The sequence below is a fragment of the Paenibacillus sp. DMB5 genome, from assembly GCF_001517085.1.
In the GTDB taxonomy this organism is placed as follows: domain Bacteria; phylum Bacillota; class Bacilli; order Paenibacillales; family Paenibacillaceae; genus Paenibacillus_AQ.
Genome location: NZ_LRAC01000017.1, coordinates 1 through 57,213, shown reverse-complemented (window position 1 = coordinate 57,213; position 57,213 = coordinate 1). Strand labels below are relative to the sequence as shown.

Annotated in this window: 53 protein-coding genes and 2 pseudogenes; 35 read left to right on the top strand and 20 right to left on the bottom strand. The window is 54.4% G+C overall.

All coding sequences use genetic code 11. The features are described 5' to 3' along the window. Positions 1 to 390 precede the first annotated feature (390 nt). Positions 391 to 1,227, bottom strand: a complete 837-nt coding sequence (locus tag AWJ19_RS04290; RefSeq protein WP_068721845.1) for an AraC family transcriptional regulator — start codon at positions 1,225 to 1,227, stop codon at positions 391 to 393. A 120-nt stretch (positions 1,228 to 1,347) separates the two neighbouring features. Here AWJ19_RS04290 and AWJ19_RS04285 point away from each other — a divergent pair, with 120 nt between their 5' ends. Beyond that, complete coding sequence (locus tag AWJ19_RS04285) at positions 1,348 to 3,378, top strand: beta-galactosidase (protein ID WP_068721844.1); 2,031 nt, start codon at positions 1,348 to 1,350, stop codon at positions 3,376 to 3,378. Positions 3,379 to 3,474: 96 nt separating this feature from the next. On the opposite strand, the gene AWJ19_RS04280 is transcribed toward AWJ19_RS04285, so the two are convergent. The 4 genes from AWJ19_RS04280 to AWJ19_RS04265 form a co-directional block, all read right to left on the bottom strand. Then, on the bottom strand, positions 3,475 to 4,677 hold the full coding sequence (locus tag AWJ19_RS04280; RefSeq protein ID WP_068721843.1) for a Ger(x)C family spore germination protein: 1,203 nt from the start codon (positions 4,675 to 4,677) through the stop codon (positions 3,475 to 3,477). After that, complete coding sequence (locus tag AWJ19_RS04275) at positions 4,670 to 5,773, bottom strand: GerAB/ArcD/ProY family transporter (RefSeq protein ID WP_068721842.1); 1,104 nt, start codon at positions 5,771 to 5,773, stop codon at positions 4,670 to 4,672. The genes AWJ19_RS04280 and AWJ19_RS04275 overlap by 8 nt, the downstream gene beginning before the upstream one ends. 25 nt (positions 5,774 to 5,798) lie before the next feature. Further along, positions 5,799 to 7,469, bottom strand: coding sequence for a spore germination protein (locus AWJ19_RS04270; protein ID WP_068721841.1), 1,671 nt, complete (start codon positions 7,467 to 7,469; stop codon positions 5,799 to 5,801). 147 nt (positions 7,470 to 7,616) lie between these two features. Continuing rightward, positions 7,617 to 8,321: a proline-rich domain-containing protein gene (locus AWJ19_RS04265; RefSeq protein WP_068721840.1), complete on the bottom strand. Its 705-nt coding sequence runs from the start codon at positions 8,319 to 8,321 to the stop codon at positions 7,617 to 7,619. Between the two features lie 180 nt (positions 8,322 to 8,501). Here AWJ19_RS04265 and AWJ19_RS04260 point away from each other — a divergent pair, with 180 nt between their 5' ends. Beyond that, a complete protein-coding gene (locus tag AWJ19_RS04260) occupies positions 8,502 to 9,059 on the top strand; it encodes a DUF1273 domain-containing protein (RefSeq protein ID WP_068721839.1) in 558 nt (185 codons plus the stop codon). 36 nt (positions 9,060 to 9,095) lie between these two features. Then, complete coding sequence (locus tag AWJ19_RS04255; protein ID WP_082707691.1) at positions 9,096 to 9,416, top strand: YciI family protein; 321 nt, start codon at positions 9,096 to 9,098, stop codon at positions 9,414 to 9,416. Between the two features lie 21 nt (positions 9,417 to 9,437). Here AWJ19_RS04255 and AWJ19_RS04250 read toward each other — a convergent pair. After that, a pseudogene (locus AWJ19_RS04250) lies at positions 9,438 to 10,894 on the bottom strand (amidase family protein). A 158-nt stretch (positions 10,895 to 11,052) separates the two neighbouring features. On the opposite strand from AWJ19_RS04250, the gene AWJ19_RS04245 reads away from it, so the two are divergent. Continuing rightward, positions 11,053 to 11,847 carry a DUF6612 family protein gene (locus AWJ19_RS04245; protein WP_068721838.1) on the top strand — a complete coding sequence of 265 codons (795 nt, stop codon included), beginning with the start codon at positions 11,053 to 11,055 and terminating at the stop codon, positions 11,845 to 11,847. Positions 11,848 to 12,005: 158 nt separating this feature from the next. Here the strand turns inward: AWJ19_RS04245 and AWJ19_RS04240 are convergent, their stop codons facing one another. The 3 genes from AWJ19_RS04240 to AWJ19_RS04230 all read right to left on the bottom strand — a co-directional run bounded on the left by AWJ19_RS04240 (position 12,006) and on the right by AWJ19_RS04230 (position 14,707). Further along, on the bottom strand, positions 12,006 to 12,506 hold the full coding sequence (locus AWJ19_RS04240; RefSeq protein WP_068721837.1) for a hypothetical protein: 501 nt from the start codon (positions 12,504 to 12,506) through the stop codon (positions 12,006 to 12,008). Positions 12,507 to 12,590: 84 nt separating this feature from the next. After that, positions 12,591 to 14,039, bottom strand: coding sequence for a HAMP domain-containing sensor histidine kinase (locus AWJ19_RS04235; RefSeq protein ID WP_068721836.1), 1,449 nt, complete (start codon positions 14,037 to 14,039; stop codon positions 12,591 to 12,593). Next, complete coding sequence (locus tag AWJ19_RS04230; RefSeq protein ID WP_068721835.1) at positions 14,027 to 14,707, bottom strand: response regulator transcription factor; 681 nt, start codon at positions 14,705 to 14,707, stop codon at positions 14,027 to 14,029. The genes AWJ19_RS04235 and AWJ19_RS04230 overlap by 13 nt, the downstream gene beginning before the upstream one ends. A 168-nt stretch (positions 14,708 to 14,875) precedes the next feature. Between AWJ19_RS04230 and AWJ19_RS04225 the strand changes: the two genes are divergently transcribed. Beyond that, the gene (locus AWJ19_RS04225; protein ID WP_068721834.1) at positions 14,876 to 15,592 is read left to right on the top strand and encodes a YceI family protein; all 717 of its coding nucleotides are present in this window, start codon (positions 14,876 to 14,878) and stop codon (positions 15,590 to 15,592) included. A 192-nt stretch (positions 15,593 to 15,784) separates the two neighbouring features. Here AWJ19_RS04225 and AWJ19_RS04220 read toward each other — a convergent pair whose 3' ends face one another. Beyond that, a complete protein-coding gene (locus AWJ19_RS04220) occupies positions 15,785 to 17,908 on the bottom strand; it encodes a penicillin-binding transpeptidase domain-containing protein (RefSeq protein ID WP_068721906.1) in 2,124 nt (707 codons plus the stop codon). Between the two features lie 163 nt (positions 17,909 to 18,071). Here AWJ19_RS04220 and mutT point away from each other — a divergent pair, with 163 nt between their 5' ends. The 6 genes from mutT (at position 18,072) to AWJ19_RS04190 (ending at position 21,597) form a co-directional block, all read left to right on the top strand. Further along, a complete protein-coding gene (mutT, locus tag AWJ19_RS04215) occupies positions 18,072 to 18,458 on the top strand; it encodes an 8-oxo-dGTP diphosphatase MutT (RefSeq protein ID WP_347231085.1) in 387 nt (128 codons plus the stop codon). 29 nt (positions 18,459 to 18,487) lie between these two features. Further along, positions 18,488 to 18,811 (top strand): nucleoside triphosphate pyrophosphohydrolase, encoded by a 324-nt coding sequence (locus AWJ19_RS04210; RefSeq protein ID WP_068721832.1) that lies wholly within the window; start codon positions 18,488 to 18,490, stop codon positions 18,809 to 18,811. Positions 18,812 to 18,815: 4 nt separating this feature from the next. Then, complete coding sequence (locus AWJ19_RS04205; RefSeq protein WP_068721831.1) at positions 18,816 to 19,166, top strand: DUF1648 domain-containing protein; 351 nt, start codon at positions 18,816 to 18,818, stop codon at positions 19,164 to 19,166. Between the two features lie 81 nt (positions 19,167 to 19,247). Continuing rightward, positions 19,248 to 20,249, top strand: a complete 1,002-nt coding sequence (locus AWJ19_RS04200; protein WP_068721830.1) for a Gfo/Idh/MocA family oxidoreductase — start codon at positions 19,248 to 19,250, stop codon at positions 20,247 to 20,249. Positions 20,250 to 20,345: 96 nt separating this feature from the next. Continuing rightward, a complete protein-coding gene (locus AWJ19_RS04195) occupies positions 20,346 to 21,281 on the top strand; it encodes an ADP-ribosylglycohydrolase family protein (protein WP_068721829.1) in 936 nt (311 codons plus the stop codon). A gap of 31 nt (positions 21,282 to 21,312) precedes the next feature. Then, the gene (locus AWJ19_RS04190) at positions 21,313 to 21,597 is read left to right on the top strand and encodes an alpha/beta-type small acid-soluble spore protein (RefSeq protein ID WP_068721828.1); all 285 of its coding nucleotides are present in this window, start codon (positions 21,313 to 21,315) and stop codon (positions 21,595 to 21,597) included. Between the two features lie 18 nt (positions 21,598 to 21,615). On the opposite strand, the gene AWJ19_RS04185 is transcribed toward AWJ19_RS04190, so the two are convergent. The 4 genes from AWJ19_RS04185 to AWJ19_RS04170 form a co-directional block, all read right to left on the bottom strand. Further along, positions 21,616 to 22,551 (bottom strand): HAMP domain-containing sensor histidine kinase, encoded by a 936-nt coding sequence (locus AWJ19_RS04185; protein ID WP_241781595.1) that lies wholly within the window; start codon positions 22,549 to 22,551, stop codon positions 21,616 to 21,618. 16 nt (positions 22,552 to 22,567) lie between these two features. After that, positions 22,568 to 23,359 carry an ABC transporter permease subunit gene (locus AWJ19_RS04180; protein WP_068721825.1) on the bottom strand — a complete coding sequence of 264 codons (792 nt, stop codon included), beginning with the start codon at positions 23,357 to 23,359 and terminating at the stop codon, positions 22,568 to 22,570. After that, positions 23,352 to 24,278, bottom strand: coding sequence for an ABC transporter ATP-binding protein (locus tag AWJ19_RS04175; RefSeq protein ID WP_068721823.1), 927 nt, complete (start codon positions 24,276 to 24,278; stop codon positions 23,352 to 23,354). The genes AWJ19_RS04180 and AWJ19_RS04175 overlap by 8 nt, the downstream gene beginning before the upstream one ends. 87 nt (positions 24,279 to 24,365) lie before the next feature. After that, positions 24,366 to 25,046 (bottom strand): response regulator transcription factor, encoded by a 681-nt coding sequence (locus tag AWJ19_RS04170; protein ID WP_068721821.1) that lies wholly within the window; start codon positions 25,044 to 25,046, stop codon positions 24,366 to 24,368. A gap of 549 nt (positions 25,047 to 25,595) precedes the next feature. Between AWJ19_RS04170 and AWJ19_RS36235 the strand changes: the two genes are divergently transcribed. The 5 genes from AWJ19_RS36235 to AWJ19_RS04145 all read left to right on the top strand — a co-directional run bounded on the left by AWJ19_RS36235 (position 25,596) and on the right by AWJ19_RS04145 (position 31,790). Continuing rightward, the gene (locus AWJ19_RS36235) at positions 25,596 to 27,104 is read left to right on the top strand and encodes a discoidin domain-containing protein (protein WP_157889938.1); all 1,509 of its coding nucleotides are present in this window, start codon (positions 25,596 to 25,598) and stop codon (positions 27,102 to 27,104) included. Between the two features lie 68 nt (positions 27,105 to 27,172). Continuing rightward, entirely contained in the window at positions 27,173 to 28,318 is a 1,146-nt protein-coding gene (locus tag AWJ19_RS36230; RefSeq protein WP_241781594.1) for a right-handed parallel beta-helix repeat-containing protein, read from the top strand. A 247-nt stretch (positions 28,319 to 28,565) separates the two neighbouring features. After that, positions 28,566 to 29,594, top strand: a complete 1,029-nt coding sequence (locus AWJ19_RS04155) for a DUF4097 family beta strand repeat-containing protein (RefSeq protein WP_068721817.1) — start codon at positions 28,566 to 28,568, stop codon at positions 29,592 to 29,594. A gap of 35 nt (positions 29,595 to 29,629) precedes the next feature. Continuing rightward, positions 29,630 to 30,307 (top strand): response regulator transcription factor, encoded by a 678-nt coding sequence (locus AWJ19_RS04150; protein WP_068721815.1) that lies wholly within the window; start codon positions 29,630 to 29,632, stop codon positions 30,305 to 30,307. Positions 30,308 to 30,326: 19 nt separating this feature from the next. Further along, on the top strand, positions 30,327 to 31,790 hold the full coding sequence (locus tag AWJ19_RS04145; RefSeq protein WP_068721813.1) for a HAMP domain-containing sensor histidine kinase: 1,464 nt from the start codon (positions 30,327 to 30,329) through the stop codon (positions 31,788 to 31,790). A gap of 388 nt (positions 31,791 to 32,178) precedes the next feature. Here the strand turns inward: AWJ19_RS04145 and infC are convergent, their stop codons facing one another. Further along, positions 32,179 to 32,706 carry a translation initiation factor IF-3 gene (gene infC / locus AWJ19_RS04140; protein WP_068721811.1) on the bottom strand — a complete coding sequence of 176 codons (528 nt, stop codon included), beginning with the start codon at positions 32,704 to 32,706 and terminating at the stop codon, positions 32,179 to 32,181. Between the two features lie 342 nt (positions 32,707 to 33,048). On the opposite strand from infC, the gene helD reads away from it, so the two are divergent. From helD to AWJ19_RS04130, 4 genes and pseudogenes are all read left to right on the top strand, one after another. Continuing rightward, positions 33,049 to 34,776 carry an RNA polymerase recycling motor HelD gene (helD, locus tag AWJ19_RS04135; protein WP_347231084.1) on the top strand — a complete coding sequence of 576 codons (1,728 nt, stop codon included), beginning with the start codon at positions 33,049 to 33,051 and terminating at the stop codon, positions 34,774 to 34,776. After that, positions 34,755 to 34,820 (top strand): annotated as a pseudogene (locus tag AWJ19_RS37510) (hypothetical protein); the annotation flags it as partial. The gene helD and the pseudogene AWJ19_RS37510, both read left to right, overlap by 22 nt. A 21-nt stretch (positions 34,821 to 34,841) precedes the next feature. Continuing rightward, on the top strand, positions 34,842 to 35,483 hold the full coding sequence (locus AWJ19_RS37505) for an ATP-binding domain-containing protein (RefSeq protein WP_347231083.1): 642 nt from the start codon (positions 34,842 to 34,844) through the stop codon (positions 35,481 to 35,483). Positions 35,484 to 35,701: 218 nt separating this feature from the next. Next, positions 35,702 to 36,367 carry a hypothetical protein gene (locus AWJ19_RS04130; RefSeq protein ID WP_128083492.1) on the top strand — a complete coding sequence of 222 codons (666 nt, stop codon included), beginning with the start codon at positions 35,702 to 35,704 and terminating at the stop codon, positions 36,365 to 36,367. Positions 36,368 to 36,473: 106 nt separating this feature from the next. Here the strand turns inward: AWJ19_RS04130 and thyX are convergent, their stop codons facing one another. Continuing rightward, a complete protein-coding gene (gene thyX / locus AWJ19_RS04125; RefSeq protein ID WP_039870027.1) occupies positions 36,474 to 37,175 on the bottom strand; it encodes an FAD-dependent thymidylate synthase in 702 nt (233 codons plus the stop codon). A 148-nt stretch (positions 37,176 to 37,323) separates the two neighbouring features. Here thyX and AWJ19_RS04120 point away from each other — a divergent pair, with 148 nt between their 5' ends. From AWJ19_RS04120 to AWJ19_RS35085, 12 genes are all read left to right on the top strand, one after another. Beyond that, positions 37,324 to 37,830, top strand: coding sequence for an NUDIX hydrolase (locus AWJ19_RS04120; protein WP_068721807.1), 507 nt, complete (start codon positions 37,324 to 37,326; stop codon positions 37,828 to 37,830). A 69-nt stretch (positions 37,831 to 37,899) separates the two neighbouring features. Continuing rightward, positions 37,900 to 38,880 carry a phosphotransferase gene (locus AWJ19_RS04115; RefSeq protein WP_068721805.1) on the top strand — a complete coding sequence of 327 codons (981 nt, stop codon included), beginning with the start codon at positions 37,900 to 37,902 and terminating at the stop codon, positions 38,878 to 38,880. Between the two features lie 32 nt (positions 38,881 to 38,912). Beyond that, positions 38,913 to 39,140, top strand: coding sequence for a hypothetical protein (locus AWJ19_RS04110; RefSeq protein ID WP_128083491.1), 228 nt, complete (start codon positions 38,913 to 38,915; stop codon positions 39,138 to 39,140). A 219-nt stretch (positions 39,141 to 39,359) separates the two neighbouring features. Continuing rightward, positions 39,360 to 39,734, top strand: coding sequence for a Na-translocating system protein MpsC family protein (locus AWJ19_RS04105; protein WP_198536465.1), 375 nt, complete (start codon positions 39,360 to 39,362; stop codon positions 39,732 to 39,734). A 108-nt stretch (positions 39,735 to 39,842) separates the two neighbouring features. Beyond that, positions 39,843 to 40,619, top strand: a complete 777-nt coding sequence (locus AWJ19_RS04100) for an ABC transporter ATP-binding protein (protein WP_068721801.1) — start codon at positions 39,843 to 39,845, stop codon at positions 40,617 to 40,619. A gap of 52 nt (positions 40,620 to 40,671) precedes the next feature. Then, positions 40,672 to 41,559, top strand: coding sequence for an ABC transporter permease (locus AWJ19_RS04095; protein WP_068721799.1), 888 nt, complete (start codon positions 40,672 to 40,674; stop codon positions 41,557 to 41,559). 41 nt (positions 41,560 to 41,600) lie between these two features. Continuing rightward, positions 41,601 to 42,647, top strand: coding sequence for an ABC transporter substrate-binding protein (locus tag AWJ19_RS04090; protein ID WP_068721904.1), 1,047 nt, complete (start codon positions 41,601 to 41,603; stop codon positions 42,645 to 42,647). Between the two features lie 40 nt (positions 42,648 to 42,687). Next, positions 42,688 to 43,326: a cysteine hydrolase gene (locus AWJ19_RS04085; RefSeq protein ID WP_068721794.1), complete on the top strand. Its 639-nt coding sequence runs from the start codon at positions 42,688 to 42,690 to the stop codon at positions 43,324 to 43,326. Then, positions 43,284 to 44,201 carry an MFS transporter gene (locus AWJ19_RS35580; protein WP_241781593.1) on the top strand — a complete coding sequence of 306 codons (918 nt, stop codon included), beginning with the start codon at positions 43,284 to 43,286 and terminating at the stop codon, positions 44,199 to 44,201. Before AWJ19_RS04085 ends, AWJ19_RS35580 begins: the two co-directional genes overlap by 43 nt. Then, positions 44,201 to 44,794: an MFS transporter gene (locus AWJ19_RS35575; RefSeq protein WP_198536464.1), complete on the top strand. Its 594-nt coding sequence runs from the start codon at positions 44,201 to 44,203 to the stop codon at positions 44,792 to 44,794. The genes AWJ19_RS35580 and AWJ19_RS35575 overlap by 1 nt, the downstream gene beginning before the upstream one ends. Before the next feature lie 158 nt (positions 44,795 to 44,952). Next, complete coding sequence (locus AWJ19_RS04075; RefSeq protein ID WP_068721792.1) at positions 44,953 to 45,282, top strand: hypothetical protein; 330 nt, start codon at positions 44,953 to 44,955, stop codon at positions 45,280 to 45,282. Between the two features lie 36 nt (positions 45,283 to 45,318). Further along, on the top strand, positions 45,319 to 45,471 hold the full coding sequence (locus AWJ19_RS35085; protein WP_157889935.1) for a hypothetical protein: 153 nt from the start codon (positions 45,319 to 45,321) through the stop codon (positions 45,469 to 45,471). Positions 45,472 to 45,658: 187 nt separating this feature from the next. On the opposite strand, the gene AWJ19_RS04070 is transcribed toward AWJ19_RS35085, so the two are convergent. From AWJ19_RS04070 to AWJ19_RS35080, 3 genes are read right to left on the bottom strand one after another with little or no spacing between them, the layout of a single operon-like run. Then, a complete protein-coding gene (locus AWJ19_RS04070) occupies positions 45,659 to 47,566 on the bottom strand; it encodes a hypothetical protein (protein ID WP_068721790.1) in 1,908 nt (635 codons plus the stop codon). Between the two features lie 57 nt (positions 47,567 to 47,623). Continuing rightward, the gene (locus AWJ19_RS04065; RefSeq protein ID WP_068721788.1) at positions 47,624 to 48,547 is read right to left on the bottom strand and encodes a hypothetical protein; all 924 of its coding nucleotides are present in this window, start codon (positions 48,545 to 48,547) and stop codon (positions 47,624 to 47,626) included. Further along, positions 48,540 to 48,692, bottom strand: a complete 153-nt coding sequence (locus AWJ19_RS35080) for a hypothetical protein (RefSeq protein WP_157889934.1) — start codon at positions 48,690 to 48,692, stop codon at positions 48,540 to 48,542. Before AWJ19_RS35080 ends, AWJ19_RS04065 begins: the two co-directional genes overlap by 8 nt. 137 nt (positions 48,693 to 48,829) lie before the next feature. On the opposite strand from AWJ19_RS35080, the gene AWJ19_RS04060 reads away from it, so the two are divergent. The 3 genes from AWJ19_RS04060 to AWJ19_RS04050 are packed head-to-tail and all read left to right on the top strand — an operon-like array spanning position 48,830 to position 56,589. Then, complete coding sequence (locus AWJ19_RS04060) at positions 48,830 to 50,674, top strand: vWA domain-containing protein (RefSeq protein ID WP_128083490.1); 1,845 nt, start codon at positions 48,830 to 48,832, stop codon at positions 50,672 to 50,674. 13 nt (positions 50,675 to 50,687) lie between these two features. Beyond that, positions 50,688 to 54,077, top strand: coding sequence for a tubulin-like doman-containing protein (locus AWJ19_RS04055; RefSeq protein ID WP_068721786.1), 3,390 nt, complete (start codon positions 50,688 to 50,690; stop codon positions 54,075 to 54,077). A gap of 4 nt (positions 54,078 to 54,081) precedes the next feature. Further along, complete coding sequence (locus AWJ19_RS04050; protein ID WP_068721784.1) at positions 54,082 to 56,589, top strand: transcription initiation factor TFIID; 2,508 nt, start codon at positions 54,082 to 54,084, stop codon at positions 56,587 to 56,589. A gap of 372 nt (positions 56,590 to 56,961) precedes the next feature. Here the strand turns inward: AWJ19_RS04050 and AWJ19_RS35075 are convergent. Beyond that, on the bottom strand, positions 56,962 to 57,213 hold a 252-nt coding region (locus AWJ19_RS35075), incomplete at its 5' end, for a hypothetical protein (RefSeq protein WP_157889933.1).

The window sequence follows — 57,213 nt, the reverse complement described above, 5'->3', positions numbered from 1 at the left end:
TTAGCAAAATAGTTGGAAAAAGCACACTTAATTATACCGAAATTGCCTAAGGTAAGGTTTTTCGGCTGAATTAAGTGACTTATTTCCACCTAATTACTCTAAACAGTACATTTTAATCTAATTAGATGGCGAAAATCCACCTAATTGGGTTTTGGATTATACTGGCGTGCTAGCCTCGGCAGGTATGCGCTTGTTTGTTTAGGCGTGAGCCCGTCTGAGGGCGGAGAATGCGATCCGTTGCCAGGGGCAGCCCGAAACAAAGGCACTTTTGCCTTTGAATCCGCCGAATCTCCCGAACCCGCTTAACACCAAGTGTGGCATCATTCCACTAGCTGCGCTGGTTCACCAAACACACTGTTTTTTCCAAAATTCAATCTGCCACAGTGCCGGTCAGTGCAGCCGCCGGAACTGATCCGGTGTTGTACCGGACTGCTTGCGGAAGGTGGCCACGAAGTGGCTGACATCGCGGAAGCCGACCAGCTGCGAGATGGTCTTGACGGTCATCGCCGGCTTGCTGACCAGTAATTCCTTACTCTTGCGGATCCGCAGGCGTACAAAATAAGCGTAAGGAGAAAGCCCGAAGGTCTGCAGAAACAGGCTGTTGAGATGGCGGCCGGACACATCAAGCTGTGAAGCAAGGTCATAAAGGCCGATAGACGGATCGCCGTAATGGCTGTCCATCCACTTCAGGAGCGGCTGGAGCTTATCGACATTCCGGGAGATGGAGGTATTGTTGTGCAGGTGCCCGTACTTGTTAAGCGTCAGCAGGAAGCGGTAGGCATCGGTGGACACGCCCAGGCTGAACATGTCTGCAGCAGCATCATGCCGATCCAGCATATCCTGCAGCATCCCGGTCAGCGGCGATTCATTCTCCCAGCGGTAAAAGGAATTCCTGTGCATGCCTGCAGATTCAAGTATGTGCCGGGATGAGCTGCCGCCGAAGGTGAGATAGTAAGTGCACCAGTTCTGTGACGAGAGCGCCTCATACCTGTGCGGAGTGCCAGGCAGCAGCAGGATTCCGCTGCCTTCGGACAGCGTAAGCTTCTTGTCCTCGAAATGGATGATCCCTTCACCGGAAGCCGTCTGCAGCCAGTGATAGACGTAATAGCCGTCCGGCCGCGAAACTTTTTCCTGGTCAGGATTATAGCCCATGCTGTCCAGTGTAATTGGCAGATGCTCCCCGCCTTCGCGGGCGAATACAATTCTGCGCGGGGGTGAAGATAACAATAAAGGTCACCTCTGTGTAATGCCATATTATTATATGTTATGGCGCGAATTTTATATTTATAGCGGTAAGTTTAAAGGTTAAACTAAGTATATACTTATACTATAAAGGAAGTGCGATACGTGATCAACAATAAATTACCGAAAATCTGGTACGGCGGTGATTATAATCCCGAGCAGTGGGATGCCCCGGTATGGGCAGAGGATGAACGGATGTTTAAGCTGGCCGGGATTGATGTAGCGACGATTAACGTCTTTTCCTGGGCCATGATTCAGCCTTCTGAAGATACATATGATTTCTCGGAGCTGGATGAGCTGATGGACCGGTTATATAAAAATGGAACTTATGTCTGTCTGGCTACCGGTACAGGAGCACATCCGGCATGGATGGCACACCGCTATCCTGAAGTAACCCGGGTCGATGTCCAAGGCAGAAAGCGTAGATTCGGCGGCCGCCATAACTCCAATCCGAACAGCCCGGTGTACCGTAAATTTTCTGCTAAGCTTGCAGGCAAGCTGGCTGAACGCTATAAGGACCATCCAGCGCTGCTGATCTGGCATATTTCGAATGAATACGGCGGTTATGATTATTCCGAGCAGTCTGCAGCGGCCTTCCGGGTCTGGCTGAAGGACCGTTACGGCACGCTGGACGGGCTGAATAAGGCATGGAATACCAAGTTCTGGGGTCATGTCTTTTATGACTGGGAAGAAATTGTGGTGCCGAATGAGCTGAGTGAGGAATGGAACGGGAACCGTACCAACTTCCAGGGCATTTCCCTGGATTACCGGAGGTTCATGTCTCACAGCCTGCTGGAATGCTACAAGCTGGAGAAGGAGGCCATCCGGGAGCACAGCCCTAATATTCCGGTAACCACCAACCTGATGGGCTTCTATCCGGAGCTGGATTATTTTGAGTGGGCCAAGCATTTGGACGTTATCTCATGGGATAACTATCCGGCGCTGGATACTCCGGTAAGCTTTACGGCGATGACGCATGATCTGATGCGCGGATTGAAGAACGGCCAGCCGTTCATGCTGATGGAGCAGACCCCGAGCCAGCAGAACTGGATGCCGTACAACTCGCTCAAGCGCCCGGGCGTGATGCGTTTATGGAGTTACCAGGCGGTAGCGCGCGGGGCGGACACCGTGCTGTTCTTCCAGCTGCGCCGCTCCATCGGTGCCTGCGAGAAGTACCACGGTGCCGTTATCGAGCATGTCGGCCACGAGCATACCCGCGTTTTCCGGGAATGTGCAGAGCTCGGCCGGGAGCTTGAGCTGCTTGGCGATGAGTTGCTGGATGCAGTCAGCGCGGCGCAGATCGGGATCGTCTATGACTGGGAGAACCGCTGGGCCCTTGACCTCTCGAGCGGACCGACCGTTGCCCTTGATTATGTAAAAGAAGTGCATAAATATTATGATGCGCTCTACCAGCAAAATATTGAAGCCGATATCATCGGTGTGGAAGAAAATCTGTCCAGGTACAAAGTGGTAATCGCACCGGTAATGTACATGGTCAAGCCGGGCTTTGCCGCCAAGGTTGAGGCTTTTGTCAAGGCAGGCGGTACGTTCGTGACCACCTTCTTCAGCGGGATCGTCAATGAAAATGATCTGGTTACCGTAGGGGGCTATCCGGGAGAGCTGCGCAATGTGCTCGGCATCTGGGCGGAGGAGATCGATGCGCTGCTGCCTGAGATGAGCAACGAAATCGTAATGAGCAGTGACTGGGGAGCATTAAGCGGCACTTACAGATGCAATCTGCTCTGTGATCTGATTCACTCTGAAGGTGCAGAAGTGCTGGCCCGCTACGGATCAGACTTTTACAAGGGCATGCCGGTATTGACCGCGAACAGCTTCGGGGAAGGCAAAGCTTATTATGTGGCTTCCAGTCCGGAAGCCGGCTTCCTGCACGGCTTCCTCACGAACCTGTGCCAGGAGAACGGCATCAAGCCGCTGGTAAAGGCGCCGGATGGCATCGAGTCCGTTCAGCGTGTGAAGGACGGTGTATCGTATCTGTTCCTTCTGAACCACAAGGAGGAGGAGCTTGGCGCGGATATCGGGACAGCGGAGCGCACCGATCTGCTTACCGGCGAAATCTACAGCGGCACGGCCATTGTTCCGGGCCGGGGTGTTCTGATTTTGTCGGATAAGAAGTAAGCTGAATCTAAGAATTTGGATATGCAAAAACCGGCAAATTTCCTGATATGGAAGCTTGCCGGTTTTTTTATATGAATGACCGCTGAAATGGGAACGCTACTCGGTAAATGAACCGAAATCCGTAATCTTCAGATCATATTTAAAGCTGATCCGGGAGCGGCTGAACGTTTCGTCCCAATGATCCTTGACCTTTTTCCATGCCCGAGGCTGCTGGATGCTGAGCACTTTTGAAAATTCGGCCACATCCGCTTTGTAATCCTGCTGCAGCTTGCCGATCATATGCTCCATCATCTGCTTTAGCTTGTCCTGGAAAATCTTAGTAGATCTTTTCGTATTTTCATCTGAAGACAGAATGCTTGAAGTGCTCCATGTTTCAATCAGCCGGCCCTCTGTCTCAATGGACACCTCAAACAGAATCTCATCTCCCTCAGTACGGGCCTTGATTTTGCTTTTCAACGCTTTCATTTCATAGGTCATCGGCTCATTGTCCCAGTCATAGGCTTTGATGACGCCGGTATTACCCTTGCCGGTCAGCCAAGAGAGACATTCAGTGTCTTCCTGGCTTAGATTGCCAACCCAATGTCCTGAGTCTCCCTTAACAACCGCTGCTCCGGCAAACTCGGTCTCGCCATCTGCAATAACCAGATTCTGCAGCGCAAAGCTCCGCTTGGCGTGCATGAGCGCGTCTAGCTTGGACAGAATGACCGGACTCATCACTTTACTTGTTCTGCCCTGATTGACGAGCATCTGCTGGATGTGAAAGGAGGGGATTTCTTCATTGCGTTTGGAGACAAGCGTCTCCTCTGCCCGGCCCTGACTGATAAAAACCATGCTACTGGGGCGGATGTCATTGTCACGGAGTACAAAATCCGTCAGCTGCTCTATCGACTGCTGCTTCAGCAGCTCAGCGGAGATGACGATGACTTTAAGATGATGCCCGACAATCGGACGTTCGTTCCTTATGGAGAACTGGCGGAAAATCTCAAGCACAGAATCCCCGGTACCCGAGACATTATGGTAAGGCGTGCCCTGCTGCCCCCCCTGCTGCCCCCCCTGCTTGTTTGAATTTCCTGTAGTCTTCACCGGTACAATCTGGACTGTTGCCGTAATCTTATTTTGCTTGGAATATGATATTCCTTTATCCTCCATCTCCTGCTCCGCCTTGTTCAGCTTTCCCGTATCAAGGGCCAGGCCGGTATAAAGCGCCAAATCCTCGATTTCCTTGCTGCTCCAGCATCCGGTCTGGGTGGCAGTAAGCAGGGAAAGACAAAGGATCAGCGGTAGTAGCCGCCTATACATGCTGCTTCAGTCCTTTCGTGCGGATAAGCCAGATAATGGAGAGCAGCACAGGCAGCAGCAGAAACAGTACAAGCCCCATTCTGCCAATGAAATCCCCCAGACTGAACACTTCATTAACGGTTTTGGGAATCATCGCCGAGATGAAAATGACTGGAACCAGCATATAGATCACCGGATGAACCTTCAGCCTGAAGATCTGGGAAAGGCCCAGCGAGGCCTGAAAAAAGAAGCTGCAGAAGTTGCAGAACATTTGCATCAGCCAAATAACCATCAGCGGAAATTCCATGCGCTCAAACAGAAAGCCGCGGATTTCAAAGCTGCGGATCAGGTCGATCGTCGGCCAGGTGCTTGTAATAGCAGAATCAATGGAAATCCCACCGATGACCATGACTACTGTCAAAAGATACAGCCCGACCGGAATGCCGATGCCGATCAGCATTGTTTTTACCGCCTGCTCCGGCTTCTGCATAAACGCCACAAGCATCAGGACGACTTCACAGCCGCTATACACCAGGACGGTTGATTTCAGGCCATGAATAACAGGTAAAATCCCGTTTCCGAGGACAGGACGCAGATTGTCGAGATCGAACAGCCGGAAGCTGAGCCCATAGCAGATCATCAGGATCATGATGCTGATCGGGAATACGATCTGAAACACTCTGGCGATGGAATTGATACCGCCGTATACAAGGTAGGTTCCCGCCCAGATAAAAGGCAGGACAACTGCCCAGATGGGCGTGCCCTCCAGCAGGAAGAACAGCGTGACCTCCGCCAGCGAACGGATTTCAAAGCCGGCCAGAATCAGAAAATAAAGAATCAGCAGCAGGCAGAGCACTGCACCGGGCACCCGGCCGATAATTTTGCCCGCGTACTGGAAAATGGTTTTGCCGGGAAACTGCTGGCTGATCTTTACCATCAGGGTAACCACGGCCATCACGATGATGCCGCCAAGCATGACTGACAGCCAAGAATCCGGGGTCTTTACAGCTTGGCTTACGCCCCGCGGCAGGGTCAGAATCCCTGCGCCAAGCACAGTGTTATTAAGGAATACGGCTGCTTGTGTAGAGGTAATTTTGTCATCTGTACGGGTGAACATCGCATGCTCCTCTCTTGCAAGGTATTTATGACTTCCTTCTTTTATCCTGTGTCTTCATCATAATCGGCCTGCGCTTCATGAGACTGAGCGGTGAGCGGAAGAACAGATCCTTCCAGTCACTAAGCCGGAAAGGGGATACTGGTGTAAGGTAAGGCACACCGAAGCTTTTCAGCCTGGTGAGATGGCTGCAGATCAGCAGGAAGAACAGAATTGTACCGAACATCCCCAGAATGGAAGCCAGTCCCATTCCAACAAAACGGAGCAGCCGGAGTGTAAGTCCGGCGCTGTACATCGGGATGGAGAAAGATGAGATAGCGGTGACCGCAACGACAATGACCAGAAACGGACTGACGATCCCTGCATTTACGGCGGCATCGCCGATAATCAGACCGCCGACGATGCCCATCGCCGGTCCGACCGGTTTGGGCAGCCGGATGCCGGCTTCACGCAGAATCTCGATGGAAATCTCCAGAATCAGGACCTCGATCACGGACGGAAAGGGAACGCCTTGCCGGGTCTCGATAATGGACAGTGCGAGCTCCGTCGGAATCAGCCCGGGATGAAAGGAAATAAAGGAAATATACAGAGCCGGAGCCATCAGCGCCAGAAAAGTGGCCGCAAAGCGCAGCATCCGGATCAAAGAGCTGGGCAGCCAGCGCTCATAATAATCCTCAGGCGACTGGAGCAGCATGCTGAAGGTTACCGGAACAATCAGTGCGAATGGCGTACCGTCCAGCAGAATGGCAATCCTGCCCTCCAGCAGGGCATTGATTACCCGGTCAGGGCGTTCAGTATTCTGCACCTGCTGAAAAGGGCTCAGATAGTTATCCTCGATCAGCTGCTCGATAGAACCGGATTCCGCCAGAAAATCAATATCCAGCTTGCTGATGCGTGTCTCTACTTCCTTGAGCAGCTCCGGGTTCACAATGTCCTTTATGTAGGCCAGGACTAGATCCCTCTGTATCCGGGTGCCCACCCGGTATGAGATCATCTCCAGCTGATCATTGAGGCCCTGGCGGCGCAGGATGGAGGTGTTCACACTCAGCACCTCCGAGAAGCCGAGCCTTGGCCCGCGCAGCAGCGCTTCCGACACCGGCTCGCCAAGTGTACGGTCAGTGCTGGCGGGAGGCTCAATCAGCAGTCCCTGCGGCAGGCCTTCAACCATCAGCCCGGCATGTCCGAACAGGACAGACTGGATGAACATGGTCAGATCGCTGGCCTCCCTGAGCTGGCTGAAGGGCAGCCCCGCCCCCGCTCCTGACATTCCTTGAGCCGACAGGGACTCGGCGGTCGCTTCAAACATCAGATACTGCAGAATCTGCAGGTTTAGCTGCCGGTCATCCTGCATGCCGTCAACGAAAATAAGCACAGCCTGGCTTTCCAGCCGGGTCATGGTAAATTCCTTGAAATGAAGATCGGAGTTTCTGCCGATGGTATCCTTAATGTATTTAAGGTCGGCAGCGTAGTCGCCGCTGAAGCCTTGGGGTGCCGGGGCAGGACTTCCGGCCGGAACAGCAGCTTGTCGTTGGGACGGCTTCCCGTTTTTTGTACCTGGTGATTCCACGGCTCTGCCGCTGCCTGTCAGCGCGTATAGTCCTTTATACAAAAGATGAACCAGGAGGGGAAACAGCAGGGCTACGCCTGCCTGGCCAAACACTGCCCAGCCCGGGATATAGGACATTATAGTAGCAAGCAAAGGGATCACCCGACTTTTCTGGAGTAGACAGCTGTGTATATGAAGTTTTCCAAAGACTGCTTCAATTTAGTCATTTCTGCTAAAAAATATGTGCAGCGCAAAAAAAAGAGGCTGGCTCCCTTTCAGGATCCCATCCTCTTTACTGGCTTATTTGCCGGCGGAACCGGCTTCAGCTGAACTGTCAGTGCCGCTCTGGCCGTTCTCGGATCCGGGAGCGCCGCCCCTGCCGCCTCCGCCGAAACCGAAGCCGCCTGAACCAACCGTAATTTTCACTGCTGTGGCAGTATCTGTCTGAAGGGTGTATTGGATAACATCATCAGCCTTGAGATCCGTAAGGGTGAATGCGGTCTCCTTCTGCTGCCCGTTCTCATAGGTAACAGAGACATACTCCGTATCGGCGGTAACGGTAATGTCAATCGTCTCCTCCGAGAAATTTTGCATCATGCCGCCCATGCCGCCCTGGCGTCCGGCCTCACCGCTTTGTGCGCCGCCTTCGGGCGGAGTACCTTGCTGGCCGTCAGCTTGTTGTCCGTCCTTGCCGCCCTCCGGCGGTGTGCCTTGTCCGCCTTCACCGTTATTCTGCGGCCGTCCTTCCGGCATTTGCGCGGTATACAGGGTGATGGTGCTGCCGCTGATGCTTTTGATTTTACCGATATTCATTCCGGCCCTGTCCATGCCGTCCGGTCTTTGCCCGCCCGTTCCAGGCTGAACGGCATTACTGTTTGTCCCGGTTCCGGCGTTTTGGCTGACGGCAGAGGGGGAGGCTGTATGTCCGCTCCCGGAGCTGCAGCCTGCCAGCAGAACGGCGGCAATCAGGCCGCTGGCCAGCATATAAGGGACATGCTTTTTCATGTTCAATTCTCCTTTAAATAGAACTCTCAACTGAATTTCGAGGTTACTATAGCAGATGTTCCTGAAAGCCGGCTTAAAGTCGAGATACAGTAATCTCCGGGGGAAGCGGTGAAACAATTGTTATATAATGAAGGGTAGAATGCGGGAAACACAGAGAACTATTTTAGAAAAGAGGAGCACATGACAACTTTACTGGTAACAGGCTACCGTGCGCATGAGCTCGGGATTTTTGACAATAAGCATCAGGGCATTCCCTATATCAAAAAAGCGCTGGAAAACCGGCTCATCCCGCTGATCGAGGACGGTGTGGACTGGGTGATTACGCCCGGACAATACGGTGTGGATCTCTGGGCCTGCGAGGTTGTACTGGAGCTGAAACGGCTGTATCCGCAGCTGAAGCTGGGGATCATAACCGCCCATGCCAATCCGGAAGAGAAGTGGAAGGAGGACAAGCAGAACGAATACCGGCGGATTGTGGCGGGAGCGGATTACTACGGGGCAGTCAGCAATGCGCCGTATGACGGGAGCTGGCAGTTCAGGGCCAGGGATGAGCTGCTATTCCGCAAAAGCGATGCCATTCTCCTGTTCTACGATGAGGAAGCGGCTGAAGGCAGCGGCAAATTTATGAAGGAACGGGCGCTGAAGCTGCATGCGGAGAGTGACTACGGGTTCTATCTGATGCTGGCGGAGGAGATTCAGAATATTGCGGATGAAGAGAGCCGGAGTGATTATGAGTAGCACCTTTTAACCGGAAAAAGAGAGGAAGGATCGGGTGTGGAAGCATTGGAGACGCAGGAGGATATTTGTTATGTCATTCTGCTCAGTCCCACGGAGCAGGACCGCAGGGATATGGAGATTATCCGTGCGCATGTAAGGCATCTGCAGAAGCTGGAACACAGCGGACAGCTGGTGCTGTGCGGCCCGTTCAGCGATTGTCCCGGCGGCATGGTCATTATCCGGGCGGCTTCACGGGAAGAAGCCGTCCGGATTGCCGAACGTGATCCTTATGTCACTACCGGCATCCGTAGCTATGAGCTGCGTACCTGGGGGCTGTCCCATGCAGGCAACAGGCACATGGGCATAGCTGCGGAGTAAGCGGAGCGTTGCCGGGCCGCGTTAAATGAAGCTGCGCAGTGAAGGCGGCTTGCGGACTTTATAATGCTGCTCGTAGGCATAGGCCAGCTTGATCAGCAGCGGCTCCTGATAGGCCTGCGCCGAGAACGTTACCCCGAACGGGGCGCGGCCGAGGTGTAGCCGGAAGGGACAACGATGGACGGGTAGCCTGATCTTGAAGTAATTCTCGCGCCAAAATCGGCCGGGAACAGCAGCGCATCCAGCTGGTGCTCCTTCATGGTTGCGTCGATCCCCAGCTCTTTGCAGAGCCGCAGATCGGTGGCCCGGTCGCGCAGGTAATTCGGCTCAGTCAACGTGCCCGAGGAAGTGTACTCGGCATCAATCAGGGTTGATTGTCCATAGCGCAGCGTCTCCTGCGGATGGGCATGGTTGAAGTCGATAATGTCCTTCAGCGTCCGCATTTTTGCTCCGGGTCCGAGGTTGGCCAGATAGGCATTCAGAGAGGTCTTGAATTCATTTAATACTACAGAGGAATATTTAATCTCGCGCGCGGTACGGATATCAGCCGGATCAATAATGATTGCCCCAAGCTCGCGCATCTTCGCTACAGAGGCGTTGAAGAGCGCCAGCTGTTCCTCCGTCAGCTCTTCAAAATAATAATCCCGCGGAATCCCGATCCGTGCCCCCTTCAGCCCGTCCGGGTCAAGAAAAGCGGTATAGTCCTCATGCACCCTGCCGGTGCTTGTCCCCATAGCAGCATCGCTGTCATCCCGGCCGAGCATGGCGTTCAGCAGCAGAACGGCGTCGCGTACAGTTCTGCCCATCGGGCCGGCCGTATCCTGTGTGTTCGACAGCGGCAGAATGCCGGAACGGCTGAGCAGGCCGACGGTCGGCTTGATGCCTACGATCGAGCCGAGATTGCCGGGATTAAGGATCGACCCCGATGTTTCAGTGCCCACTGACACCGTGCAGAAGTTGCAGGCAACGGCGACGGCGGATCCGGCGCTGGAGCCCCCGGTCGGCGTAGAGATATTATAGGGATTCAGCACCTGTCCGCCGCGCGAGCTGTAGCCTGAGGGCATTCCGTTCGTCATGAAATTGGCAAATTCCGTCATGTTGGCTTTGCCCATAATAACAGCTCCGGCGTCGCGCAGCTTCTGCACAATGAAGGCATCCTCGCCGGCAAAAGAATCCGCCAGCGCCAGCGACCCGGCGCTGGTATGCATTTTATCCCCTGTATTGATGTTGTCTTTGAGCAAGACCGGAATGCCGTGCATCGGGCCCCGCGGCCCCTGCAGCGAACGTTCCCTATCCAAAGCTTCGGCGATGAACAGCGCATCCGGATTGATCTCCAGCACAGAGTTGATCGTCAGGCCGTTTTTGTCATGCTCGGCAATGCGCTCGTAATACATGAGAACCAGCTGCTGTGAAGTGATTTCTCCGGCGGCAAGTGCGGTTTGAATTTCCGGAATGGTAGCCTCTACAATTTCAAAACTCATGCGGGTCCACGCTTCTTTCTCTCTTTGGATTGGTTGGTCTTCCCTTCATCTAACCATAGATTGCAGCGTGTAGATAGAGTGAATTGCAGTTTTGTAACGGCGGACAGCCCAATTTTGGTGTATAATCCCATATAAAGTTTATACGGGAGGATTACATTGTGAAGAAGTGGGGAAAAGGTATACTGGCTGCATTGATCGCGGTTAGCCTGGCGGGCTGTGCGGATGGCGGTGCGTCAGAGAAGCAGGAGAAGGAAGCGGAGAAGCTGATAGACAGAATCGCTGAAGCGGGCGGTTCGCTGAACAGCTATGTACAGGAGTCGCATTCCCGGATATCAACCGGCATATCACCGGATACTAAGGCTGCCGAGTATACCTCCGAGACAACAACAACGTCTGAGTACATTCTCGACCCGCTGCAGATGCATCAGGCCGGCTCGATGATCATAGGAGATAAGGAACCTGCGGATACGGAGTCGTATTTTACGGATGACGGCTATTATATGTTATTGGAGGGCTTGTGGCGGAAGATGCCTGACTCTTTTCTGGAAGATTTGAAGCTAACGGTGCAGGTGCAGTCCAGTCCTGTACGGCGGATGGAGATGCTCAAGACGATTCTGCCTTACGTGACCGTATCGGAGACAGGAGAGGAATATATCCTGAGCGCACAGCTGTCCGGTGACCAGACGAAGGATCTGGAGGACTTTTACAAGCTTCAGTACAGCAGTGAAGAACTGGCTCTTCAACAGCTTGAGCTGCTCAAGAGCATGAGCCTTGAATACCGCGTAGATAAGCAGACGTACTGGCCGACGGGAACAACCGAAGAGCTGGTAATCGAAGAAATGCTGGACGGGGAAGGAACATACAGGGAAGTGAAGCAGGAGGCTACCATGAGCAAGTATAACACCGTTAAGGATATTGTGATCCCCGAGGAAACGCTGACGGCTGCGGAGTAGGTGGGGAGGACAGGCATGCCGACGAAAAAGACGCTACAAATTCCGTTCCGTTGAAAGTGCATCCGGGCAAGCGGTAGACGTCGGGTAAAAACCAAAAAACCTGTACCCCGCAGCAACCGCTGCAGTGTACAGGTTTTTTGATGCCTCGCAGCGGAGATTTAGTTCCCCGCCGGACGGAACCCTTCTTCCGCCAGATACTCCTCGGCTTCATCGCTGGTTTCAAAAGCCATCTCCAGCTGCAGACCGGCGTAGAGGTACCACAGATCCTCTTCAAATCTGAGGCTCAGCGTGTTGCCGTCAGCGTTAACCCAAAGGGACTCTGCGCCGGCAGCTGCCGCCGCTTTTTTCTTACGTTTGCTTGGTGCAGGAGCCTCCGGAATATACATCGACAAGGAGGCGATGGAAGCCTCGATCAGCCCGCGCAGCTCAGCTTCGGAATAGTCGCGGATATTCACCAGCCCTTTGCCGTCTGTTTCGTAGCCCCGTAGCAGACCGGCATAAACAAAGCCGTTGCCGTTCGGATGCAGATGGGAGGCGACGGTCTTTTTCTCATGCCGGCTTCCCTCGAAATGGTAGTTCACCCGGCCAAGCGAGACATTTCTCCGCTCAAGCTCAGGGTAGGAATCAAAGATCGCTAATTTTTGTTCAAAAGTAAGCATAGACAGCCTCCGGTTCACGGTTCATCTTAATGTAAAGCCCGTGCAAGTGATTATACCATGTACGCAGGCTGCGGTACTACTGCTTCACCCGCGTGGTACCATTGCTTCCGGACCTGCACGGACGTTAGGGCTGAAGCGGCAGCGTGAGCACAAACGTACAGCCTTCAGCCGGAGGTTCGCCGAGCCTGAGGCTGCGCCCATCGCCTCAGCCAGCAGGCGGCTGAAGGTCAGGCCGAGCCCCAGGCCGCGCAGCTGGCTCTGCTTGCTGCTGCTGCGGAAGAAGGCTTCGAACACCCTGTCCCTGATATCCGGGGATATGCCAGGTCCGTCATCCGTGATGCAAATCTCCGCATATCCCTGTGGAATCATGTTGAGCTTAACCGTCAGCTGCAGCGGCTCTCCCGCCGGTGCGGCCTGCACGCTGTTGTTCAGCAGATTGACGATAATCTGCTGGATGCGCAGCGGATCACCCCGCACATACAGCGGCTTCTCCGGCAGCTCAAGCACCGGCTCACTCACCTCTTCGGCCTGTGTCAGCCTCCACTGGTAGATGATTTCCGACAGGAGCGGAACAACGTCTATCCGGTCATGACGGACAGCAACGATGCCGGCGGTCAGGGCGTTGTAATCCAGCAGATCTGCGACCATGCGCTGCAGCCGGCCCGCTTCCTGCAGGGCGATGTCTAGGAATTCATCTGCCTCGTCCCCCTCAACGACACCTTCCCGCACGGCGTGGACCAGTCCTTTGATAGAGGTGACCGGCGTCTTCAGCTCATGGGATACTCCGGCCAGCATGACAGCCCGGGACTGCTCGAACTGTTGCAGCTTGCCGGACATCTCCTGGAAGGAGACAAGCAGTTCATGAATCTCCCGCTCTTTGGCTCCTGTATCCAGAATGATGTTATATTCACCGCTGCTGATCTGCGAAGCGGCGGCGGCTACCCGCTGGATCGGTTTGGCCAGCTTGCCGGATAACAGATAGATGGTCAGCCAGCTGAGAATAATCAGGAACAGAACAATGATGGAGAAGAAAATAATCTCCTCCTGCGGAATATGCCGTAGAGAGCGTTTGGACTGAAGCACGATAACCTGCCCCAGTGTCTCGCTGCCTTCCCGGATCTGGGCAACCGCGGCCTTGAATTCCGGACTGCGGGCATCAGTCATGGTATCGTTAAGCTTGTAATGCATCTCTTCCTGGGTCAGCGGCGGATCGGAGAACAGCAGCTTGCCCGCCGGGTCTGTAACAATGACGCACATTTCCAGTGATACCTTGAAGAACCGCTTCCGGTCTTCGACAAGCTTGGCCAGCGTCGGGCTGATCTGCATCGTCCCGTCGCTGCTGACGCTGCGGTCGGCAATTTCCTGGGCCAGCAGGCCGGTCGTCTGCATCCGGTTATTCATCGCTTCCTGCTGAATCCACCAGAAGGTCAATAGCGCCGTCAACAGCAGCCCGGTGCTGATAATGATGATGTAGCGGAGCGTCCAGTAGGTGAGAATGGAAGTGCGTTTCCGCGGTTTGGTTATTCGGTCCATAGCTGATACCCCGTCCCGCGCAGGGTGCGGATTTCCCCTTCTGAAGCAGGCCAGTGCGAGAGTGCCTGCCGCAGCCGCTTGATCGACAGGTCAACAGCTCGGTCACTGCCGTCATAGTCCATCTCCCACACCTGCTCAATCAGCTGGTCCCGGGTACAAATCTGGTTTGGTCGTTCAGCCAGAAACAGCAGCACGGACATGTCGCGCGGGCTGAGGTTGACCTCGGCCCCATTCAAGAAGATGCTGCGTGCGCTGAAGTCAACGAACAGGCTGCCGAAATGGCGCTTGCCGCTGCCGTCAGACCACTGGGAAGGGCGGCGCAGCACCGCATTTACACGGGCGACGACCTCCTCGGGAATAAACGGCTTGGACATATAATCGTCCGCACCGCCGTCAAGCCCGGCCAGCCGGTCCTTGATGCCGTCCCGGGCAGTCAGCATGATGACCGGGCAGCTGCTGATTTTGCGGATCTGGCCCAGCAGCTCGAAGCCGTCCATTTCCGGAAGCATAATGTCTAGCAATATAAGAGAAGGAGGCGATACCCCGAACGCTTCGAGTGCCGTCCGCCCGTCGGCGGCACGGGTGACGTGGTAGCCCGCTTTTTTCAGGTAGGCGCTGAGCACGCGGGCAATGGCTTCTTCATCTTCAACAATCAGAATGGATTTCATGTCATAGCCCTCCTTTTGCGGACTGAACAATCGGAATTACTTAAAATCACGACCATTTTACCACATTCCACCGCAGGCTGCTTCGACTTATTCCCGACATATTGCTCTGCTAGAATGGGTTCAAGCCGGACAAGGCAGAGAGAAAATACATGGATGGAGGGAATAATAATGAAGAAAAAAACATGGATATGGACAGCTGCTGGTGTCGTTGCCGCAGGAGCCATTGCAGCCTTTGTGCTTTTGAACAACAGCTTGGGCAATAACGTGGAGATCGAGTCGGTTATTCCTGCACAGGAACAGGCGGCAGCTAACTCGGGAACGGCAGCGGCGAATGCGGGAGAGACGGCAGGCGCAGCGGTTACCGCAGAACAATTGAACGGTGCATGGAGTGTAGCGGATACATCGAAGGTATACTGGTCAGTTACAACCTCCCAGGAGACAGTGAATTTCGTCAATCCGTCGGTTACAGGGACATGGAATGTTAATCTGGATGATGCAGCGGCAATGACCGGTGAAGGTGCAATTGAGATGAGTGCACTGGATTCCGGAAACGGACAACGGGACGAGCATGTAAAAGCTGCTGATTTCCTGGATGCAGCCCAATTCCCGCAATCAACCTTCGTTGTAAGCTCCTTCTCCGAGCTGCCGGCCGAATGGACGGAAGGTACAGCAGTGCCTGTTCAGATGCAGGGAACGTTGACCGTTAAGGGAATTGACAAGGACGTTGTTTTTGATTCGCAGGTGGTATACAGCGGGGGACAGCTTATGCTGTCAGGAACAACAACGGTTACCTTTGCCGACTTCGGCCTGACCAGTCCTCACAACATCGTAATGGAGACGGAGAATGACCTTGAGGTACGTCTGGAGCTTGTGCTGAACAAGTAACGTTTAATATAGATGGACACTATTTTTATAAAATAGCGCATGAAAAACCAGCCCGTTCCGCTTCCGGAACGGGCTGGTTTTTGTATGATGTGCCATGAATTAATAAATTGTAAGCGTGGAGTCCTTCCCCGAGAATCACGGCAAACTCTTGAGAATCTGCTGGATAACAGAACATAATACTAGCCAGCCCAGCTAATCTCCCTGCTCCTGATCCGTTCCGGCTCCATCTGCTGCTGTCCCGTCCGCCGTGCTCTCCGCCTGCGGAAGGCTCTTCTTGGGTATACCGTCCAGGCCGTATTCCCAGTCATAGGCATCAAAAATTTTGCGGGCTACCGGAGCAGCACTGTTGGAGCCGAAGCCGCCCTCTGGAATGACCACGGCGACCGCCAGCTTGGGCTTGTCGCGCGGGGCAAAGGCGATGAATACGCCGTTATCGGCCAGGTGGCTGCTTTTATTTTCAAAATATTGCTGCTGGGAAGTACCCGTTTTGCGTGCGAAATCATAGGGGAAATCGTTAAATGCAGTAACGCTCGTGTTCATGCCCTTGATGATTTCACGCCAATAGGCTTTGTCAAATTTCACTTCGTTCAGGACCTCCCTGCCGAAGGTTTTGACTGTATTGCCGGTCTGATCCGTTATTTTGCTGACCAGCTGCGGTTTAATCCGTACACCCTGGTTAGCGAGAGTGGAGGCATACTGGGCGAGCTGCAGCACCGTGTATTGGCCCTGCTGACCAAATGAAGCATAGACCAATGCCGACTGTGCACCGCCTCCGCCATTATCCGTGTCTGCCTCTTTAAAATAATTAATCAGCCCCTTATGCTCCCCTGGAAGTCCGCTGCCCGGCCGCTCCCCAAGCCCGAATTCCCTCATATATTTATCCCAAACCTTGACACCTTCGGAGCCGTATTTCGAGTAGAGCTTTTTGCCAACCTCATCAATCATAAAAACGTTGGAGGATTTCTCAATAGCCATTGCCGGGGTCTCAAAATAACCGTATGCATGGCCCCCTGCGTTGCGGACAGTGGTCTCGTAGCCGGCCCGGCCGAACGTTGTACTTCCTTTATCTGTGTAAGACGTGTGTGTGGTGATAAAGCCTTCATTTAATCCGATTAATACAGTCAGCGGCTTGATTACTGATCCCAGAAATACAGTCGAGCTGAAATTATGCCCGGATCGTCCGGAGTTATGTGGTGTAACAGCCCCGTTCTGATAATTCAGCATCAGCTCGTTCCACACATCAGCAGGCATCGTGCCTGTAGTCCACAGGTTGGTATCATAATCCTCCATACTCGCCATCGCTACAACGTTACCCGTATCGACCTCCATTGCCACCGCATAGCCGGTTTTGGCGTCAGGATGAACCTTCCCCTGAACCGGATTACTGTGGACCCATTCGATTTGATCCAAAATGGCCTGCTCGGTCTTCATCTGAATGGTTTTGTCAATTGTGGTCCACAGATTGTTGCCTTTGACAGGAGGTACCATCTCGACGATGCCTTCGGCCATATTCTTGGCATTAACAGCAACGCTCAAGTAGCCGTTACGTCCCCGCAGTTCGCGCTGGTACTGCAGCTCAAGCCCATCGAACCCTACAAACTCATCATCCCGGTAGGCCAGACCCGGATCAGCGTCATTCCTCATAGCGGCCTGAATGTTCAGATAGATATCCAAACTTTCCTTTGATTTCTTAAAGGGCTTGATGTATCCGACCGTTTGCACAGCTACCGTGTCCGGGTCATAATGGCGTTCATCCTCTTCGCTAACCGTCAGAGTGGGGTATTTGTCCTTGTTTTCCATGAAGTAAGCAATTTCCTCATTGCTCAGCCCCCGTTTGACCGGACGAGGCATAAAGCCGGAATATACCTTGGAATCAAGGTCCATCGCTTTGAGGATAGCCGCTTTGGTGAGCACCTGATCCTCAGGCACCTTAGCGCCGTATTTGGTAAAATCAGCAGCCAGCCTGGCGGCCAGCGAATCCGCTTTGGCAACGGCCTCAGGAGTACGGGCGGTAATGCCGGTGGCTTTGTCAGTCGCGGTCTGGGCGTATTCGGCCGTCAGGGAAAAATAGAGCGTCTGCACCGGGGTCGAATAAGCGAGCTTCTCGCCGCCTTTTGCGAAAATGGTCCCGCGGATGGAGGCAAGCGGCACATTTTTGGTATCGCGGCTGGCCTCTGCCTCGGAAAGGGTGGGGCCTTCGACAAATTGAAGAATAGCCAGACGGACAATAATAATGCAGAATATAATAAACGTGCTGAAGAAGAAGATATTAATGCGCAGACTGAGTGACTGGTTCGGTTTGGGTTCATCCTTCATAACATTGGGCTTGAATATGTCTTTCACATTAGCCTCCCCGCAGAAGTATCTGCTCTATCAATCTATGAACCATCGAAACGGTATATAGATCATATTTTACCATAATAAACCACTAAATGGCATATTCCATCAATGCCGGGTAGCGGGATAAAAGGAGCGAAAAATGATGATTGAAGTGGCTGTGGCGATTATCCATAATGAAGAGGGAAAGCTGCTGATCGCCCGGCGGAAGCCGGGCAAAGCGCAGGCCGGACTATGGGAGTTTCCCGGCGGCAAGCTGGAGGAGGGCGAGGATGCCCGGCAGTGTCTGTGCAGGGAGCTGATGGAGGAGCTGAATATCAGCATCCGGCCTTATGAGGCTTTTGGCAGCCATGAGCATGATTACGGCAGCCTGAGAATCAGGCTGATTGCCTGGAAAGCGGAATATACCGGCGGTGAGCTCCGGATGAGCGACCATGATGCCTGCAGCTGGGTGGAGAGGCATGAGCTGGCAGAATATGATTTTGCCCCGGCGGATCTGCCCTTTGTGGAGCGGCTGATAAGGGACTAAATGAACAGCTGAAAGGCGGATGATCTATTGTGACTGAATACAACAAGCTAGTCAGGGACGGTATTCCGGCGCTGATTGCTTCGCAGGGAAAGACATGTGCTACCAGGATAATGGACACCGGAGAATACATACAGGCACTGAGGGCGAAGCTGCGCGAGGAAACGGAGGAATATTTCACGGCTGAGCAGGACAAGCATGCGCTGGAGGAGCTGTCTGATCTGCTGGAGGTGATCCGGGCGCTTGCTAAGGTGCATGGCGGAGACAGCAGGCTGCTGGAGCAAATACGTGCAGAGAAGGCGGCACAGCGGGGCGGGTTTAATAACCGTGTTTTTTTGCTGCATGCGGAGGATTAACCGGATGTTCAAGAACAGAATGACGTTTTCGCTTAGTGCGGTTGCCGCCACCATTCCAATATTGCTCTATCTGTATCTATACAAGCAGATGCCCGATTTTGTACCTGTGCATTACGACGGCGCTGTAGCAGACAGGTTCGTCTTGAAGGGAAGCTATGAGGTCATACTAATCAGTCTGCTCGGCTGGCTTGGCTTTGGGATTATCCGTCTGCTGCAGCTGCTGCTTCGCCGGGTGTTTCTGCGCAGCTATCTCGAGAATCTGGCGCTGATACACCGGTTGTGGAATGCAGCCATACTGCTGGTAACAGTCTTGTTCTCGGCACTGGGCGTATATGCGCTGCTGGCTATGGTCTGAGCCGGCGGCAATCTTTTACACATGAGGTGCAGTTTGATAGAATCATTAGGAATCACAAGAATCCGGCAGGAGGGGACAACAATGACTAACGATAACGCTTACAAGGTAAAATGGGGGATTCTCAGCACCGGCTGGATTGCCCATAAGTTTGCAACAGACCTGGCTCATGCCAGTAATGGTATCGCTTATGCCGTCGGATCACGCTCGCAGGAAAGTGCGGATGAATTCGCCCGGAACCATGGTATTCCGGTGGCTTATGCTACCTATGAGGAGCTTGTCAGCGATCGGGAGGTGGATGCCATTTACATCGGGACTCCGCATCCGTTCCATAAAGAGAATGCGCTGCTGGCCCTGCGCGCCGGCAAGGCGGTACTCTGCGAGAAGCCGTTTACGGTGAACAGCGCAGAGCTTGAAGAGGTTGTAGCTTACGCCCGTGAACACAAGCTGTTCCTGATGGAAGCTATGTGGAGCCGCTATATTCCGGCCATCGTGAAGGTGCGGGAATGGATCGCGGCTGGCCGGATCGGGGATGTCCGTCTGGTCAAGGCTGACCTCGGCTTCCGCTCAGACTGGAATCCGCAGGGAAGACTGCTTAATCCTGAACTGGGCGGCGGCGCGCTGCTGGATGTTGGCATTTATCCGGTATCCTTCGCTTCCATGATCCTGGGGGCGCATCCGGAGTCAGTATCCAGTACTGTACATATCGGGGAGACCGGAGTGGATGAGCACTTCTCGCTGCTGCTGTCCTATGCGGATGGTAAAAGCGCTTCGCTGAACGGCGGTATCCGGCTCAAACTGACGGAGGAAGCGCATGTCTTCGGAACCGATGGCTATATTGTTGTCAAAGACACGCTGGTGAATCCGCGGGCAGCTGAGCTGTACATCGGCGGGGAGCTGGTTGAGTCCTTTGAGCAGGAGCGGGCTTCGGACGGCTATTGCTTTGAGGCCGAGGAGGTAGGCCGCTGCCTGCAGGCTGGCCTGACTGAAAGTCCGGTCATGACGCTGGACGAGTCAGTATCCATAATGAAGCTGCTGGATCAGGTCCGGGCCCAGTGGGGGCTTAAGTATCCTGGCGAAGAATAATTTCATGCTCTTATAATATCTGCTGCGGCTCTCAGAGAATGTGTTTAATAGCTCTGAGAGCCGCTTTATTACATCAACCATAAGGAGGATGAATTTATGGTATTAAGTAAAGACCGCTATCGCGGATGCCTGCACGGGCTGGCTGCCGGCGATGCGCTTGGAACGACTGTGGAGTTCAAAGCCCCGGGTACCTTTGCGCCCATGGACGATATAATCGGCGGCGGGGTCTTTGGACTGCAGCCAGGAGAGTGGACCGATGATACATCAATGGCACTTTGTCTGGCGGAAAGCCTGCTGGAACAGCAGGGCTTTGATCCCGCCGACCAGATGCAGAGGTACCTGAAATGGTTCCGCGAAGGATATCTGAGCAGCACCGGGGAATGCTTTGACATCGGCAATGCCACGCGGGCTGCGCTGCTTAAATATGAAGCCGGCGGCGGGGCCTACAGCGGCTCCGCTGATCCGCTGGCGGCAGGAAACGGCTCCATTATGCGGCTGGCTCCTGTTGTGCTGTATTATGCGGCCAATCCGGCTGAGGCTATCCGCTATGCCGCGCTCAGCTCCAGGACTACCCATGGTGCAGCGGAATGCCTCAGCGCCTCCCGCCTGATGGCCGCCTATATACTGGCCGGCCTGCACGGCTGGAGCAAGGAGGACATTCTGGCTCCGGAAACCTTCACAGGCTGGCTGAAAGACGATGAATTGACACCGCATATTCTGGATATCAGGCAAGGCTCTTATAAACATAAAGAGCCGCCGGAAATTCAAGGCAGCGGTTACGTGGTAGAATCCCTGGAAGCTGCTCTTTGGGCCTTTCACCGGTCTTCTACCTTTGCCGAGGGGGCGCTGCTCGCTGTCAATCTGGGCAATGATGCCGACACCACCGGAGCGGTATACGGCCAGATTGCCGGAGCTTATTACGGGCTGAGCGGCATCCCGGAAGGCTGGGTATCGAGGCTTGCCATGCGCAGTCTGATCGATGATTACTCGTTAAGATTGTTGAATACAAAGAAGAACCTTAGGGGAAATTAAAACGAATAACCCTAAGGGAGAGTGAAGCAGGATGGCAAGAAGAAACCGGAAATATGCAGTACCGGGGGCAGCGCAGGGCATGCAGAACTTCAAGGCTGATGTAATGAGGCGTGAAGGATACACGGTGGATCCGAACCACCCGGATGATGTGAAATATGAAGTGGCCAAGGAGCTTGGCATTCCGCTGCAGTCCGGCAATAACGGGAACCTGACAACCGAAGAGGCCGGACATATCGGCGGCAGAATCGGCGGCTCCATGGTCAGGGAAATGATCCGCCTGGCCCAGGAGCAGCTTGCAGAGAAAGGGCAGTCCTAAACAGCAGCATTCATATCATTAATCACTTGCAGCTGTACCGGTTCTGGCGGCCAGCGGCAGCTCCACCCGAATCTCGAGAAGCCCCTCTTGGATGGTTGCTAAGGCCGCGCCGCCCATTTGCTCCGCGAGGAGCCTGACAATCGACAAGCCCAGGCCGGAGCCGCCGCGTCTGGCTTGATCACCGGTATAAAAACGCTCGAACAGCCGTCCGGCATTCACGGAAGAAGCACTGCTGACCGGATTGCTGAACGACAGGACGCCACGGCTGCCGTCCTCAGATAATATAACTTTCACCGTAAGGATACCGTCTGCATGCTGAATTCCGTTACGGATCAGATTGTGTATGATTCTGGACAGGAGTTCTTTATCTGCACACACGAATACTGGTGCTGCTTCCACAAGCTCAACTCCAAGCCGGTGCTCCTCCAGTACAGCGACGGAGGCGGCAAGACATTCAGCTGTGTAATTGCTCAGGTTAATCTCCTCTACCTTCAGCTCAGGCTCAGTCTGCAGCAGATAGGAATACTCAAAAAAATGATCAATCAGCTGCCCCAGCGCCTGTGCATGCTTTTGCGCTGTCTGCAGCTTATTCTGCTGTCCGGGGGTCAGACCCTCGTCCATCACCAGCTGCTGATAACCCCTGATCGCTGTCAGCGGAGTACGCAGATCATGTGAGATGTTCGCGATCAGCTCCCGGAGCTCCCGCTCCTCCTGAATGCCTTGAAGGCGGAGTTTTTCCTCCGCCTTCAGGCATTTATTAATGTGACTCGCGAGCAGCGTCAGCTCCTTGTTCATCAGCTCAAGCCGGAGCGGCTGGCGGGTATTCTCCCTCAGGCGTTTGTCCAGCTGCCGGTTGATGCTCTGCAGCTGCCGCCGGATCAAGAGATTATGCCAGGCAAGCCCGGCTATTAAGATAACGGCAGTTATTCCGGCGGCAAGAAGCAAGTAACCCACAACCCTTCCTTTAATCCTATTTCAGCTCTGTTCTGCGGAATAGCAGATAGGATAGTCCAAGCATTACAGCAGCAAAGCCTGCACTAACCAGAATGGCTGTAAGCATATCACCCGCTGCCGTAGCCGGTGTGATGAAAATATAATTTTCCCCATACGGCGTTACAGCCAGCACATGCTTAAGCACTGGAAGACGTGCACTTAACTGCATTAATTGTCCCGTAAGCATCGAGAATCCGTAAGCAATAGCGACCACAATAACCGGCTTTTTAATCCAAAAAGCGACTGGCAGACAGATGCTCAGCTGTGCTGCATATACGATAAGCAGACTCAGTATAACAGCCAGCATCCTGGGAGCCCCTGCGGCGGTAACGCTGCTGCCGCTCGTCAGCACATTCAGGAACCCGAGAGCCGCCGAGCCCATACTGAACTCAGCGCCGGTGCCCAGCGCAATCCAGGTAATGACGGCATAAGGGAGGAGCAGCAATACAACCATTAGGCTGAAGACAGCCGCTTTTCCGGCAAGCAATGTAAACCGGCTGTACCCGTTCGCAACCGCATCATGGATTGTTTTGTTGTCCAGATCACCGCAAACCAGCAGGCCGGCAGCAACCCCGCCGAGAATGCTGATGACATTTACATCGGAGAACAGGAAGCCAAGGCCGGTGGCTCCGGCATCCAGACTGCCTTCGGGGATCAGGCGGGCAAAGACCGCCATCACCACTGCACACACCGTTGTTATGGCAAGGAGAAGCTTGAGTGCCGCAGATTTTCGCAGCTTGAACAGATCTGCCTGAATAAGGTTAAGCATGTGAATCACCGCCAATCAGGGACAAAAAGTAGTTCTCCAGCGTATCGCCCTGGACTGAAAATTCCGATACAAGCACACCGTTGTCGTGCAGCGCCCGGCTTACCTTTTCCTTATCCTGCACATAATCATACAGCTTGATGGAATGGTCCGGCATAACCGTATACCGGGTTGTATGGAGCTGCAGCTCCAGAATGCCTGCAACCTTGTCCGGCTGGTCACTGCCGATGCGGAGGTATTGCCTGCAGTTTTCATCCAGCTGCTCCAGGGTAAGACTCTCTCTGATCCGGCCCTGATGCAGAAAAATATAATCAGTCGCCGTCTGGTACAGCTCGGGCAGATTATGGCTGGAGATCAGGATAGTGAGCTGACGCTGCCCGCATAGCCGCTTCAGCAGTTCGCGGATTTCGACGACGCCCAGCGGGTCAAGCCCGTTGATCGGCTCATCCAGAATCAGCAGCTCCGGGCTGCCAAGCAGGGCAATGGCAATGCCCAGACGCTGCTTCATGCCGAGGGAAAAGTCCCTGGCTTTCTTTTTTCCGGTACTGCCCAGTCCGGTCAGCTCCAGCAGCTCATCCTCAATCTCATGGCCGGGAATCCCGCGCATCAGCCGGTAAAACCGCAAATTATCCCGTGCGCTCATATGGGGAACGTAACCGGGATGCTCGATCATACAGCCCAGTCTTTTCCGCTCTGTCTGAAGGGCGCGCTCCCCTGTATGCCCGAACAGCTCAAGCGTCCCCCCAGTCGGAAAAGACAGTCCGGCTACGAGACGCATCAAGGTCGTTTTCCCGGCGCCGTTCTGGCCGATCAGCCCGTAGATTTTACCGGATTCCAGTGAGATGGAGGCTTCCTGCAGCGCAGCGGGGGCGTTGCCGTATTGTTTGGTGAGCTTGTGTGTTCTAAGTACATAGGATTTCATCTGTTAATCTCTCCTTCCTGACAACAGAATAATTCCCGGTGGTTAAGAAAAGGTTAAGAATATTAATTAATCCGCCGGCCCGGTCCGCTATTCTTTATACAGCCGGTAGCCAAGCCCCCAGACTGTTTCTATGTACTCCTGAGTCTGGTTTGCTTTCTTCAGCTTACTGCGTAGGTTGCTCATATGCGTCTTTACCGCGTTGTCATCTCCAAGGTATTCATCCTCCCACAGTGACTCATACAGATTGGCTTTGGTAAAAACCTTGCCCTGGTTCGTCATCAGCAGCTCGAGAATGCTGTATTCCCTGGCCGTCAGCTCAAGTGCAGCTCCTGAGGCGCTTACCCGCTTACTGCCGCTGTCCAGCACCAGGTCCTTATAACGGCTTATCGTTGCAGCCGCAGACTGTTTACCTGAGCGGCGCAGACTGGATTCCACCCTGGCGGCAACCTCACCCAAATCAAACGGTTTAGTAATATAATCATCTGCTCCGAGCTTCAGCAGATCGATTTTGGTGTCCACCTGGTCCTTGGCAGAGATGATGATGACCGGGATGTCGGTGATGGTCCGGGCTTCCTGCAGAAGGGTATCCCCGTTCAGAAAAGGAAGCATAATGTCCAGCAGGATCAGATCATAAGGGTTACTGCGGATGGCCTTGAGCCCGTCCGGACCGTTGTATGCGGAAGTAACTGTATAACCGGCCCTTTGCAAAGCCTCGGCCAGCAGGAGGTTTAGGTCTTCCTGGTCTTCTATGATTAGAATGTTTGGCATTTGGGGGTTCTCCGATCTTAAATGATGCTTGCTTTGCTTTACGCGATAAGGGATGGCTTCGTACATATTTAATGTTACATTATAAGTTTGATTAATTGGTGTAAAAATTTTCTCTCAACAGGCCGAAACTCTGAATCTGGCATATTTGGCTGAACACGCGAAATGAGAGGCAAAAATGCCCTTGAATCTGGCACATTCGGCTGAACGCGCGAAATGAGAGGCAAAAATGCCTTTGAATCCGGCATATTTGGCTGAACACGCGAAATGAGAGGCAAAAATGCCTTTGATTTCGCCACACCCAGCCAGTCGAGTAAAACGGATTGTACCATTAGAGTCCTGGGCCCGCAGAAGTCCTGCACCGCAAAAGTTCTCCTCCCGTGATTTTCTTTATGTCCATTGAGCTGCCCGCACTAAATGTCCGGATTCCACCATTAACAGGTCCGGATACTGCGGCCAAAACCCTTTATTATAAAGCTGCTTCCACAATATGCTGCATCAGGTCTGATGCAGACAGGCAGCACAAGATAGTAACATACGGGAGGGAAAGTAATGTTGAGAAAATCAAGCACCAGCAGGCTTATGGTCTATCTTCTGGTTCTGGCTATGGCGGTTCTGCAGTTTCCCGGCGCTCCAAAAGCACTGGCGGTGGCGCTGACGTATGAAGCGGAGTCGGCTGTACTGTCCGGAGGGGCGGCACCCGCGTCTGACCATACCGGCTATACCGGAACCGGATTCGCGGGCGGGTTCACGGACAGCAACAAAGGAAATGCTTCTGCGAAGTTTAATGTAAGCGTTTCACCAGCAGGTAATTACACGGCTGCCCTGAGATATGCCAACGGTACGGGCTCCGCCAAAACTCTAAGCCTGTACGTGAACGGCACCAAGCTGAAGCAAATTTCACTTCCGGCAACAGCCGACTGGAACAGCTGGGAGGTTGCCTCAGAGACGGTTGCCCTGAGTGCAGGCAGCAGCACAATCACGTACAAATTTGATACAGCAGACAGCGGCAACGTTAATCTGGACAATCTGTCCCTGGATCTGTCACAGGGAGCCAATCTGGCCCTTAACAAAAGCATTACCGCAAACAACGCCTTCTCCGGTTTTCCCGCAGCCAATGCGGTGGACGGGAATGCATCCAGCTATTACGAGGGGGCAGCTAACAGCTATCCGAACACGCTGACTGTCGATCTCGGCAGCACACAGACGGTTCACACTGTAGTACTCAAGCTCCCGTCCGGCTGGGGCACAAGAACGCAGACCCTGTCTGTACAGGGCAGTACCAATAATACCTCATACAGCACGCTTGCCGCTTCCCAGACGTATACCTTTAACCCGGCTGCAAGCAATACGGTATCCATTACCTTTACAGCAGCTTCAGCCAGATACGTGAGAGTGAATTTTACAGCGAACAGCGGGGCAACCGGAGGCCAGGCCGCAGAGCTTGAGGTATACGGCTCCGGCACTGTCACTCCTACCCCGGCACCGACGGCGACAGCCACACCTGCCCCGACGGCCGCGCCGACAGCGACACCGACCGCAACACCAGTACCAACAGCCACGCCGGTTCCAACACCTACGCCATCGGCGGGAGCTTTTGGGGCAACGATGCCTTACGACACCTACGAAGCTGAGAATGCCGCCTACACCGGAGCGCTCATCGGTCCGTCCACCACAGCCGGGGAGCTCGCTTCCGAAGCCTCGGGCAGAAAAGCGGTCAAGCTGACCGCAGCAGGCCAGTACGTGCAGATAACGCTCGCCAAACCCGCGCAGGGTGTAACAATCCGCTATGCGATCCCGGATAATGCGTCGGGAACGGGCATAGAGTCGGCGGTCAGCATGTATGTGGGCGGAACGCTTTTTAAAGACATCAATCTGACCTCCAAATACAGCTGGAACTATGGGGAATGGGGGACAGAGGGCGGAGAGGTCCGCTGGTCCAACAATCCGAATGCGGCTTCGACCACACCTGCACATATGTACGATGAAGTGTCTGTCCTGCTCGATAAAGCCTATCCGGCCGAACGGTCATCAAGCTGCAGCGCAATGCGTCCAATCTGAATTTTGGCTCAACTGCATATGTCACAGTAGATTTGCTTGAAACAGAAGCCGTTCCTGCGGCGCTTACAATGCCGTCCAACTACGTAGCTGTTACCTCATATGGTGCTGTAGCAAACGACGGTGCAGATGATACGGCGGCTTTTAACAACGCAATTGCTGCTGTCAAAAACTCCGGCGGCTCCTACAAGGGCGTATGGATTCCCGCAGGAACCTTTCATCTGAACAACGGCAGCAAAGGCGCCGGCTATGACGGCAGTGGAACAAGACTGTACCTCGACAGCGGCGTGTCCGTAAAAGGGGCAGGCGTCTGGCACTCTACTCTGTCCGGCAATTATGCGGGCTTTTATCTGAGAGGCGGAAATGTAACCCTGTCCGATTTCAAAATCAGCGGCAGCGACATCATCCGCGACGATTACAACGGGCTTACCGCGGTCGAGGGCAATGGTACGAATTCGGTCATCAACAATCTGTGGATCGAGCATGTAAAAGTAGGCTTCTGGTTCACGAATCAGACGGATAACGTTACCGCATCCAACTCCAGAATCCGCAATGTCTGGGCGGACGGCGTCAACCTGCACCGGGGCACTTCAAACTCTACCGTTACGAACAACTCGGTGCGAAACAGCGGTGACGACGGCATGGCTATGTGGTCCGATGCTTTTTTGAATACTAATAATACGTTTAGCTACAATACCGTACAGATTCCAACCTTGGCCAACAACATCGCTATTTATGGCGGCAAGGACAACAAGGTGATCGGCAACCTGCTTACGGACACTGTGCGGACAGGCGGCGGGATCTCTTTTGGCACCAATTTTAATCCTCCGTCCATGACCGGCAACCTGACGATTCAGGGGAACAAGCTGCTGCGTACAGGCTCAGCCCACCGTGACTACGGCTATCAGATCGGCGCAATCTGGGCTTACTGGCTGAACAACAGCGGCAAGGCGCAGAACCTCACGGTTAACGTATCCGGCAATACGATCCAGGACAGCACGTACTCGGGGATTTTTGTGGAGGAACCGGCTCCGAATATTTCAGTGACGTATGCCAATAACACAATCCTGAATTCCGGAACCTACGGCGTATATATCAACGGCTCGGCAACCGGCAGCTCAGTGTTTAGCGGCAATACGGTTACAGGCGCGCCAGCGGGTAAATTCGTGAATGCTTCAGCCAGCTTCACCGCTACTGGTTCGGGGAACAACTGGTAAGAGAGGTTATTTAGAAAAGGCCATCCGGCTCCGGGTGGTCTTTTTGGCATTGCCGCGGGAATGGGCGGGTACGAGTATATGCTGAAATAGACGGATTTGCCTTGGCGGTGGTATGTTATTACATATTAGGAAAAAGCTTTGCCCTGCCCTTCTAATCAAACTCTAATCTGGCTGCAAAGCCTTTCTCATCCTTTGTGGTATACCATTAAGCCGAACAATCACAAGGGATGGGGGAGGAATAAGGTTTATGAAAAAATCCGTGAAAATTACAGCGGTGGTATTTACGGCAGCAGTGCTGCTGTATGCAGGCTCAGGGTCCGGAAGCGGGGTGCTTGCCCGGCAGCTGGATGAGGCTGTTTTTGAAACGAAGCCGGCCGGACAAGTGAAGACGCCGGTTACGGTTGAGGTGACAGAGTCGGGATATTCTTTTGACAAAGGGACAACCAGCATCAAATTAGACGCTGACACAGAGATAATCGCCATTACCGGCGTGAACGGGTCGATTGAACTGAAACAGGGCAGCGGCACACAGATAGAGGTACATACAAGGGTGGTAGTCGATCATGCATCCCGTACTGAAGCGGAGGATATAGCCGCCAAAAGCGGAATCAAAGTGCAGGATGGCGAGGAGCTCAGCATCAAGACTTACAGTGAAACGGCCAGAGCGGGTACCCGCTATAATACCAGCATTCATCTGACGGTTACGCTTCCCAAAGCTGTAAAGTCAGGAGTGAAGGCAGAGCTGAACAATGGAAATGTGCGTTTGTCTAAAGTGACAGCGGGCGGCACCATTACATTAGCTGCGGATAACGGCAATATTACGGCAAAAGAGAGCGGGAGCGAGCTCACCCTGCATACGGACAACGGGGTAGTTACGCTAGCGGGTGCCGGAAAAAGTGCAGCAGCCTCCGTGGTGAACGGAAACATTGATGCTACAAACGTTACAGGGCCGCTGGATATCCGGACTGTAAACGGCAATCTGACTGTTAAAAATGCTTACTCGTCCATTAAGGCAGAAAGCGTTGCAGGCAATATTCATATTGAAGCTTCAAAAGTTGGCGGCCACTGGGACGTGTCCAATACAGCAGGCAATGTCTATCTGGCCTGGCCGGAAAAAGCGGATGTGCAGGTAGAGGCCGGCACAACGTTCGGAAAGCCGGAAACGGATTTTCCGTTAACAGTAAAGGGCGGGAGGGTCAGCGGAACCATCGGAGCCGGAACGTACCGCATTGAGGCTTCTTCGCTGGCCGGTTTGTCTCTTCAGCATAGCAATTAATTAGATATTGTGAGAAGGTGGAGTACCGTTTGAGTATGAAGGAGCATGTCCTGATTATTGAGGATGAAGCGGCTATGGTCCGGCTGCTAGAGCTGGAGCTGGCTTATGAGGGCTATGACATTACCGTTGCCAGAGACGGTCTGGCTGGTGTAGAACAGGCAGTACAGGGGAGCTATGATCTTATTCTGCTTGATCTGAACCTGCCGGGCATTAACGGAATTGAAGTCTGTAAAAGAATCCGCGCCGTCAAGCAGACGCCGATCATTATGATTACCGCGCGCGATACCGTCAGCGAACGGGTGCGGGGGCTGGATACCGGCGCGGATGATTATGTGCCCAAGCCGTTCGCCATCGAGGAGCTGCTCGCCCGTATGCGTTCGCTGCAGCGGCGGCTGCAGCAGAGCCGGGAGCCGGTGGATCTGCTGGAAGCCAAAGACCTGACGCTCAGCGCAGCTGCACACCGGGTAACCCGCGCCGGTCAGGACATTGAGCTGTCACAGCGTGAATTTGAGCTGCTCCGCTGCCTGCTGCAGAACAAGAACCGGCTGATGAACCGGGAAGCGCTGCTGAATCTGGTCTGGGGCTATTCCTATGAGGGCGAAACCAATGTGGTGGATGTCTATATCCGGTATCTGCGCATGAAGGTGGATGAGGGCTACGCGGACAAGCTGATCCATACAGTCCGCGGCAGCGGCTATATTCTGAGGGGCTGACGGGGAGGGTGAACGGAAAATGAAGGCGTGGACATTCTCCCGTAAGGTCAGCGCATCCATTGCGCTGGCCTCTCTAATAGTAGCGGCTGTGCTTGGCGGCTTTGTCTATATTACCTTCAGCCAATGGACGCAGAAGCAGGAGAAAGAGCTGCTCACCGAAAAGCTGAAGCAGTTTGAGCTGCAGATTAAGGAGGTTACCTTCCTCCCTTCTCTGCTCAGGCCCGGCTTCGGAAGAGGGAGCGGGGCGGCAGCGGTACTGAAGCCGGACTTGTCTTCCTTTGCCGCTGATCTGGATGAAGGCCAGACGCTGCAGCTGCTGGATACCAAAGGGCGGGTGCTCGCAGAAGAGGGTGCGGCGTTGGAAGCCGGTGCAGAGACAGGGAAGGACACGGCAAGGCCGGATGATGAAGAGGCAGAGAATGGCGCTGCGGTATCTGGCGGTGCAGAGGCCGGGCAGTATGAGGCGGTAAGCAGCCTGACCCTGCCGGCATTTGGCACGGTGACGCTGCGGCTGGCTGACAGCGGGTATTCTGCAGCGGCGGCAGCCTCGCGCGAGGTAGGCCGGCTGCTGCTGCTCGGCCTGCTGCTGGCTGCCGGGGCAGCAGCGCTGGCCGGGTGGCTGGTCGCCCGCTCCGCCCTGAAGCCGATCCGCAGCATGATCGGCGAGGTGCAGAGCATCGGGGCGGACAATCTGTCGCACCGGCTGGCGCTGCCTACAGCACAGGATGAGCTGTATCAGCTGGGGGCGACCTTTAATGCGCTGCTGCAAAAGCTCAGTGTGTCCTTTGACCAGCAGCGGCGTTTTGTCGCGGATGCTTCCCATGAGCTGAAGACACCGCTGGCCATCATCGAGGGGCACACGCATATGATCCAGCGCTGGGGCAAGCAGTCGCCGGAGGTGCTGGAGGAGTCTCTGGGCTTCATGATGGATGAGGCAGGCCGGATGAGGGAGCTAATTGCCCAGCTGCTGCTGCTGGCTGAGACGGAGGAGCCGGTGCAGGAAGGGGCCGTGGAGGAATGCGATGTGCAGCAAGTCCTGCGCGAGCTCCTGCCCCAGACCGTACATGTAGGTCCCGGTGTCACTTTGAGCGCCGGTGAAGCAGGGGATACCGGTCCATTGCAAGTCCGGATGCCGGGCGGCGCCTGTTATCAGGTGCTGCGCAATATTGTAGAGAATGCGCTGAAGTATACACCGGAAGGCGGCAGTGTGCGTATTGCGCATAAGATAGACCTGGATCAGGTCATTGTATCTGTGACAGATACAGGAATCGGAATTTCTTCTGAGCAGCTCCCGCATATTTTTGACCGCTTTTACCGGGCGGAAGGGTCGCGGAACCGGGCAAAGGGCGGATCGGGACTCGGGCTGGCCATCGCCAAGGCGATCATGGAGCGCTACGGAGGCTCGATCGCCATCGAGAGTATAGAGGGAGCGGGCACCAAGGTGGAGCTGTCGTTTGTGCGGGGAGCGGGGGAGCGGGATTAGATCAGTAAGCTGCCCCCGGCGCCGGGACAGAAGTCAGGGCGAGAGTGCTGCGAGCTGTCTGAGATAACCAGCTCATCATCGCGGTTCTGAGATAATAACCATCTCCGATTTCTAACGGACCCAGGAGCCGTTATTGGTCCATTCTCCGGCGGTTCGGGCTTCTAACGGACTCAGCTGCCGTTATTGTAACGGAAAAGCTGTGATTTCTGCGAAATTGTGCCCAATAACGCCTGTGGTGTCCGTTAACTTACGCAAATGCCGGCACACTACAGAATAAGGTCATCTCGGTCCGTTAGACCTTTCCGGACTGATCATCCATAACAGAAGGGGCGTCATAACAGCCGGGATATGGCTGTTATGACGCCCCTTTTTTCAGCTGCCGCGTAGCTTAACGCGGATTCAGCTGCACCTTTGAGCCTTTGCCGCCGCTCTGGATGCCGGTGTCCTTGACTCCGGCTTCCTTCAGATCGGCGACGAGCCGCTCAATCACCGTTTTGGCTGCGGCCGCTTCCTTGGCACCGGAAGCCTGGACATTCAGCAGCACCGGCTTGCCGGAGCGCAGATGCTTGTCCGCCTGGCGCAGCTTCGTGTCATAATCGTGCTCCTCGATATGGGCGGTGAAGCGCAGCTCCTTCACCTTGACCTTGTCTTTCCCGCCGCTCCGCCCGGCGGCCTGGCTGGAACCGGCTTTGCGTGCAGACGCCGCTTCCTTCTGGGCGGCAGCCTTTGCTTTGCCCTTGGGCATCAGGGTGCAGGGCGGAGGGCTGCTCATCAGCGAGGTGCAGACCAGATCAGCCCCCTGGGACCGGGCCATCGCCAGCGCCTCCTCCCTGGAGACAATGCCGAGCTTCTCGCCCCGGAGTCCGGTTAGTACAACCTCGGACGCCCGTATTTGTTCGTTCATGAATACTGCCATTGATCGTTAGCCTCCTGCAAACATGGATACTGTTATCATAACGGGAAGTCGCCCGCCGTTCAATCAGCAGAGCGGAGCCGCGCCCAAAATCCCTGTTAAATCCGCTCCAACATCCTCCGGGGAACAAAAAGAACCCGGCAGTCTCTGCCGGGTCCACGTATATAAATCCATTGCATGATAAAATCCGTTGTGATATAGTAAAACAGCGTCACTATTTTCGATTAATTTAAGACATAAGTATTACATCTTATTTACACTTTAATCTTACCATAAGAATTGCAGCTTTGTCAAACCTGATTTTTGCAGAAGGCAGACCAGATTATTAAAGGAGTGTGTCAGCGGATGATTCACGCGGAGGATTGGCAGCGGGAGCAGGAACGGCTGGATTTGGTAACGGGGGAGCTGCAGACAGCCATTGCCGGAATTGAGCCGGAAGTATCCGGACTGCGGGAGCAGGTAACGGAGATCCGCAAGCGGTTCTGGGAGGAAGTTACCGTTAATACCAGCACGGACGAGGATTTTGAAGAGACCTTCTACAGCATCAAGCAGCAGGAGGCGCTGCTGTCCGAGCGGGAGCGCAGCCACCGGGTGCGGATGCAGCGTTACAAGAGTATGAAGCGGCTGCTGCCCTCGCCATATTTCGGACGCATTGATTTTCAGGAGGAGGGGCAGGGCGGCAATGAACAAATCTACATCGGCGTAGCCTCTTTTGCCACTGAGGATGGCCTGGACTTCCTGGTCTATGACTGGCGCACTCCCATTGCCAGCATGTATTATGACCATTCACCCGGCGCTGCAGCATATGAGACACCGGGCGGAGAAATTACAGGAACGATGACGCTGAAGCGGCAGTACCGGATTCGCGCTGCCAAGCTCCAGAATGTGTTCGATACAAGCCTGACCATCGGTGATGAGCTGCTGCAGCAGGTGCTCGGCAAGGGTGCCGATTCACAGATGAGAAGTATTGTAGCTACGATCCAGAAGGAGCAGAATGCGATTATCCGTGATGACAGAAGCCGTATGCTTATTGTCCAGGGCGCGGCCGGCAGCGGCAAAACCTCCGCAGCGCTGCAGAGGGTGGCCTATCTGCTGTATAAGCACCGTGAGCGAATTACGGCTGATCAGATCGTGCTTTTTTCGCCAAATCCGATGTTCAACAGCTATGTATCCACCGTCCTGCCTGAGCTCGGAGAGGAAAACATGCAGCAGACGACCTTTCAGGAATATCTGGAGCACTGGCTTGGGACAGAGTTCCGGCTAGAGGACCCGTTCGCGCAGATCGAATATGCGATGAGTCCTGAGACTGCTCCGGGTTATAAAGCGCGGATGAGCGGGATGACCTATAAGGCTTCCGGTGATTTTTTGCAGGCGCTCCGGAACTACGCGCTGTGGCTGGGCCAGGAGGGCATGTTGTTCCGCAGTATCCGCTTCCGGGAGCGTGAGCTGATTACGGCTGCACAGATGAAATCGCAGTTCTACAGTTACGCTCCTACTATACGTCTGGCTAACCGGATTATCCTGCTGCGGGATTGGCTGCTGCGGGAGCTGGCGGCGCTTGAGGTCAAGGAGCTGGAGGCGGACTGGGCCCGCGATGAGCTGGATTATCTCGATACCGAGCAATATGCCGAAGCCTACAGCACGTTGCTCAAAAAAGTGCAGCGGCAGTCGGCCGTCTTCGATTTCGCAGAGCAGTATGAGGAAATCTACGGGGAGCTGCGCGGACAAGAGCAGGGTGAAGAGAACGTATTCGACTACGCCGATCAGGAGGAGGAACTTCTGCTGCGGCTTATTGTGAAGGAGAGCTTCAAGCCGCTGCGACGGGAGGTCAGACGCCTGAAATTTATAGATGTACCCGGACTTTACAGCCAGCTGTTTGCTGAGGATGCGGAGGCTTACCGGCAGATGACGGGGACTGCAGCTGTGCCGGAGCTGTGGCCTGACATTTGCGGGCAGACGCGGCAGAAGCTGGACCGGCTTGAGCTTTTCTATGAGGATGCAACCCCCTTTCTCTACCTGAAGGAGCTCATTGAGGGTACGCGACGAATACCATCGTCAGACATCTCTTTATAGATGAAGGACAGGATTACTCGCCGTTTCAGTATGCTTTTCTGAAGCAGCTGTTTCCAAGGGCGCGGATGACTGTGCTTGGCGACTTCGGGCAGGCGATTTTTCCGCAGGCGACAAATCTGGCTGAGGCAGACTCATCTTTAACGGAGCTGTACGGTGAGGAAGTGACAGCTCTGATCACCCTTGTCCGGAGCTACCGTTCCACCCGCCAGATTGTGGAGTTTACCAAATCACTGCTGCCGGAGGCAGGGATCATCCCGTTTGAGCGGGACGGCAGGAAGCCGTGTCTCACCAAGCTGGGCAGTGCAGATGAACGTACGGTACGGATAATGCAGGATATTGCTGAGCTCAAGACGGAAGGCCTCGATTCCATTGCAGTCATTACCAAAACAGCTGACGAAAGCCGCGAAGCCTACGAAGCACTCTTTTCACATGGCATTGAGGGTCTGCGGCTGGTTACGAAGGATACGCTCACTTTTGAAAAAGGAATCCTGGTCCTCCCCGCCTACCTCGCCAAAGGTGTCGAATTCGACGCCGTGCTGATCTATGATGCTTCTGCGCAGACGTATCAGCGGGAGAGCGAGCGGAAGCTTTTTTATACAGCGTGTACGCGTGCGATGCATCAATTAATGCTCTATTCGTCCGGGGACTGGACACCTTTTATTCAGGGGACGGACGAATCCTTGTATGACACCATGACTGTTGATTAAGCAGGATATAAGGGCCATAAGCAGCGGGTAAACTCAGTTAAAAGCAAACTCTACATTGGCACCTGCCGGCGCTCCGGATTATGCTTAGCTCATATTGCCTGAAAAAAACAGGAGGAATTGCCAAGATAGAGGCTCTATCCGTGATGCGCCTGGAAACGGAGCGGCTGCGGCTATGGCGGAATATACTTTCGGGGGTGCTCAGATTGGAGGTGGCAAAAATGACAACGCCCAATAAGCGGTTGATTATCATCGACGGCATGCCGGGCTCCGGTAAAACGACCTGTGCCTCTTCGGTTGCAGAGCTGCTGACGTCCCGGGGAGTGGCCAGCAGGTGTATTTTGGAGCTGGAGGAGAATCATCCGCTGTTTATCCGGGGGTATGAATTCACCTCCCTGGCGGATGAGGATCAGGCGGAGCTGTTCACAACACAGCTTGAGGCTGTTTTTCGGAGATTTGTGGAGGAGCGGCTTGGAAGCGGCGATGAAGTAACGGTTATTGAGAGTGTGCTTTTTCAGGATGCCATCAGCTGTGCTCATCATATGGGGATGCCTTTAACTAAACTGGTTATGCTCACCACTTCGCTGCAGGAGATATTGGCCGCGCTGAACCCGGTGCTGATCTATTTTTACCAGCTGGATGTGGAGGCCCAGTGGCGGTTTATCTGCAGTGTGCGCGGCAATGAATGGGGGCCCGTCTCGCTGCATACCGATGAGGATTTCCGGGAGGCTGCGGCTTTATGGGGCGGCAGTCAGGCGTTCGTCCGGTCGGTAGTGGACGCATGGGACATTCCGAAGCTGGTTATTGTAAATAAGGATCACCGGTGGGCTGAATACACGGAGCGTGTTGGCAGGTTTGTTGAAGAGCAGGCTGTTAAAGTTTACTGAGTAGAAACTATATGTAATGAAGCAACACCCCTGCAGTCTTGATGCAGGGGTGTTGCTGTATGTGCCGGCTTACAGGATTTCCGTACGCGCTGAGGACAACTATCATTCAGCGTGACAGCAACTCGTCCACAGTAACCGGGAATAACGTTTTTACCATGCTGAGGATGGCTTTGGCATAATCCTGAATTTCCTTCTGGGCATCATGCTCCAGCCGCTGCTGCAGGAAGTGGGCGGCCGATTGCAGGGATGCCGTCCAGTACCAGCGGACATACAGGCCGTAGGCAGGGAGGAACAGGCGTGCCTGCTCTGCACAGATGCCGTCCGCGAGGGCGGCTTCATATTTTTGCATACCCAGTTCAGTGTAATCCATCAGCTCTTTCGTATATTTCTCCCCAAGCTCCCAGGCAATCAGACTGCCGCTGCCCTGCTTGGAATTCTCAGGTGCACTCCGCCACTCTCCGCCTGAAGGCAGGTAAAAGGCCGGCTCCTCCGTAATATACCTGCGGCTGGACTCATTCCAGGCCTCCAGGCTGTCACCGGTGCCCTCGTAATGGGCCGAACCGACCACATACTTCCACCACTGTCTGGCGACCATCAGCGGCGCATAGATTTCGAACTGGATGACAGCATGCCTGAACGGCGAAGTATGGCCTTCCCGGGCCAGAAAACGGATCAGCCGGATATCCTTTTCACTAAGCTCCTCTGACTGTTTGGCATAAGAGACCCGTGCTGCATTTACAACGGTCAGATCACTGCCCATATGATTTACCAGCCGGACATATCCCTTATCAAGCACATTAATCAACATTTCATCAGCCTCCAATAGATTAAGCTTTTACTCTTATTCACCTGCCAGGAATACTTTTCCTGCATGTGGCTTTTTTGGCTGATCGGCAGGTTCCTACTGTGGTATAATTTTCCTGCTTGTTCGTATCCGGGGAGTGGAGTGATTTCGTATGCGGCTAAGGCAGATGGCAGTTGCCTTTTTGTTTAATGAAGCCGGGGAAATGCTGTTTCTGCAAAAAAAGAGCGGCAGCCGTTTTCTGGGTGGACATCTGGTTCCTATTGGAGGCCATATAGAGGAAGGGGAGTTCGGCGATCCGCAGCAGGCGTGTGTGCGGGAAATTGCAGAAGAAACAGGGCTTGCGGGGCCGGATGTCGGGGGCTTGAAGCTCCGCTACATCATTAACCGGCTCAAGGCCGGACAGGAAATCCGCATACAGTACATATTCATGGGCATTGTTGCATCCGGAAGCCGGCTGGTTTCCGGTGAAGAAGGAGAGCTGCAATGGCTCGAAGCCGGCAAACTTGGCGGCATGCATGTCACGGCATCAACACGCGCTGTGCTGCAGCATTATTTTGCAAAAGGGATACGTAACGAATCTATTTTTACGGGCACTATGCATTCGCTGCAGGGAGAGCCTGCCATGGCCTGGAGTGTATTGGAAGATTGGGAGGATTAATGTAAATGATCCGGAACGCGAACTAAAGAGCCTGCAGGAATTCACTTTAATGAGTAAGGAAGAGTGCCCATGCAATTGACCGACAGCAGCAAAAGGATCGGCCTGATCAAGGATACAGTCTATTGCTTTATCTCGTCCGAAGCTGAAGTGCTGGAAATCGAGAGCACCCCGATGAATCTGGGGTCGAAGGCTGTAGAGCTAATGCGCAATAAAGTGTGGCTGCAGTCCAGATCAGGAATGACAGGCGGAGCTGTTCACAGAGACGAGGTTTCGCTAATCACGAAGCAGGCTACTTTTGTGGAGCGTTCGGCACTCTCCAGGCTCTATTCGCAGGGGGCGAAGGTTCCATTCAGCCTGTCGGGCCAGCCGCTGCATGAAGGACGAAGCCTTCTGTGCATTGAAGATGCAGACTGCCGGACCGATTACGGCAGGCTGAATGTGCCTTCACTACAGCATAAGGAGATGGAGGCGCTGGCGTATATCCATTATGTGAATCTCGGCTGCAGATGCGATCTGCCGTGGCTTCCGCAGGTTAACGAAGCCTATCTGTCGGAGGTCATTCATGCAAACTGGAGAGTTTCCTGGGAATACGCCAGGCAGAAGCCGGCTTTTGCCGAAGCATTCGGGCTAGAAACCCTTTCGGCAATTGAGGAGATAGCCGGGCGGGTTGTAAAGGACATGATACCGGTAATCCATGATACTGACACTTATACAATGATCCATAATGATCTGAACCCGGGCAATGTTCTTGTAAAGGACAATGTGGAGGTTTGTTACATCGACTGGGAAGAGGCCCGCTACGGCTCACTGTTCATGGATATCCCCATGCGCTGCGGGACGCTGCAGCAGGCAGAGGATTACCGGAGACATCTTGGCCGCTTGGGCTGCGAAATCCCGCAGCAGCATTATGCCATGCTGTTCCGGGCGGCATCCCGTTTCCTTGGCCTCCGGTTTATGTGCTGGAATCTGGGAGTATGGCGGCAGAACGGACAAGCCAGAGCGGATCTGGTCAAATATATGAAGATGGTGACAGACCCGCTGTATGGGTGACGGGAATAACGGAGTTTACTGAGGTTGACCGGGTGACAGTACTGCTGCAGCAAGCAGGCCTGCCTACAGAGGTTCCGGCCTCTATTACGAACCGGATGCTGGTGGACAAGATGTACACGGATAAAAAAGTGCGCAGCGGACAAGTCCGCTTTGTTGTTCAGGATGGGATCGGGGCGATGAAGACCTTTGCGGATGGCTCTTATTCTGTTCCGGTAGAAGAAGAGATAATTATGGCGCTGCTGGAAGAGATTCGCGGCTAGAAGCTTCCGGTTTCGTTGTATAAAGTTATGGAATGTTTGAGTTATTGTATTTAACATCTGAATGCATTAATTAAATAAATGTTAAAATATATGACTCATTTTTGTTGACAACTCTATCTTTTTATCTATAATGATGTATAAGTGATAGGTGATAACACAATTTTCAGTTCTCGTGTAGTATTTTGTAACATGAATATGAGCTATAAAGGTGTGATCGCCATGATCGCTTCCGCTGGACAATGGAAACAGGATATTCTAAGGGTGTACAACGAGATCAACAAGAAGCTGTTCAACGCTGGCGTTAAGCAGCAGAAGGTCGATTTTGTAGGAAACAAGATTATTATCTTATCCGTTAACAGCCGGGTTCCCGTACTCAAAGTGCTTGATACCCATCATGCTTCGGCCGGACGCGAAATTAATCTGGTGCTGCATGAAGTGTTCAAGAAAGAGATTAAGCAGGCATTTTTGGATGAATTTCAATTGAATATCAAGGCCGTTCTTAAAGATTATGATGTGGAGACCGAGTATTCCGGTACGATCATAATTTTGGAGAAGGACTTGGAGCAGTACCTGAACGTTACGTTGGAACTCTGATCTGTAAAGAGAGCCGGCCTGCCGTCAGTTTTCAGACATGAGCCCTTGGGCTCTGTCTAAAGCTGGCGGCTTTTTGCATATCTAGAGACTGGAAAGGGAGGCGATGAAATGAAGACAAAGATTGAAATTGCCGGAGTAAGCAAGTGGTTCCGCCGGGATGGACAGGAAATTATCGCTATGCAGGAGACGAATCTGTCGATTGAAGAGGGACGGTTTGTCAGTATTATCGGCCCCAGCGGCTGCGGGAAATCGACGCTTTTCAATATCATTGCAGGTCTTATGCCCCCATCCACGGGCCGCGTGCTGGCTGACGGGGAGGATATTATCGGCAAGACCGGACATGTGGGCTATATGCTGCAAAAAGACATGCTCCTGCCCTGGCGGACCATTCTCGATAATATCATTCTCGGAATGGAAATCCGCGGTGTACCGCGCAAAGAAGCCGTAGCCCGGGCCCAGCCCCTTATGGACCGCTACGGGCTGAAGGGGTTCGGCGGGCATTATCCCGCTGAGCTGTCCGGCGGCATGCGGCAGCGGGCGGCGCTGCTGCGGACGCTTTTGTATGACCGGGATATTATTTTGCTGGACGAGCCCTTCGGTGCGCTCGATGCCCAGACCCGGCTGACGATGCAGAACTGGCTGCTGGAAATCTGGGGGGATTTCCGGAAGACGGTGCTCTTTGTCACCCACGATATCGATGAGGCGATCTACCTGTCGGATGACATTTATGTGTTCTCGGGACGGCCTGGAAGAATCATCTCCAAGATTTCTGTAGATATGCCGCGCCCCAGACATATGGAAGATACCGTGTCTGCTTCCTTCATGGAGCTCAAGGCCCATCTGCTGGATCTGCTCTCCGGCAAACCGTCCGCCCATATTTCCTGAACGGCAAATTGCCGGAATTATTAGTACTTACAAACTTAAGGGGGAGAACAGAATGGAGAGTGTGCAAAAGAAGGGGTATATCATCCACAAGCTTGAAGCTGCCGGGCCGGCGGTGCCCAGGCCGGAGAAAAAGCAGGCGGAGCCGTTCATTCAGGACGAAGAAGCACTGGTCCGCCGTACCAAACGGGTGATAAGTATCGGACGTCTGACGGTCGCCCTGCTGATTGTACTCTGCTGGGAGCTGTTTACGCGGGTAGGCTGGATGGATGCCTATTACTGGAGCAGTCCGGTGAGAATACTTACCACGACCTGGACGCAGATCACACAAGGGACGCTGCTTGAGGATATCGCCTATACCTCCAGCTCAACGATTCTCGGATTTGTTGGCGGCACCCTGATCGGATCGCTGCTGGGTCTCTCCTTCTGGTGGTCTCGTAAATTTGCCGGAATTAGCGAGCCTTTTCTGATCCTGCTGAATGCCATGCCGAAGCTGGCGCTGGCTCCGGTACTGGTCATTCTGCTTGGCATCGGATTCTTCTCGAAGGTGGCGCTGGCATTTGCCATGACAGTAGTGGTCGCCGCCTTGTCTGCGCATAGCGGTGTACAGAGTGTGGACAAGGATATGGAGAAGCTGATGTACTCCCTCGGCGCCAAGAGACACCAGGTGTTTACCAAAGTGGTAATTCCGTGGGCCATGCCGTGGATGATCAGCAGTCTGCGGATTAATATTGCCCTGTCGCTTGCCGGAGCCATTGTCGGAGAGTTTATTGCTTCAAGCCACGGGATCGGGCGGATGGTCATTTATGCCGGAACGATTCTGGACATCAATCTGGTCTGGGTAGGGGTTGTAGTCCTGTCAGTATTGTCCATGGTGATGTATATGGGGGTAGTGCTGCTGGAAAAATGGCTGTCCAAAGGGTACGGAATGAAGAAGGCTTAGCAGAAATCATTATCGATTATTCATCCAAAGGGGAGAAAAGAATGAAAAACACACGCAAGTTCAAGCTGCCCGCCGTCCTGCTGCTTATCTCCGGTATGATTCTGCTGTCAGGCTGCGGTGCCGATGGGGCCACTGATGCCGACGCCGCCGCTGCTGACAAGGGGCTGAAGAAGCTCGTCATCGCCGAGCCGCTCCACTACACCGGTTATCTGCCGATCTATGTCGCCCAGCAGGAGGGTTATTTTGAGGAAGAAGGGCTTGAGGTGGAGATGCTTCAGGCTGCGGGCGGTGCGCATGTCACGTCGGTAGTCAGCGGGGATGCTTGGGGGGTCATCGGCGGGCCGGAGTCTAACGCCTTGGCGAACATCGGCAATTCCGATCCGATTATCTCGGTAAGCAATGTCGTCAACCGTGCGAATGTCTATCTGATGGCCAAAAAAGGTACGGCACCGGCAGGCGGTTCGAATGAGGAATTAAAAGCTTTTATTGAGGGCAAAAAAGTAAATGCCGGACGGCATGGCGGAACACCTAACCTGCTGACCCAGTATTTGCTGCTGGAGCTCGGCCTTGATCCGAAAAAGGATGTACAGCTGCTGGAGCCGGCAGACGGCTCGACGGTTGTAGCGATGGTGCAGCAGGGTGCGGCGGATATTGCGAACGGTGCTGAGCCGCAGATCAGTGACGGGATGGAGAAGGGGGTATGGGACGAGCCATTTTATAAATTTCATGACATGGGTGATTATGCGTATTCAGTCCTTAGTGTGAAGAAATCGACGATTGAAAAGGACCCGGAAACGGTGCAGAAGGCAGTCAATGCAGTGGTCAAAGCACTGAAGGCGATTCAGGAGGATCAGGGGATGGCGATGAAGGTGCTGAAGGCCGAGTTCCCGACCCTTTCGGATGCGGCAGCGCAGGCAGCGCTTGACCGGGCGTTCGAAGATCAGCTGTGGAGCCCGGACGGGATCATCTCGGAGGAAGCGCTGGATAAGGATATGAACGTGATGATCAAGACAGGCATTTTTAATGGAGAATATACCTATGACGGGCTTGTGGATATGCAGTTTGTCAACAAAACAAACGGGAATTGAACACAGTAATCGGCTATCCAAATAAAGAAGAGGTGACGATATGGAATTAACAGCAGATCTGATTATGCCGGGAAGAACTGCACTCATCATAGTAGATGTACAGAATGACTACTGCCACCCGGAAGGTGTGCTTGCCTCAGCAGGGAATGATGTATCCGCTGTAAAAGAGATGATGCCGCGGCTGCACGGTCTGATTGCCGCTGCGAGAGCGCATGAGGTTCCGGTTATTTTTATCCAGACGTTTCATGAAAGAGCTACGGATTCGCAGGCATGGGCCTCCCGATCCGGACGCGGTTCACTGGGGGTATGCCGGAGAGGGAGCTGGGGGGCAGAGTTTTTTGAAGTAACGCCGCTTGCGGATGATATTGTAGTCAACAAACACCGGTACAGCGCGTTTATCAATACTCGGCTCGATTCTGTACTGCGGACACTGCGGATTGAAACGCTGATCATGACCGGAGTAAGCACCAACGTATGTGTGGAATCAACGGCGCGCGACGGCTTTATGCGGGATTACCATATTGTGCTGGCGGAGGATGCCTGTGCGTCGTATTCCCGGGCGGCGCATGAGATGACGGTAGAGAACATGAAGGGCTATTTCGGCGTAGTCTCTTCGGCAGCTGAAGTAGAGGAGAATTGGAACATCTGGAGTCAGTCTGCGCTGCAAAAGATATTATGAATTCCCCGGATGTGCGGGTGCCACGGCGGGTTAACCTTTCACCCGTCAAGGTAGTCATCTGTCTGGGCGCATTCCTGTCCAACCTGTCCGCCGGCATGTTCAATATTGCGCTGGTTGATATCTCAACGGATTTGAATATCCCGGTGGCTTCCGCCCAGTGGGTGGTGAGCATCTACCTGCTCGTCATCTCGGTACTGCTGCCCGTGATGGGCAGACTTGGAGATATGCTCGGGCGCCGGAAGGTGCATAACTTCGGCCTGTTTGCTTTTGCATTCGGAGCACTGGGCTGCGCACTGGCCCCGAACGCGGTGCTGCTGCTGGGCTTCAGAGTCATTCAGGGCGTAGGCGCCTCAATGTACCAGGCCACTAATATGGCCCTGATTGTCTCTGTGTTTCCCGGGGAGCAGAGGGGGCGGGCGCTCGGTCTGATGAGCACTTTTGTAGCCGCAGGCTCTATGGCCGGACCGGCACTTGGCGGTTTCCTGATCCAGTGGTTATCCTGGGAGAGTAATTTCTGGCTGCTGGCCGCAGTAGCCGGAGTTGTAGGGGTGCTCGCGCATCTGCTAATTCCTGCGGATATGGAAACAGCAGGAGGCAGGCTGAATCTGGGCAGAGCGGCAGGGTTTGCTGTTGCCCTGTCTGCGCTGATGCTTGCCCTGGATCTCGGCGGCAGGACTTCGTTCTTATCACTGCCGGTGCTGCTGCTGTTCGCGGCTTCAGCAGGAACAGCAGCCGCTTATGCCGCTCATACCCGTACAGCGGGCCGGAGGAGGAAGCTTCACGATGTTGATGCGGGAGCGGCCCGGGATTTGGCCGGAGCAAGTCAGCCTCTGCAGTACCCGGGAAAGAAGGCTTTGCCGACCGGAGCTTTGTGATGGGAATTGCCATTACGGTGATCACGTATATGGCGGCTTTTACGGCACAGCTGGCTCTGCCTGCGGTGCTGCGTCTCTCTGGGGCCGAACCTGCCTGGATCGGTGTGATCATGATCGGGTATCCGCTGGCACTTGTGGTGACGGCGCCGTTAAGCGGGGGGATTGCGGACCGCAAAGGCCCGCTCGGCATTCTGGCGGCAGGCCTTCTGCTCATGAGCGCCACACTGCTGGCGCTGGGGTTCGCCGCCCCGGCGCTTGGTGCAGGCACGATGTTCCTGCCTGTGCTGCTGCTGGGTTGTGCGATGGGCATGATCACCTCGCCCAACACCAGTATAGTTATGGGGCTTGCCGCCAAAGCAAGGCTGGGCATGGTCAGCAGTATACTGGCATTATCCCGTAATATCGGGATGATGCTCGGCACAGCGGCAGGCGGCCTGGTTATTGGAGGCGGGATCGCGGGGGAGGAAGGGACATACAGGGCTGTGTTCCTGGCATGCGCGTCAGGCGTGGCTGCGGCCTGCATATGGCTGCTGTACTCCTTCCGGCGCAGCGGCAAGCGGGAAGGTGCGGAGCTGCGCGGCTCTGCACGCTGAGCGCAGCAGGATGGCGCCGTACTAAAAGGCTGCAGTTTTTCTTCATTAAAGCGCATTTCAGCCTCACATTCCTTTAATGTTCATTCCAGGCGGAGTGCTGAATCCGCTTTTGCCAATCTGGGTAAGTATAGGGAAAGGATATTCAGGAGGGGATAGACATGGGTAACCCGATTAAGGAATTTAAGAACAGTCTCGACGGCCTGAAGCAGTCGCTGGATGGAGTGAAACAGTCGGTTGACCGCCTCAAAAAGCCGGTGGATGAGGTGAAGGCAAATGTCCAGGAGACGCTGGATGAGGCGAAAATCAGGCAGGCAGGGGTAAAGTCGGAGTTCGGCCGGATGAAAGCCTGTGTACAGGAGACAAAAGCAGTGCTGGGTGAGGTCAAGGATACCGTCTCTGCAGCCTCAGAGGTCCTATATGCCCAGAAGCGCTATAAACGTCTTTTGGGACGCGGGAAAAAATCAGACATTGCCGGCTCAGCAGGATAATCCAGGCAGGGTATTGTGTTTTTTTGGAGTATCCGGATGAGCTGCATGGACGGCGGTGGCGGGATGAGTCTGGAACGTGTGAGCGGGGATTTGCGGAAAAAGCAAGGCCTGCTGGCTGCCGATCTAACGGACTCCACAGCCTTTATTGCCTGCCTATTCTCAGATAACCCGGCTTGGTGGTATAAATAAGTGCATCCGGGTCCGTTAAAAGGGAAAACCACCGCATAACCGGCATTTAACGTCATCTGTGTTTGTTAGAAATTGCTGCACCTGGCGTGGACACCGGATTTTATACGGTCAGCATATTCTTTTCTTCTACAACAACAAACAGAGCAGCGTTCCTCGGATGAACTGAGGAATCGCTGCTCTGTTTTGTTTATTCTAAACCGGTATTGGAATTCGTCCCGTCACCTGTATCATCCGAAGCCGGATTCAAATCCGCGCCTGCATCCGGGCTTATACTCTGTCCTGAATCCATATTCGGATCCGTACCTGTTTCTGCACCGCTTGAGCTGAGACTCTCCAGGGAGTCAACAACGAATACAGGAACGTACTGTTCGCCGGCTTCTGTTCCTATATAATCATTGCCGCCCTGATACTGGCCCTTGACCACAGCGGAGCCAGTAAATGAATCGGTGGCGCCTTGCAGAGCGAAGTAACGACCTTCGGCGAAGCCGACGCTCCGCCCGCTATTGTCGATATAAATTTCCATACCCAGCTTTATGGTTTCGTACGGATAAAGCTCAAGATCGAAGGCGGAGATAAGCGGAGGCTCTGTCATCACCTGCCGGATTCCGGCGAACTGATAGCTGCCTTCACCTAAAGTATACACTCCGGTTTCACCGGACACACCGTCGCCAGTATCTGCATTGGCTACGAGAATGGATGCGTCCTCTGCCTGAAGCTCATAGCTGTCACCGGCAAAGGTGAACAGTACCGAAATGCCCTCAGGCTTAATCTGATAGGCTGTAAAATCCGTGCGGCCGTCATCCCGGCTCCCCTGGGCTACCACAACCGGTACCTCGGCAACAGCAGCCAGCCGGTCGTCAAAAGATATGCCGCTAAGCCGTCCGAAATCCGGGATAACGTCACCTGTCCGGGTGGAGGTGATTCCGTCCTCCTGCAGATCGGCGTAATACAGCCTGCCGCTAGTATCTACCCCGGCTACAACAATCTTAGCTCCGTACTGCCCCGAAACAGAAGTGACCAGTACATATTTCCCTTCCTCACTGCCGCCCGGCAGCAGCCGGACAGGCTCTGCCGTATTCCAGGCCAGCTGCGCAGCAGCTATCCCGGCTGAGGTATCCTGAAGCGGAGTGAGGCTGCTATACAGCTGAATCGCTTCGGCATACTGCCCGCCCCGGACCAGCCGGGCCGCACTCGACAGCAGCTTTGAGGTGCTGCGCTCAATGGAGGCCAGCACCTTGGAGGAGCCGGCATCAAGTCCGGCTGATGCAGCATAGTTACGGTAGACCACCGCATGTCCGGCAAAAGCCGATACATTCTCGCCATCAAGATCCTTGTCGAGGATAAGCCGTGCGCTTTCTTCCGCCTGCTCCTGCACCCATGGAGCTGTATAACTGTGACTGCTGTAGGCCTGTGCCATGGATAAGGCGCTGTCCAGCATAGGCTGGAAGCTTCCGGCTGCTGCCAGCACCTTCAGCCTGGCAACGTCATGGGATTTGAATCCGGCTGCCAGCAGCTCATCCTTGGCCTCTTGACCTCCATAATATGCGTCCGGAATCAGCAGCAGGTTCCATTTGTAAGTCTCACCGGTATCATCCCCGCCGCCGGCTGCGAGTTCAGCCAGAAACTGGTCTTTGAATTGCCGGAAGCCGCTTGTCAGCTGCATCGAAATGCCCGACTCCTCCGACAGCTGGCGGTAAAAGCTCTCATACGGTCCGCCGCTGATGAAATACTTGGATTTCAGGCTGAGCAAAGCAGCATAACTCTCCATGAATCCGGAGAAATCTTTGGTTACGAGCTGATCTGCAGATGTACGGACCAGTGTGTCCAGACCGCTGCGGATCGCCGTAATCGGTGCCAGCTCCGTAAGCCGTCCGGCAATCTCTTCTTCTTTATAATGGATAGAAAAATTATCCGCCGCCTGACGGTACAGCCGTTCGGCGGCAATCAGATCCCCGGCAGCGTACAGCCGCTCAGCCTCCTGCACCATCCGGAGCTTGTCTTCGATCCGCAGCGCCTTCGAGATGAGCAGCCCCGCCATGCATATACACAGAATGATCATAATATTCCGCAGGGTTATGGCTTGTTTGAACGTCATAGTATAGTAGCCCCTTTTTTCGAAAATACAGCATGCCTGAATCTCCCGGCACTCTATCTAAAAATCGGGGTCCCAGCGGTATTTCGCTTCCCTGACTTCCGCTACTTTGTGGTCAAGTCCGTTCCAGGCCTCATACGGGCTGGCCGTGATCAGTCTGGACAGGCGCAGAAAACGGTCCTTGGGCAGATCCTGAATATATCTTCCGATCAAACCGGAATAGAGCAGTACATAGCGTTTCAGACGTACTGCCGCCCCGGCAACACCGGCCAGAATGTCTCTGCCCTTATCCATTTCGAGAATCTGCACCTCATAATTTTTGACATAGCGGAGCGTGCGGTCCTTGATCAGCTCGGGACGGACCCGGGCAATCTCACCGATATATTCGGCGAGCAGCGGCTCGAAATCACGCAGCAGCAGCTGCTCCAGCTCCAGATTCATATCCTTGCGCAGCTGAAAGCCGTGCAGCAGGGCTACACGCTGGCGGGCGATCCGGTCACCGCGCAGCAGGACGGAGATTTCGCGCAGCTTCTCATAAGCCAGCACATCATCCTCGCGCAGCACGGCGACTGCCTCCTGCCGGTTCAGCTCCAGGCCTTCCCGGATGCGGTCGATATTCCGGCCCAGCAGCTCGTTGAGGGAGACAAGATTTTCATTCTGCCGGACTTTCCGCTGCATATAGTAGAGAGCTGCGATGAGCACAGCCCCCCCGGCGCCGCTGAGTGCCATCTGCTGCAGGCTCTGGCCAAAGTAGACCGCTGCCAGGGTAAGCAGGAGGAGCAGCAGCAGGCGGGTCTGCATCTTTCGTCCGGCAAGCGAGGAAGCCTGCTGCTCGACCGGCCTGAGCGCGGCGCGGCTGCATTTGAGGCAGCGTTCTTCGCCCAGCGCCGTATAATTGCCGCAGTGCCGGCAGATCCGCAGCTTGTTATAGGCGTAGCGCGGGGCCTTGAACGGCCGGAACGTTGCGGGTCTTTTTTTAGTCACGGGATGTTGTCCCTCCGTTCAGAGCGGCGAGCAGCCGCTCGTCGATATCATCACGGGTAAGCGGCCTGCGCCGCCTTGAGGCATAAAATGAAATTTGAATGACGGCATATAGAAACGCAATGCCGAGTAGGACGTATGAAATCATGGAACTCTTCCTTTCACGCGGGCCTAAAGTTGAAGTTTACAATGTTTAATTATATCATAATGGCATGCTATTGACAGATTTTAGCTAACTGCTGCACCGTCCCTATTAACGAATATAACACAAGAGGAGCCATCTTTATGCTTCGTACACAGCTTTGCCCCAGAACAACAAAGAATATGCTGCAGAGGCTGATCCCTGTACTGCTGCTGATCCTGTGCCTTACGGCATCGCCGTTCACCACCCTGCGTGCTTCGGCGGCTTCGGCTGGCTCAACGGCTACAGCGGCGGGCCCGTCCCGGATTGATGCAGTGCTGCTGATCGATGTCAGCAACTCAATGAACAAGAGTGACAAGAACAATATCGCCGGTGAGGCGATGAAGATGTTTATAGATATGCTGTCCACGCAAGGTGATAAGGTCGGAATCGTAGCCTATACCGACAAGGTTCAGCGCGAGAAGGCGCTGCTTGAAATCGGCTCAGCCGGCGACAAGCAGGATCTGAAGGATTTCATCGACGGGCTGAACCGCGGGCCGTATACCGACATCGCCGTGGGTATGGAAGAAGCGGTCAAGGTGCTGGAGAACGGCAGTGACCCCAGTCATGAGCCGATGATCGTCATGCTGGCCGACGGCAACAATGACCTCGATGAGGCAAGCGGCCGGACGCAGAGCCAGTCTGACCAGGAGCTGTCAGCTGCGGTGGATGCCGCCAAGCAGAAGGGTTACCCGGTTTATACTATAGGGCTTAATGCTGATGGCAAGCTGAATAAAGACATTCTGGCCGGTCTGTCCAATGAGACAGGCGGCAAATCGTTTACGACGAACTCCGCGGATGATCTGCCGAAGATTCTGAGCGAGATTTTTGCCAGCCACCTGAAGCTGAAGATTGTTCCGGTCCAGTCGATCACGGCGGACGGCAGCTTCCAGGAGGTTACGGTAAATGTGCCGAACAGCAGCGTGCTTGAGGCGAATATCTCGATTATGTCAGCACAGCCGGTGACTGCGAAGCTGACCGATCCTTCAGGCAAGGAAGTAGCGATTCCGTCAGATGATGTGCTGTTGTCCAAGTCATCCACCTATAGCCTAATTAAGCTGCTGTCGCCGGAGCAGGGAGACTGGAAGCTTCAGGTGAAGGGCGTTCCCAAGGATAAAATCGACATCAATCTCGTATTCAACTATGATCTCGAGCTCAAGATAGACGCGCTGCCGTCAGCAACGTACAAGAAGGGCGACACCGTGGACATCGTTTCCCACCTGTACAGCAACGGTGCTCAGGTAACACTCAGCAATTTGTATCAAGATATGAATGCGGTGCTGCTCGCTACGGACCTCGATACGGGGACAGTAGAGGGGCTTCCGCTGGATAATTCCGGCGCAGAGTTCAAGGGTTCTTTTGAAATAAAAGAGAGCCATACCTACGAGCTGAAGGTCCGTGCGGAGGAGAGCAGCTTTTACCGTGAAAGTGATGTGCTCAAGATCGACGCAAAGACAGGGGCTGTAAGCACAGCGCCTGCTGCAGGCAGCGGAACAACCGGAGAAGAGCCGCTTCAGCCAAAAGAATCCTCGAACACCCTGTACTTCATCATCGGCGGCGTTCTGCTGCTGATTATTGCGGCAGCGGCCGTATGGATGCTGCGCAAGCAGGCGAACCGCGGCTTTGTCGGTCAGATGGTCGTAGAGGTGCTGGACGGCAACACCGGTGAGAAGACGTATCCGCAGTACAAGAAGCTGTCCGGCTTCCGCGGCAAATTCACGCTGCACCAGCTGCTCCAGCTGGCTCCTGAACTGAAGGAGAGCGAGAAGGTCATCTTCACACCGGGCAAAAACGACCGGCTGCTCCTGCGCAGCGGCGAGGGTATCACAGTAGAGAGATCCGGGCGGGCGGCTGACGCTTCGCGCGGGCTGGAACTGAAGAGCGGAGACCGCGTTTCGGTGCCGCTGCAGACAGTAGACAAGACGATTCTGTTGGAGTTTTTAATATAGAGGGGGAGAACCTATGAAACCGGTAGTAAGAGAACATATTCAGCAGCTGGACGTGTCGCTTGGCGGGGGAATCGTCAGCGACAAGATCAGAGTGGATACCATTGACAATCCCATCCTGATCATCGGCCTAGGGGGAACGGGAATTGATGCCCTGCTGCGCCTGAAATACCAGATTAACCGCCGCTTTAAGCTGCCTGAGGACCCGATTTCCAAGAAGAAGCGGGATAAGCCGGACAACGTGGAGTTTCTGGCTTTTGAAACGAATGAACAGGACCGCGGCAAAAAATACAAAGGCATCGGCCTTGACCCGCAGAGCGAATTTGTGCTGCTTGCGAACGCAGAAATCGGGGGTCTGCTGCAGAACAGAAGCATCCTTGACCCGTATATTACGGAATGGCTGTCGCCTGAGCTGAGCATTACCGATGGCATGAACGGGGCCGCCGGTGTGCGCCAGGCCGGACGCCTGCTGATGTTCACCAAGATCAACCAGGTCGTCGGCGCGATCGACAAGAAGATCAAAACACTGTCCGTCGGCACTAACAAAAAGCTGATGGTATTCCTGCTTACCGGCCTTTCCGGCGGTACAGGCAGCGGTTCTTTTCTCGATATCGCCTATATTGTGCGCGGGATTATTGAACGTGACTACGGTGCGGCGGGCATCGACCGGGTCAACACACTCGGTTACCTGTTCACACCGGACGTCAATCTGTCCAATAAAAGCCTGAGCGAGCACACCCGCGAGTATATTCGCAAGAACGGATATGCAGCGCTCAAAGAGCTGGATTACTGGATGAATGTCGACAGCCGGGGCGAGCGTTTCCGCCAGCAGTACGGCAATATTTTGACTGTAAATTCGCCGTTGCCGCCGTTTAACCTCTGCCATCTGATCTCTGCAACGAATACAGAGGGCAAGCTGCTGGAGAATGCCTATGATTACTGCATGAACGTAACGGCAGAGAATATCACGAACTTTATGGCCAGTGAGGAAAAAGCCTCCGGCGAGGAATTCGCCATCCATGACTATATCAGCAACATCAACACGAACATTGCCCAGATGAACAAGACGTATCCGGCCAACTATCAATACAACATTATCGGGGCTTCGTCGGCCGTACTGCCGATTGAAGAAATGACCACCTATCTGGCCTACCGCCTATTCGACAAAATGGACAAGATGTTCCAGCAGGCTCCGGGCCAGGAGGATGTCGAGAAGTTTGCCCGCAAGCTGGGCATCGACCTCGATACGATGATCAAAACGTTTGAATCCCGCGTACCTGAACCGCTGCCGGGCTATCAGAACAGTGAGCGGCTGAGCCACGCCAATGTCATTAAGAACCAGGTTGTTGATATGGATACCGAGCTGGAGCAGAGCTTCCTGTCCCGCGCGCGTGAAGAATATATCAAGGCCAAAAAACAGCTGCCGGGCGAAATCACCGGACGGTTCGGCGAGGAGCTGGAGCGCATTTTCCTTCATCCGGAGCAGGGCCCGTTCTATGTGTCGCGCCTGCTGTATACCGAAAAGGGCTTTTGTATTCTGAAGCTGATCCAGTCCTATATCGAAGCGCTGCGTGAGAGCCTGCTGCGTCTGCCGCGTGATATCGAGACGGCCCAGGACAGTGCGGAAGAGAAGCTGGGCGATGCGCGGAGCGCTTTTGTGTCCAAAGAGAAGAAGAAGAATGCTTATATCGAAGCCAAAATCAACGAGTACTGGCTGCATGCCGATGTTGAGCGTACGGAGCAGATGATCCAGTTCTACGAGGATCTGTTCGAGCTGCTGAACGAAGAAAACAGCCGGATTTACGGGGTGTTTACGGAGATTCTGAGTGCGCTGAGCACGATTTTTGAGAAGAACGGCAATATTCTGCTTAACGGTGAAGAGCAGACCGACCACCGCGGTAACAAAACCTACTATTGGAATATCGTCAACGTGCCGGATATTGCGGCGAACATCTCCAAGCTGATGGACCAGAAGGACGGCGACGACCTGATCCGTGACTTTGCCCGCGAAATGCTGAAGCATTCCGGACGCTGGGTCAGAGAGCAGGAGATTGATATTGTACGCTCGATTTCCGAGTTCCTGACCGACAAGTTCGGGGATCTGATTACCCGTTCGATGGAAGATTTCCTGGTGATGAAATACGGCCGCGAGGAGCCGCTGGACAAATTTGTAGAGCGCATTATTGCAGGACGGCTGGATGAGGATGCAGTGCCGATTTTCCACCTCAGCAACAGCTCGGGCAGTCTGCACTTCCCGTCATGGGGCTTCGTCTCCGTGCCGGTTAAAGCGCCGGGCATCCTGAAGGGAATCCGCAATTACCAGAACAACGCGCTCGGCAAATCGCAGTTTACGATCAAGGAGAGCGAGGTCAAGAACCGGATTTTCTGGCTTAACACCCGTAACGGTGTGCCGCTCTTTGTCTATACTCCGCTGAGAGTGTACGAAGAAAACTACGAACGCACCATTCTCGATAAGGAAGGCATCGGCCGCCATCTGGTGATGACCGACAAGAACAACTGGACCTATCTGCCGTCCCCGATTCCAGAGAAGTCCTGGGGCGATACCTATGTGAATGCCCGTGTGCGTGAGTACAATGCCAGAGTCCGGGCTGATTTTGAGCGGGCGCTGGCGTCCGGGGTTATTATCGAAAAAGGGCTGGACGAAAATACGAGCAGCCGCTACTCTGTTGTCTTTACCAAGCCGTTCGATATCGATAAGCTGCTGAGCGGCTATGACCTGCAGCTGGGCGCTTCCCGTCCGAACCTTGGCGAAGTGAAGAAGGCTGCCGATGAACTGCGCTCACTGCGCGAGAACGGGCTGGAACGTGAAGGCGTGAAGGACATCTTCGGCAGCATCAACAAGGAGCTGGCTCAGGAGAACCTGATCCGTTCGCCGCAGCTGATCAGCCGTGTGCGCGAAGAGCTGGTTAAATATGATGCGCTGGCAGCCAAAGCAGCCGAGCTGGATGCGCTGCTGCGTCAGTATCTTGATGAGGACAAATGGCTGGATCAGTTCATTGAAGCACTTTACACCGACACCATTGTCAAAAAAGGCGCGCTCTACGTCTACGACCGTGATGAGGAAGAAGATGCCTGGGAGCCGTTCGCCAATCTAATGAAGGAACGCAGCTACGTGGAATATGCCGTCTACCGTCATTTCCGCGCTCTGGATGAGAAAAGCCGCAGTGTGCTGCTGCGCAAAGCGGCACGCCGTTCGGGGGAAATGACCGCAGCTGAGGATGTAACTCCGCTGCTCTATAAGCTGGAGGGGCTGTATGTCTCCTTCCTCGAAGCGCGCGACAGTCTGGAATACGAGCGGGTAGAGCATGCCGACGGCGATGAAATGTACGGCTTCTACAAGAGTCTGACCGGCAAGCTGGCCAGCATCCGCAGAAAGCTGAAGTAAGCCTATGATTAGAACAGAAGCACTGGTCTATGCAGAACAATATGCGGCGCATGAAGAGGCGCTGCACAGCAAGGGGGATGGACGCAGCAGCATCCATTACCCTGCACTGTTTCTGTTCCTTGGCGACAAGGTATCGGCAGCAATTGAGCCGGTGCTGATGCGCTGTGAACGGAAATGGGATAACGCTGCCGGGGTGCTGGCGCTGCATGCCGGCACGCATGGCGGGTATGCAGGCAGCCAGGATGCCGGCGGCGCGGGCCTGGATGGTAAGGAGCAACCGCTGTCTGGCAGTGCAGCTTGGGATTATAAAGGACAGCAGCCGATTGGCAGTGAAGGCTGGGATCATAAAGGGCGGCAGTCCGCCGGCGGCAGCCGGGAACGGGTGATGACGATGGCCCTGCCGGATACGGCAGGGCGTGATCCCCGCACAGTGCGCCAGGATGTCTACCGGGAGTTTCACGAAGACGGCCGTTATCTGGCCGGGATGAACCGGACGCTCCGGCAGATTGGCAACAGGATAGCAGACTATGGACGGCTGTATTCTTCTTTTGACGTAATCCATCTCTCCATCATTACGCGGGTCGATGACCCGCTTAATGTGCTGCTACCAGAGGTTGCCCTGCTGGCCCGGGCGGTGCTCAGCCAGTCGTTCAAATCGGTGCAGACCGACCTGTACACGCTGATCAACGAGCGGGAGCAGGGGGATAACTTCGGATATTCCAGCTCGGTCGGGCTGGCTTTTCTGCGTGAGCTGGAAGGAATGCAGCTGCCGGACTATACGTTTAAAGCACCGCTCCTCGTTACGGAGGACGGATTGTCGATACCGGTGGCCCATGGCCCTTCCGCCCTGTTCGATCTGGTCTACCTGCTCTCGGACAAAAACGAGCGGGGCATGACCCCGGTGAACGGCATGGAGGATAACTACGAGATTATCGCGCATATCAGCCTGCTCAAGAACCGGGTGCGTCCTTCTTCCGATCAGGCTTCCGGTCACGGCGGCTACAACAATATGACGTTCAAGAGCGGCATCCGCGGCAGCACCGGCCGGCAGGGCTATGCCTCCGCCGGGTTCTCGGCGGTGCGCAGGCCGAGCAAGCCGATTGCCATGGCGGTGCTGTACCATGCTTTTCATGTTCTGGCCGCGAAGCTGCAGACCGGCGGCGGCTTTAGTCTGCGCGACCGCCAGGCGCTGCTCGGCCTGACGCCGGAAGCACTGCGCGAGCGTGCTGCGGGCCTCTTGCCCGATGAGGCGGGTATCGCCGAAATGACCGGGCTGATGAGCCACGGCCGCCCGTCCTACAGCGAGCTGAAGCCGCTCTCGCTGCGCGAGGCGGAAGCTTTGCTGTTCGGCGACGGCGGTGAGGCGTATTTCCGCAGTAACTTTGCGGATGTATCCGCTGCGCGTGCTGCGGCCCTTGACCCTGCGCGCGAGTGGGCCGCTGTACTGGCGGCTCAGGAGCAGACAACTCCGCCGGTGACGTTCTACCAGCTGGCGGAGTGGACGGCCGAGCAGGGCGAGGCCGGGGGCAGTGTGCTGAACGCGCTGCGTCAGCACATGGGCGGTTTGCGCTCGGCGCTGGCTAGCGCCGAGGAGGAGCTGGAGCAGCTCTACGCGCAGAGCGTGGAGCGCCAGCCGTTCCAGCGGGTGCCGCTGCTAGACAAGCGGACCGTGCGCAATTTCATTCATTATTTGTTTGAGAGTATATATAGTAGAAAATACGAGATTCTGCGCCTGAAGCTGGAGCTGGACATTGCGCTCCGCTATGATGCTGCACTGGAACAGCTGCATGCCGAGAGCAGAGCCAAGGTGCAGACGATGCAGGCGCTGGAAGAAGAGCTGCGCAGTCTTGCGCTGGCGAGCATTGGGCGGTCCGGCGAAGCAGTAGACCAGAATATTATGGAATACTACCGCACAGTGACCGCAGAGGTCATGCTGGACATTGAGACCCGGCGCGGGCCGGGCATCTTCTTCAGCGACCGCTTCATGGGCAGCATCTCGGAGCTGCTGCGCCAGGGCGGTCCGGCCGTTGTCCGCCGACTGATTGAAGTATGCAGGAGAGAACTGCTGACGGCAGCGCCGTTCGTCCTCCCCTTTGAGGAAGAGCTGCTGCGGCGGGCCAATGTTGCAGCGGCTTACGAGAACCGGGAGATTGTGTCCAGGGAAGAGCTGTTCAAACAGCTCTATCTCGGTCTTGAGGACGGGGCGGCCATTAACGTCCGCCTGTTTGAGTATACGCAGGAGCACCGTCATGAGGAGAAATACTTCTTCGGCGACAGCAGCTCCGAATTTCTGCGCTACGCGCTGAACGCTGACGGCACGACCCGGATCTACCGCCTGGGCGTTGTCCATGAGCAGCGCAGAAGCGGTGTGGAGAAGCTCAATCTGATGGGCGGCTTCCATCTGGAAGACCTGCTCTATTACCGCAACGGCAAGGTGTACTATGAAACCTATGTCCAGAACGGCTATAAGCTGCACGGCGTGAATGAGGAGCAGCTGCCTGAGCTTAGATGAGTAATGTTGTGGGCAAGGTTACCTTAGGCAGGCCGCAGGGAGCTGTTGTGCTGTGGAACTGTTGTGCTGTGGAACTGTTGTGCTGTGGGTATGTGTTGAGGTACTAAGCATGCTGAAGTGTTAAGGGTGTTAAAAGCTAAGATGGTGAAATGACGTGAGGCTGGAATACCGCTGTAATGTTGGAGTGCTGTGTTGTTGAGATGCAACCTGTAATGTCGGGATGCTGGAATGTAGGTATGTGAAATGCGAAGATAGTTTGTTTTGCTTTTGCTGTATATGTGAATGTATCGATCAATCGGTGGCTCTAGCACTAAGTTGCTAGGGAGGAAGTCGCCAACACTTAGTTTAAGGTACTACTGCTAACCCGGGAGTCTACAGACAGGTGAGTAACGGCAAACAACGGGATTGAGAGTCAAAAATGCCCTTGATTTCGGCCGATGCGGGCAAACAGCCGAAATGAAAGGCAAAAATGCCCTTGATTTCGGGCAAGGCTGGCAAATGGCGGAAATGAGAGGCAAAAATGCCCTTGATTTCGGGCAAGGCTGGCAAATGGCGGAAATGAGAGGCAAAAATGCCCTTGATTTCAGCCAATACGGGCCAATGGCCCGAATGAAAGGCAAAAAT

Bases quoted from the DNA above. Each gene is read 5' to 3' on its own strand.
- AWJ19_RS04060 (WP_128083490.1), top strand. From the start codon at position 48,830: ATGCTTCGTACACAGCTTTGCCCCAGAACAACAAAGAATATGCTGCAG.
- AWJ19_RS04050 (WP_068721784.1), top strand. From the start codon at position 54,082: ATGATTAGAACAGAAGCACTGGTCTATGCAGAACAATATGCGGCGCAT.
- AWJ19_RS04225 (WP_068721834.1), top strand. From the start codon at position 14,876: ATGAAGAAAAAAACATGGATATGGACAGCTGCTGGTGTCGTTGCCGCA.
- AWJ19_RS04260 (WP_068721839.1), top strand. From the start codon at position 8,502: ATGACAACTTTACTGGTAACAGGCTACCGTGCGCATGAGCTCGGGATT.
- AWJ19_RS04155 (WP_068721817.1), top strand. From the start codon at position 28,566: ATGAAAAAATCCGTGAAAATTACAGCGGTGGTATTTACGGCAGCAGTG.
- AWJ19_RS35080 (WP_157889934.1), bottom strand. From the start codon at position 48,692: ATGATTTCATACGTCCTACTCGGCATTGCGTTTCTATATGCCGTCATT.
- AWJ19_RS04200 (WP_068721830.1), top strand. From the start codon at position 19,248: ATGACTAACGATAACGCTTACAAGGTAAAATGGGGGATTCTCAGCACC.
- AWJ19_RS37505 (WP_347231083.1), top strand. From the start codon at position 34,842: ATGACTGTGCTTGGCGACTTCGGGCAGGCGATTTTTCCGCAGGCGACA.
- AWJ19_RS04240 (WP_068721837.1), bottom strand. From the start codon at position 12,506: ATGCTTACTTTTGAACAAAAATTAGCGATCTTTGATTCCTACCCTGAG.
- AWJ19_RS04195 (WP_068721829.1), top strand. From the start codon at position 20,346: ATGGTATTAAGTAAAGACCGCTATCGCGGATGCCTGCACGGGCTGGCT.
- thyX (WP_039870027.1), bottom strand. From the start codon at position 37,175: ATGTTGATTAATGTGCTTGATAAGGGATATGTCCGGCTGGTAAATCAT.
- AWJ19_RS04230 (WP_068721835.1), bottom strand. From the start codon at position 14,707: ATGAAATCCATTCTGATTGTTGAAGATGAAGAAGCCATTGCCCGCGTG.
- infC (WP_068721811.1), bottom strand. From the start codon at position 32,706: ATGGCAGTATTCATGAACGAACAAATACGGGCGTCCGAGGTTGTACTA.
- AWJ19_RS36235 (WP_157889938.1), top strand. From the start codon at position 25,596: ATGTTGAGAAAATCAAGCACCAGCAGGCTTATGGTCTATCTTCTGGTT.
- mutT (WP_347231085.1), top strand. From the start codon at position 18,072: ATGATGATTGAAGTGGCTGTGGCGATTATCCATAATGAAGAGGGAAAG.
- AWJ19_RS35575 (WP_198536464.1), top strand. From the start codon at position 44,201: ATGGGAATTGCCATTACGGTGATCACGTATATGGCGGCTTTTACGGCA.
- AWJ19_RS04130 (WP_128083492.1), top strand. From the start codon at position 35,702: ATGACAACGCCCAATAAGCGGTTGATTATCATCGACGGCATGCCGGGC.
- AWJ19_RS04235 (WP_068721836.1), bottom strand. From the start codon at position 14,039: ATGGACCGAATAACCAAACCGCGGAAACGCACTTCCATTCTCACCTAC.
- AWJ19_RS04275 (WP_068721842.1), bottom strand. From the start codon at position 5,773: ATGTTCACCCGTACAGATGACAAAATTACCTCTACACAAGCAGCCGTA.
- AWJ19_RS04145 (WP_068721813.1), top strand. From the start codon at position 30,327: ATGAAGGCGTGGACATTCTCCCGTAAGGTCAGCGCATCCATTGCGCTG.
- AWJ19_RS04205 (WP_068721831.1), top strand. From the start codon at position 18,816: ATGTTCAAGAACAGAATGACGTTTTCGCTTAGTGCGGTTGCCGCCACC.
- AWJ19_RS04175 (WP_068721823.1), bottom strand. From the start codon at position 24,278: ATGAAATCCTATGTACTTAGAACACACAAGCTCACCAAACAATACGGC.
- helD (WP_347231084.1), top strand. From the start codon at position 33,049: ATGATTCACGCGGAGGATTGGCAGCGGGAGCAGGAACGGCTGGATTTG.
- AWJ19_RS04180 (WP_068721825.1), bottom strand. From the start codon at position 23,359: ATGCTTAACCTTATTCAGGCAGATCTGTTCAAGCTGCGAAAATCTGCG.
- AWJ19_RS04100 (WP_068721801.1), top strand. From the start codon at position 39,843: ATGAAGACAAAGATTGAAATTGCCGGAGTAAGCAAGTGGTTCCGCCGG.
- AWJ19_RS04220 (WP_068721906.1), bottom strand. From the start codon at position 17,908: ATGAAGGATGAACCCAAACCGAACCAGTCACTCAGTCTGCGCATTAAT.
- AWJ19_RS04105 (WP_198536465.1), top strand. From the start codon at position 39,360: ATGATCGCTTCCGCTGGACAATGGAAACAGGATATTCTAAGGGTGTAC.
- AWJ19_RS04280 (WP_068721843.1), bottom strand. From the start codon at position 4,677: ATGTATAGGCGGCTACTACCGCTGATCCTTTGTCTTTCCCTGCTTACT.
- AWJ19_RS04055 (WP_068721786.1), top strand. From the start codon at position 50,688: ATGAAACCGGTAGTAAGAGAACATATTCAGCAGCTGGACGTGTCGCTT.
- AWJ19_RS04120 (WP_068721807.1), top strand. From the start codon at position 37,324: ATGCGGCTAAGGCAGATGGCAGTTGCCTTTTTGTTTAATGAAGCCGGG.
- AWJ19_RS04265 (WP_068721840.1), bottom strand. From the start codon at position 8,321: ATGAAAAAGCATGTCCCTTATATGCTGGCCAGCGGCCTGATTGCCGCC.
- AWJ19_RS04090 (WP_068721904.1), top strand. From the start codon at position 41,601: ATGAAAAACACACGCAAGTTCAAGCTGCCCGCCGTCCTGCTGCTTATC.
- AWJ19_RS04085 (WP_068721794.1), top strand. From the start codon at position 42,688: ATGGAATTAACAGCAGATCTGATTATGCCGGGAAGAACTGCACTCATC.
- AWJ19_RS04075 (WP_068721792.1), top strand. From the start codon at position 44,953: ATGGGTAACCCGATTAAGGAATTTAAGAACAGTCTCGACGGCCTGAAG.
- AWJ19_RS04070 (WP_068721790.1), bottom strand. From the start codon at position 47,566: ATGACGTTCAAACAAGCCATAACCCTGCGGAATATTATGATCATTCTG.
- AWJ19_RS04095 (WP_068721799.1), top strand. From the start codon at position 40,672: ATGGAGAGTGTGCAAAAGAAGGGGTATATCATCCACAAGCTTGAAGCT.
- AWJ19_RS36230 (WP_241781594.1), top strand. From the start codon at position 27,173: ATGCCGTCCAACTACGTAGCTGTTACCTCATATGGTGCTGTAGCAAAC.
- AWJ19_RS35085 (WP_157889935.1), top strand. From the start codon at position 45,319: ATGAGCTGCATGGACGGCGGTGGCGGGATGAGTCTGGAACGTGTGAGC.
- AWJ19_RS04170 (WP_068721821.1), bottom strand. From the start codon at position 25,046: ATGCCAAACATTCTAATCATAGAAGACCAGGAAGACCTAAACCTCCTG.
- AWJ19_RS04150 (WP_068721815.1), top strand. From the start codon at position 29,630: ATGAAGGAGCATGTCCTGATTATTGAGGATGAAGCGGCTATGGTCCGG.
- AWJ19_RS04190 (WP_068721828.1), top strand. From the start codon at position 21,313: ATGGCAAGAAGAAACCGGAAATATGCAGTACCGGGGGCAGCGCAGGGC.
- AWJ19_RS04115 (WP_068721805.1), top strand. From the start codon at position 37,900: ATGCAATTGACCGACAGCAGCAAAAGGATCGGCCTGATCAAGGATACA.